At 42.4% G+C, this 57,671-nt stretch carries 41 protein-coding genes and 3 pseudogenes (1 of these 44 running past the window's edge); 36 read left to right on the forward strand and 8 right to left on the reverse strand.

Annotated elements, in window-relative coordinates; genetic code table 11:
• Positions 1–810: 810 nt before the first annotated feature.
• The 3 genes and pseudogenes from Q368_RS24575 to Q368_RS25700 all read left to right on the forward strand — a co-directional run.
• Positions 811–1,375, forward strand: a pseudogene (locus Q368_RS24575) (flagellin N-terminal helical domain-containing protein); the annotation flags it as partial.
• A 488-nt stretch (positions 1,376–1,863) separates the two neighbouring features.
• Positions 1,864–2,172: pseudogene (locus tag Q368_RS24580) on the forward strand (flagellin); the annotation flags it as partial.
• Between the two features lie 23 nt (positions 2,173–2,195).
• On the forward strand, positions 2,196–2,471 hold the full coding sequence (locus Q368_RS25700; RefSeq protein ID WP_156955717.1) for a hypothetical protein: 276 nt from the start codon (positions 2,196–2,198) through the stop codon (positions 2,469–2,471).
• 128 nt (positions 2,472–2,599) lie between these two features.
• On the opposite strand, the gene Q368_RS25705 is transcribed toward Q368_RS25700, so the two are convergent.
• Complete coding sequence (locus tag Q368_RS25705; RefSeq protein ID WP_156955718.1) at positions 2,600–2,956, reverse strand: DUF488 family protein, N3 subclade; 357 nt, start codon at positions 2,954–2,956, stop codon at positions 2,600–2,602.
• Positions 2,957–3,094: 138 nt separating this feature from the next.
• A complete protein-coding gene (locus tag Q368_RS24585) occupies positions 3,095–3,673 on the reverse strand; it encodes a MucR family transcriptional regulator (RefSeq protein ID WP_084158774.1) in 579 nt (192 codons plus the stop codon).
• 593 nt (positions 3,674–4,266) lie between these two features.
• On the opposite strand from Q368_RS24585, the gene Q368_RS24595 reads away from it, so the two are divergent.
• Complete coding sequence (locus tag Q368_RS24595; protein ID WP_084158776.1) at positions 4,267–4,569, forward strand: hypothetical protein; 303 nt, start codon at positions 4,267–4,269, stop codon at positions 4,567–4,569.
• A 168-nt stretch (positions 4,570–4,737) separates the two neighbouring features.
• On the opposite strand, the gene Q368_RS27420 is transcribed toward Q368_RS24595, so the two are convergent.
• Positions 4,738–5,799, reverse strand: coding sequence for a LamG domain-containing protein (locus Q368_RS27420; RefSeq protein WP_425423681.1), 1,062 nt, complete (start codon positions 5,797–5,799; stop codon positions 4,738–4,740).
• 12 nt (positions 5,800–5,811) lie between these two features.
• Positions 5,812–6,234 (reverse strand): annotated as a pseudogene (locus Q368_RS27035) (flagellin N-terminal helical domain-containing protein); the annotation flags it as partial.
• A 217-nt stretch (positions 6,235–6,451) separates the two neighbouring features.
• Here Q368_RS27035 and Q368_RS0113330 point away from each other — a divergent pair.
• The 8 genes from Q368_RS0113330 to Q368_RS25725 all read left to right on the forward strand — a co-directional run bounded on the left by Q368_RS0113330 (position 6,452) and on the right by Q368_RS25725 (position 15,407).
• Positions 6,452–6,793: a helix-turn-helix domain-containing protein gene (locus tag Q368_RS0113330; RefSeq protein WP_084158777.1), complete on the forward strand. Its 342-nt coding sequence runs from the start codon at positions 6,452–6,454 to the stop codon at positions 6,791–6,793.
• 718 nt (positions 6,794–7,511) lie between these two features.
• The gene (locus Q368_RS25715; RefSeq protein ID WP_156955720.1) at positions 7,512–8,600 is read left to right on the forward strand and encodes a hypothetical protein; all 1,089 of its coding nucleotides are present in this window, start codon (positions 7,512–7,514) and stop codon (positions 8,598–8,600) included.
• Positions 8,601–9,542 (forward strand): hypothetical protein, encoded by a 942-nt coding sequence (locus tag Q368_RS25720; protein WP_156955721.1) that lies wholly within the window; start codon positions 8,601–8,603, stop codon positions 9,540–9,542. It abuts the gene before it with no gap.
• A 630-nt stretch (positions 9,543–10,172) separates the two neighbouring features.
• The gene (locus tag Q368_RS23170) at positions 10,173–11,249 is read left to right on the forward strand and encodes a replication initiation protein (protein ID WP_043785942.1); all 1,077 of its coding nucleotides are present in this window, start codon (positions 10,173–10,175) and stop codon (positions 11,247–11,249) included.
• 1,293 nt (positions 11,250–12,542) lie between these two features.
• On the forward strand, positions 12,543–12,923 hold the full coding sequence (locus tag Q368_RS0113335) for a hypothetical protein (RefSeq protein WP_029459557.1): 381 nt from the start codon (positions 12,543–12,545) through the stop codon (positions 12,921–12,923).
• Positions 12,924–13,313: 390 nt separating this feature from the next.
• Positions 13,314–13,871 (forward strand): tyrosine-type recombinase/integrase, encoded by a 558-nt coding sequence (locus Q368_RS23915; protein ID WP_052360164.1) that lies wholly within the window; start codon positions 13,314–13,316, stop codon positions 13,869–13,871.
• A 104-nt stretch (positions 13,872–13,975) separates the two neighbouring features.
• Positions 13,976–15,091, forward strand: coding sequence for a tyrosine-type recombinase/integrase (locus Q368_RS23175; RefSeq protein ID WP_043785946.1), 1,116 nt, complete (start codon positions 13,976–13,978; stop codon positions 15,089–15,091).
• An 82-nt stretch (positions 15,092–15,173) separates the two neighbouring features.
• The gene (locus tag Q368_RS25725) at positions 15,174–15,407 is read left to right on the forward strand and encodes a hypothetical protein (protein ID WP_156955722.1); all 234 of its coding nucleotides are present in this window, start codon (positions 15,174–15,176) and stop codon (positions 15,405–15,407) included.
• 379 nt (positions 15,408–15,786) lie between these two features.
• Here the strand turns inward: Q368_RS25725 and Q368_RS24610 are convergent, their stop codons facing one another.
• Positions 15,787–16,698 carry a DUF4268 domain-containing protein gene (locus tag Q368_RS24610; RefSeq protein ID WP_211249777.1) on the reverse strand — a complete coding sequence of 304 codons (912 nt, stop codon included), beginning with the start codon at positions 16,696–16,698 and terminating at the stop codon, positions 15,787–15,789.
• Positions 16,699–17,609: 911 nt separating this feature from the next.
• Between Q368_RS24610 and Q368_RS24615 the strand changes: the two genes are divergently transcribed.
• Positions 17,610–19,745: a methyl-accepting chemotaxis protein gene (locus Q368_RS24615; protein WP_084158779.1), complete on the forward strand. Its 2,136-nt coding sequence runs from the start codon at positions 17,610–17,612 to the stop codon at positions 19,743–19,745.
• Between the two features lie 986 nt (positions 19,746–20,731).
• Here the strand turns inward: Q368_RS24615 and Q368_RS0113350 are convergent.
• The gene (locus Q368_RS0113350) at positions 20,732–21,148 is read right to left on the reverse strand and encodes a response regulator (RefSeq protein ID WP_029459560.1); all 417 of its coding nucleotides are present in this window, start codon (positions 21,146–21,148) and stop codon (positions 20,732–20,734) included.
• A 514-nt stretch (positions 21,149–21,662) separates the two neighbouring features.
• Positions 21,663–21,902, reverse strand: a complete 240-nt coding sequence (locus Q368_RS25730) for a hypothetical protein (RefSeq protein WP_156955724.1) — start codon at positions 21,900–21,902, stop codon at positions 21,663–21,665.
• 246 nt (positions 21,903–22,148) lie between these two features.
• On the opposite strand from Q368_RS25730, the gene Q368_RS24620 reads away from it, so the two are divergent.
• The 12 genes from Q368_RS24620 (at position 22,149) to Q368_RS24635 (ending at position 37,797) form a co-directional block, all read left to right on the forward strand.
• A complete protein-coding gene (locus Q368_RS24620; RefSeq protein ID WP_084158781.1) occupies positions 22,149–22,376 on the forward strand; it encodes a hypothetical protein in 228 nt (75 codons plus the stop codon).
• Positions 22,363–22,752, forward strand: a complete 390-nt coding sequence (locus Q368_RS0113360; protein ID WP_029459561.1) for a DUF6573 family protein — start codon at positions 22,363–22,365, stop codon at positions 22,750–22,752. The genes Q368_RS24620 and Q368_RS0113360 overlap by 14 nt, the downstream gene beginning before the upstream one ends.
• A 20-nt stretch (positions 22,753–22,772) precedes the next feature.
• Positions 22,773–23,012, forward strand: a complete 240-nt coding sequence (locus Q368_RS0113365) for a hypothetical protein (RefSeq protein ID WP_029459562.1) — start codon at positions 22,773–22,775, stop codon at positions 23,010–23,012.
• 517 nt (positions 23,013–23,529) lie between these two features.
• Positions 23,530–25,329, forward strand: coding sequence for a sigma 54-interacting transcriptional regulator (locus Q368_RS24625; protein WP_084158782.1), 1,800 nt, complete (start codon positions 23,530–23,532; stop codon positions 25,327–25,329).
• A 161-nt stretch (positions 25,330–25,490) separates the two neighbouring features.
• Positions 25,491–26,624 carry a hypothetical protein gene (locus Q368_RS0113370; protein WP_029459563.1) on the forward strand — a complete coding sequence of 378 codons (1,134 nt, stop codon included), beginning with the start codon at positions 25,491–25,493 and terminating at the stop codon, positions 26,622–26,624.
• A gap of 59 nt (positions 26,625–26,683) precedes the next feature.
• Positions 26,684–27,574: a hypothetical protein gene (locus tag Q368_RS0113375; RefSeq protein WP_029459564.1), complete on the forward strand. Its 891-nt coding sequence runs from the start codon at positions 26,684–26,686 to the stop codon at positions 27,572–27,574.
• Positions 27,575–28,141: 567 nt separating this feature from the next.
• Positions 28,142–28,432, forward strand: a complete 291-nt coding sequence (locus tag Q368_RS25735; protein ID WP_156955725.1) for a hypothetical protein — start codon at positions 28,142–28,144, stop codon at positions 28,430–28,432.
• Positions 28,433–28,507: 75 nt separating this feature from the next.
• Positions 28,508–30,373 carry a DUF927 domain-containing protein gene (locus Q368_RS24630; RefSeq protein ID WP_084158783.1) on the forward strand — a complete coding sequence of 622 codons (1,866 nt, stop codon included), beginning with the start codon at positions 28,508–28,510 and terminating at the stop codon, positions 30,371–30,373.
• A 276-nt stretch (positions 30,374–30,649) separates the two neighbouring features.
• A complete protein-coding gene (locus Q368_RS25740; protein WP_156955726.1) occupies positions 30,650–31,075 on the forward strand; it encodes a hypothetical protein in 426 nt (141 codons plus the stop codon).
• 646 nt (positions 31,076–31,721) lie between these two features.
• Positions 31,722–33,233: an IS21 family transposase gene (gene istA, locus Q368_RS0113385; RefSeq protein ID WP_029459566.1), complete on the forward strand. Its 1,512-nt coding sequence runs from the start codon at positions 31,722–31,724 to the stop codon at positions 33,231–33,233.
• Complete coding sequence (gene istB, locus Q368_RS0113390) at positions 33,223–33,948, forward strand: IS21-like element helper ATPase IstB (protein WP_029459567.1); 726 nt, start codon at positions 33,223–33,225, stop codon at positions 33,946–33,948. The genes istA and istB overlap by 11 nt, the downstream gene beginning before the upstream one ends.
• 1,584 nt (positions 33,949–35,532) lie before the next feature.
• Positions 35,533–37,797, forward strand: coding sequence for a hybrid sensor histidine kinase/response regulator (locus Q368_RS24635; RefSeq protein ID WP_084158784.1), 2,265 nt, complete (start codon positions 35,533–35,535; stop codon positions 37,795–37,797).
• A 593-nt stretch (positions 37,798–38,390) separates the two neighbouring features.
• Here Q368_RS24635 and Q368_RS24640 read toward each other — a convergent pair.
• A complete protein-coding gene (locus Q368_RS24640) occupies positions 38,391–38,582 on the reverse strand; it encodes a hypothetical protein (RefSeq protein WP_084158785.1) in 192 nt (63 codons plus the stop codon).
• A 1,117-nt stretch (positions 38,583–39,699) separates the two neighbouring features.
• Here Q368_RS24640 and Q368_RS0113395 point away from each other — a divergent pair.
• The 11 genes from Q368_RS0113395 to Q368_RS23205 form a co-directional block, all read left to right on the forward strand.
• The gene (locus tag Q368_RS0113395) at positions 39,700–40,908 is read left to right on the forward strand and encodes an IS256 family transposase (RefSeq protein ID WP_029459568.1); all 1,209 of its coding nucleotides are present in this window, start codon (positions 39,700–39,702) and stop codon (positions 40,906–40,908) included.
• An 82-nt stretch (positions 40,909–40,990) separates the two neighbouring features.
• A complete protein-coding gene (locus Q368_RS24645) occupies positions 40,991–43,456 on the forward strand; it encodes a methyl-accepting chemotaxis protein (protein ID WP_084158786.1) in 2,466 nt (821 codons plus the stop codon).
• Complete coding sequence (locus Q368_RS24650) at positions 43,456–43,926, forward strand: chemotaxis protein CheW (protein WP_084158787.1); 471 nt, start codon at positions 43,456–43,458, stop codon at positions 43,924–43,926. Before Q368_RS24645 ends, Q368_RS24650 begins: the two co-directional genes overlap by 1 nt.
• A gap of 546 nt (positions 43,927–44,472) precedes the next feature.
• Positions 44,473–46,611, forward strand: a complete 2,139-nt coding sequence (locus Q368_RS24655) for a methyl-accepting chemotaxis protein (RefSeq protein ID WP_084158788.1) — start codon at positions 44,473–44,475, stop codon at positions 46,609–46,611.
• A 178-nt stretch (positions 46,612–46,789) separates the two neighbouring features.
• A complete protein-coding gene (locus Q368_RS25745) occupies positions 46,790–47,128 on the forward strand; it encodes a hypothetical protein (protein WP_156955727.1) in 339 nt (112 codons plus the stop codon).
• 889 nt (positions 47,129–48,017) lie between these two features.
• Positions 48,018–48,527, forward strand: coding sequence for a chemotaxis protein CheW (locus tag Q368_RS23195; RefSeq protein ID WP_043785951.1), 510 nt, complete (start codon positions 48,018–48,020; stop codon positions 48,525–48,527).
• Between the two features lie 67 nt (positions 48,528–48,594).
• Positions 48,595–50,604, forward strand: a complete 2,010-nt coding sequence (locus tag Q368_RS0113410; RefSeq protein WP_029459570.1) for a methyl-accepting chemotaxis protein — start codon at positions 48,595–48,597, stop codon at positions 50,602–50,604.
• A 530-nt stretch (positions 50,605–51,134) separates the two neighbouring features.
• Entirely contained in the window at positions 51,135–53,426 is a 2,292-nt protein-coding gene (locus tag Q368_RS24665; RefSeq protein ID WP_084158789.1) for a response regulator, read from the forward strand.
• A 163-nt stretch (positions 53,427–53,589) separates the two neighbouring features.
• The gene (locus Q368_RS24670) at positions 53,590–55,167 is read left to right on the forward strand and encodes a diguanylate cyclase (RefSeq protein ID WP_084158790.1); all 1,578 of its coding nucleotides are present in this window, start codon (positions 53,590–53,592) and stop codon (positions 55,165–55,167) included.
• 987 nt (positions 55,168–56,154) lie between these two features.
• Positions 56,155–56,664: a chemotaxis protein CheW gene (locus Q368_RS23930; RefSeq protein WP_052360166.1), complete on the forward strand. Its 510-nt coding sequence runs from the start codon at positions 56,155–56,157 to the stop codon at positions 56,662–56,664.
• A 68-nt stretch (positions 56,665–56,732) separates the two neighbouring features.
• Positions 56,733–57,671: the start of a methyl-accepting chemotaxis protein gene (locus Q368_RS23205; RefSeq protein ID WP_043785956.1), read on the forward strand. The gene runs 1,068 nt beyond the window's last position; 939 of the gene's 2,007 nt are visible here — the first part of the coding sequence; the start codon lies at positions 56,733–56,735; its stop codon lies off the right edge, out of view.

Below are 57,671 nucleotides of genomic sequence, written 5' to 3' on the forward strand. Positions count from 1 at the left end.
TCCCCCTGAGCTACGGTCCTATAAACAGAATCAGGGAACAGGCTAAATGCCCCAAACTCGTCCCGAAGTCAACCCCAAAATTTCCGTTCCCAAGAAAAAGTTGGGGGCCAAAACCGTTGGCTTCGTTGGCGCGTCGTTGGCTCGGGGTAAGTACGGATTTGGCACGGGCAGGTCAAGGGGTTTTTACTCTGGGGAGGAGAAAAAAGGACTTTGGGGAGGATGGGAGAATTATAATAATCAATTAATTCAGTAAGTTAATCACGAACTCCGGGGTTTAGCAGTAGCTATTTGACTGATTTTAAAGAGAAAACTGCTTAAAAATTCAGCAATCGCCCAGCCTCTGCCGCTTAGCTTGATTGCCCACAGATCACCCTATCTTTTCGTCTGTCCTACCCGTCAAGTCGAAGTCGACTTCCTCCCGCAGTATAAACACGGCTTGTCGCGTTTTTGGCACACCTTAAAAGATGCGCTTAATCAAGCCATTACACATTGGACGACATCGTCTGCACCAGTATTAGCTGTCATATTGCTGACGGCGTTGGGGAGAAAAATTTTCCGGAATTCTGACAAAACAAGTCAGAAATAAGGTTTCATAAGTGTGTATAGAATTTTGTTTACACCAAATTTCAAATAAAATCATTGTGTTGAAAATCGGGAAATATTTTCAAGGCTCATGCCCATCGTTTTGGAATGTTTTTTGATTTTCCGCTCGTAACCAAGGCAACGATTGCCTCGTCGCTTTTTTCTGTGTCAGGGGTCTCCTCTCTAGCATGTTGTGTTGTCATACAAATTCTAATTAAGGTACTTATTATGAGCTTAGTAATCAACCACAACATTATGGCTCTTAATGCTTCAAGAAATCTTGATAATCATTATGGGGCTCTGGCTACATCAACACAAAGACTCTCATCAGGTTTAAGAATAAATAGTGCTGCAGATGATGCTGCTGGACTTGCAATTAGAGAACTAATGCGATCTGATGTCGCGACGATGAATCAAGGCATAAGAAATGCGAATGATGCTGTGTCGCTGATCCAAACAGCTGATGGCGCAATGCAAGTAATAGATGAAAAGCTGATACGCATGAAAGAGCTGGCAGAGCAAGCTGCGACAGGAACTTATACATCTGATCAGCGTATTATAATTGATTCTGAATATCAGGCGATGGCTTCTGAAATAACAAGGATTGCTGCCGCAACAGATTTTAATGGTATATATTTATTGAATGGGAATTTATCTTCATCGATTCATGAGGGATTTGGTCTTAATCCATCTGGAAAGTTAAAAGTACATTTTGGCACAGGGAACAGTTCTGCTGAAGACTATTATTATATTCAGATCGAAGAAATGACATCGGAAGCGCTCGGACTAGGGAACAACTCGACTCTTAATGAGTCACTTTCAAGGCTCAAGAGTAAATTCAAGGAAAATCTTGAGTCATCACTCAGTGGTTATGTTGGAGATACAATAACAGTAGACGATTATAATAATCTTATAAGTAATTGGCCTAATTATTTAGCTAATGAAATATCTACCTATTCTGTGCCGACAGATTCGACATCGTTCGATACAATTTATGATACTTGGAATGTTCAAGCTGCTACTAAAGATTATTATAGTGATCCAAATTCAAAATACGTTGGCGTTACCACATATGCTGATTATAATACGCTTACTGGAAGCCAAAAACAAGAATTGAATTACATGTGGGCTAACGCTGCAGCTGCTAAGATAGGAGCAGAAAATTATGCGCCTGATCCAGCTTTACCTACAGAACCAGCCTCTGTTTATAATAACCATGATTCAGAATTTCTTGCAGCGGTAAACTCTAGCACGACCTGGTTTAATTCAAGGTATACTTGGGCTGGTAATTCTATTCAATCTCAAGATGACGCACAATCCGCTTTGGATTCAATAAGTAATGCGATTGTCATGAAGGACAAGGTTCGGGCAAATCTAGGAGCCGTACAAAACCGTCTTGAAAATACAATTTCCAACTTACAGATTCAAGCAGAAAACCTAATGTCTTCAGAATCACAAATTTCTGATGTTGATGTTGCGAATGAAATGACAGAGTTTGTGCGTGAGCAAATATTGACACAGTCTGCTGTTGCAATGCTTTCACAAGCCAACTCATTGCCTAAAATGGCAATGCAACTTATTAGCGGATAACTTTAATAAAGGAGGCTTAGGCAATGAATATTTCCCCTCTCAGCAGCGCACAAAGTTCATTGACTGACATTAGAACTCGCATTGAGGAAAGAAAACGACAACTAGCTGAGCAAAAACAGAATACTTCTGATGTGGTGCAGATATCATCCAAGGGCACACGTCTTGGATCTCAAACGGAAATTTCCTATGAAGAAGCCTCTTCTTTGGTTGAGGGTATTCAGCAATCGAGTCAAGATGCTAATACTTTGACCTCAGTTCATAACCTTGATCTTGCGAGAGTGCTTGAGCTGATTAGCTGATTTTTTTAATTTAATTTTTTGCAAATTCAATACAATAAAAAACCGAACAAAACCCGCCCCTTATCACAGGACAACATGGACAATTTCACAACTATCTCTATACCACTCTTAAGTTTTTACACTACCTTCTAAAACTTCAGCTCAGGAACAACTACACCGGTCCCCTTCTCCAACCATGCAGCAACGATCCTTCGGTGACAAAAATCACCTGCTTTCTCATAGCAAAGTAAAGCTGCATCCTCTCCAAATAAAGATACAATCTCGTTCATTACTTCTACAGGATTTAATAGAGACAAAACTACGAACGTGAATTCCTGAGTATATTGTTGCGGAGCTACAAGTTCTCTTTTGTAGCGATCCACCAAAGCCCATGGAGGAGCAAGTTTTTTATATTCCCTTGATTTACTCCAAGCAGGTTTAACTTGAGCAATACAAACAGGATTCGCAATATCTTTTTCTCGTGCGAAGTAGGACGTAGTGATCATAAAATGTCCTAGTATTTTACAATACTTTTAAATAGAAGCAGAGAGGCAGTTTTAAATAGCTTAAAATTACTGAAACCCACGCCAACCACTGATTTAATGACTGACGTGGGCCAGTTCACTTCATATTATATCAAGCCCCTACTTCTCATTTTTCTTAGGAGTAGGAGCTTTTTCTTTCAAGAGATCAAGAGCAGAAACATTCTTTTCTTTTGCTTGTGCCATCAACCCTTTAATGTCGCCAAATCCATACTGCTGCACAAAAGGTTTGGCCTCTGCTCGTTTAAGATCATACTCTTTCATGATATAACTCATTATAGTAAGAGCATTATCATCACCCGTTTTAACTTTACGTTCGATATCTCCTTGCATATCCTTATCAGTGAGAGCATACTTGACCATGTACTCCTCACGAGTAATACCATGGCTATTCAAATGATTTGCTGACAAAGACTTGAACGTATTACCACATTCAGCACAACGAACTTTACCAGCGACTTTTTCATGTTTAAATTTGGATGCTGGAGCAACAGGAAGCGCGACCTGAGGCGCTTCAGTTTCTATAGAACTAACATCGAAGGATGCCATATTTTCCATTTGCAACAAATCATCATAAATAGCTTTAGTAGCTTTCTCAAAATCAGAGTAATGGATTTTTCCATGACGCATCTGATCTTTAGCGATATCTTTAGCTTCAGACAAAAGCTTCTTATCGATCATAAAAAGTACTCCTTGGTAGATTTACTGCCGATATAGCGCTTGTCCGAAAATGGTGTCAATAATTACGAAGAGAATTTCCTGTTAAAAATTCCTACCGAATTTGGGGGATGGGATTTTTGGGAACGGCAGTTGGCCCAGCGACCCGGACACCCCGCTATTTCGCGTCCTAGGGCCCCTTCCTGGTCCGTTTCTCTTGGACGGGTCCCCTTCTACTCCCCACCGGGGAAATCGCAGGGGAAACCCGCTCCGGCCCAACGTCCTGTTTTCTCCGTGACAGTATCCGCACCAGTCCCATGGGACCGTGACCGTCTCCCCTACTCCAGGGTATCCTTAAGTTTGAATGTATCTACAACCATTTCAAGCAAAAGGATAGATCATGTCAGATAACAAAGACCTTTTATCGTTAAAGGATCAAATACTAGTGAGCTTTAGGCCAATTCACGAGCTCTTTAAGATTATGGATACAACTTCAGTTGAAATCTATGGAGAGCTAGCACGATCTTACTCTGAAGTTGGAGTAGTACTATGTAATAATTTTCGATCAAAACTAGACGGTATTTTACAAGATTACGACAAATCACAGGATGTTGATAATGAAAACTAAATTTATCACTTCCGGCATAATCATGTTAGGGATGTTCTTATCTTCTACTGGATATACAGACGACAATATTAAGTATAGTCAGTGTCTCAATATATTTAAAGAGAAAGATGGCATACAAACAGGGACCATAATCAAAATGGCTAACGGGGAGGTTTTCGAAACTCTTAGTAGTGCTTTTAGTTATGATAGAAATATTGTCGATCCTCTATGTTCGATTATAAAATATAAGCGCTATTACTATATACTTGTAAGCGGTGTTGATAAGAAGATACTTGCGAAAAAACTAAACTGACAAGTATAATAAGATTTAACGGCAAAGTACGACAATGTATCTCCTAATTTCACGCGGTAATTCTATACGATTTTACGATGATTTCGCCACGCGTCATTTTGAATTAATATACATTCTAAAAACCTTATGTACCTGAATGAGATTTAAAATATTTTTAAATATACGGCACTATCCAGTTATAATCTGCAAAGCTATTTTAGGTATAGAATTAGCTTGCGTAAGCATTGCAGTAGCAGCCTGACTTAGTATTTGCTGTTTTACGAAGTTTGTCATTTCTTCAGCTACATCAGTATCTGAAATTTGTGATTCAGCTCCTTGCAAATTTTCTGATTGTATTTGAAGATTAGAAATTGTATTTTCAAGTCTATTTTGCACAGCACCAAGATTAGCACGAATATTATCTTTTTTAACCATAGCTTTGTCTAATGCAACAAGTGATTTTTGCGCATCATTTTGAGTTTTTATATTCACGCCAGCCAAATTAAAGCTACTTAGCGTTGCCGAATTGATATTTACATAATAGGAACTTTCATTAATATTATCATTTTTTCCAAATTGTATTAGCGAAGAAAAACCATCCTCATGATCAACTGCATCAAGCTGCTCTTGTATTTCTCCTTGCGAAAAGCCACGTGAATATATTCTAAAATCATCCAAATACCCATGCCAATTTTGATCCCACCTAGGATCATCTTTTCCAATATTTAAACGGACACCACTCAAAGTAATAGATCCAGATATTGTCCTTGACCCCACAAGCACGTTGTCAACGAATATTGACGAATTATTGCCATTTACAGTAGCTGTAATCAGGTGCCATTTATTAAAATCTATAGCTCCCGCTGAAGAAGTCAGACGAGAATCAGCTCTATTTGTTGCATCAAACATTATCTTCCCCGTGTCTCCCCAAATTTCCAACTGCATCCCATTGTCACCTTCACTTGTTGATAAAATTTGCCTGGCTTTTTCAGAACTAGTACCGGGACTTTTTAAATTTACCCAAACAGATATTGTCAATTCTGTTGAATTCATGTCAAATGATGGGACTTCTACATAAGACGTAGAGCCATCAAAATATCCTGCTTCATTATATTCTCCCTGCGCATAACTGACATCATGATTAACACCATTAAATCCATTGCCAGAAGAATCTAAAGTATTGTTGTCAAACTCCCAATGCGCCCATAGTCTATCCTTAAATCTTTCACTTAGAGGCTTTACACCTTGCACTCCAAAAACTGAACTTCCATCTAGCAACTTTATGCCATTAAATTCTGTAGCACTAGCAATCCTCTGAATTTCACTTGCCATAGCTTGAAATTCTGAATCGATAATTATTCTTTGATCAGATGTATAAGTACCTGTCGATGCTTGTTCTGATAACTCTTTCATACGGATCAGCTTTTCATCGATAACCTCTAAAGCCCCATCTGCAGTTTGAATCATGGAGATGGCATCGTTAGCATTCCTGATTCCCTGATTCAGGGTAGAAACATCCGACCGCATGAGTTCTCGAACGGCCAGCCCTGCTGCGTCATCGGCGGCGGTACCGATCCTCAGGCCAGACGACAGTCGCCGCGTCGAAACACTGAGTTCCTGGTAGTGATTCCCCAGGTTCCGTGCGACATTTGACGCCATCAAATTATGGTTTATTGTCAGTGACATTAGCTAGTTAGAAAATTCATTGTTTGTCAAAAATATAACACCTTCTGATGATTAGCATGATATCAATCAAAAACTGTACCAGACGATAAAGCTAAACTGACGTCATTTCCTGGGACAGAAATCTTTACCGACGTAAAAGTTTGATTTCAAAAACTATACCCTGACTGCTTTTCTTGATGAGAACCTCCCCGTAAAGAAAATACGGTGAGGTAACTCCATGGAAAGTTTGGAAAAACAGCTAGGGAATCGGATAAAGTCCCTAAGAAAACTACGCGGTTGGACCCAGGAAAATTTGGCCGAGCAGGCCAAAGTTTCCGTCCAGCATGTTGGAGAGATCGAGCGTGGTGACGGGAATCCGACGCTTCAAAGCTTAGAGCGACTTTCCCAGGGTTTTGGCGTCACGGTGTCACAACTTCTGGCAGTCGAAGAACCTGACCAGGAAGCCGAACTGATCCGGGGGCAAGTGATCGAAACGGTGCAAGAGATGCCGGCGGTGGAACTGAAGCTTTTGCAGGGAGTAATCAACCTCGCTAAAAGACTATCTTTACGTGTAAAATAAGGATATTATCTGCTAGAAAAGTTCTGTCCCGAAACTCGTTGCGAAAACTCACGACCTTCAGCTTAAAAACAAAAAGTGGTGAAAATATGTCGAAAACGAGATAAAAAATACCGACAAGTGGGAAACAAAAAAGTCTAACCCCGGATTTTTGAGCACCACATACCTGAAATCGAGGGTAAAGTGGTAGAACCAGGAAAATAACGTATCTTCCCTTCCAGCATGAACGACGGCAGATCGTAAAATAATACTATAAATTAAGCAGGATAACACTACTTCTGGAACTTTTACCCGCGCTAGCTGTCACCCTCGAGCATTTGCCACTAACACTTTCGCCTACCTGGTCCTTCCCCGATCCTGGACCTTCTCCGGTAAACAATCCGTACCTGAACATCCCAGGTCACTCAATTTTCGGGGTAATACCTGGCCACTCTCCGCATGAGACCGCATCGGTAACGCCGGTTTAACATGAACAGCGATTGACCGATACCGGGCCAGTTGGTTAGCAAAAAGCAGGGCTACCCCTGGTCCTTGGGTAGTGAAATGGATTCTCCCATGTCAACAGCGCCGCCACTGGCAGTTTTTATAGCTGTTCATGCAAAGAATATGTCTCAATGGAGTCTCTAATTTAACTTCACAAATAAAATATTGTTAGCAATTTTCTTAATTGTATTTAAACAAAACACCTTAGTGACTACCAGGCACACTAAAGGATATGGACATGGCCACCAAAGATTATGATATTATCTTCAGCAAAGTTATTGAGACTTTTCAAAATGAAGACATAAAGTCATACATATACAAAAAACTTCAGGAACATCCTCTTGACATAGACATAGTAACAAAAGTACTTCAACAAACTATTGACTTTGAAAATACTCAAATTGATTCTAGCAAAGCTCTGGACGAAATTGTCAAGTTGAAAAATTCTTTTGAAATAAATATAATTAAAATGTCCAACTATGACAAAGCAACTAAGGCATTCTTAGACATACAAACTGGAAAGCTCCTTATTATAATAAACAATGCGCTCAAAGAAATTAAAAAATTTTACAGCAAATCAATTGACGCAGAGAATGAACGCATCAAACTGATTGACAAGTTATTTAAGACAAAAACGAGTAAAGCAAGACATTATGATTTAATGAAAGTAGCCAAGATTCCTTATGTAGAAAACTTTTGCTTCTTAGGAATTGAGTTGTTAGTAGAGCTAACAAGAGTGATCCCTGATATTAAATCAGACAACCCTATCCTAGAAATTTTATATGCTGGCGGATATGTATATGACAGCGAATACGAAGACACCTCTGAAGATTTTATCCAAAAAATAAAATTGGGGGTAAATAAAATTAAATTTGCAAGTTCAAATATATCTGTCGCCAATAATATGCTAGAACAAATTACAAAGCAAAAAGGGATAGTATCAGGCAAAGACATAGAAAAAGTTGAGAAAGTTGTCAAAAGAGGGACACCACTCTATGCAGCACTAGAATTATGTTTTCTTAAAAAGAAAGATAATGATCCTATGCAAAACATCACCTTCAACCCAACAACAAACACAATAGATATCGATCTCTCTCCATCTTACAACCAACTAGAAGAAACATGTCTTAAGCTTACCGATATGATGGAAGATATATTTTCAGATGATTACGTTCCAGACCATAGTCCTGAAAGATTTGTATCCATGTTAGAGGTCTTACATTATACAACCAAAGACTTAATGGATTATTGGGCTAAAAAGTGGGATAAATTTGACGACCCTGAAGTTACACCAATATCAGAAATAAAAATCAAGGCGAGCAACTAGATGAGAATCTACCAATCATCCCTAAGCTATAAAAGTTTTGAGCTTATCAGGGAATATGCGCCTGATGTAAAAGTAAATGTTTTGCGTTCTTTTGGATTGAATGATAATGAAACAATTCGTATTATAAATGATTTTTCAGACAATATAAATTCTATCATCTTAGATTCTGGTGTTTGGTCAAAGTATAACAACCCTGAAAAAATAACCCATACTGTTTATGACTATGCGAAGTTCTTAAAAGAATACGGGAAGCTCTTTGAGTTTTATTTTAGCTATGACGAAGATTTTGACGAGATAGAGAGAAGTGATTTTTGTAGTAAGAACGGCGAAAATCAACGTATTCTTGAAAATGAAGGGATATTTCCTTATCCTGTCCCTGTGATCCATTTACTCGAAGATGACATTATAAACTATTACTGTGAAACAAAAGACAGATATCCTATTGTCGCTATTGGATCAAATGCAATAAATAAGTATAACTTCCGACCAACTGTTAAAAAGATTTATAATGCAGGAGTCAATATCCATGCTTTTAAAATAGGTAGTTCTAAAGAATTAAGAGGTTTGCATGCATGGTCTTCTGATTGTTCTTCTCATGCTCAATGGACGAAAGCTGGACGATGTGTATTTTATGACAATGTAAAAGGAAAAGATGTAGATATTTGCTTTAGACCGTTCGACAAGAAAGGAAATAAACAAAAAAATTACTATCTAAAACATCCGTTATACAAAGACTTTGTATGGTTCATTGATGAAGTTGTTGGCATAGACTTAGACGATATCATTAAAGACTCAAGCTACAGGACATTTTCAAATTCGATATACTTTTGGTGGTTAGAAAATTTTATCTCATCGGAAAATGCTTCTATTGTACCTAGATTTGAAGAAAGCGATGATAACGGCACAACTGAGTATTTGAATACAATTTTTAAACGTACTTGATCACAAACAACACATCAATTGGTTTCTATCCTCAAAATAGTCCAAATAGCTTCTTATAGTCAAGCCTTGGTCTTTTTTAAACCTGAAAATTTTTTACAGATATAATTGACCAAGACGATAATCCTTAGTGCTATTGGGTTAGATTATCCCTGCCCATGATCAAGGGAACGCCCATGATTAAATTGGGCGGTATTTTTGCTCATACATCCCCCAAAAAGTCCAGGGACCTGGACATTTGGGGCAGTGACCAAGGGGATGGTTCATGGGGCCGACCGGGCACTAGCCACAGGCCCGTTAGGAGCAACCGCCCCGGGATTCTAATAGGATACTAATACTGTCCTTATCCGTAACAATTTAAATTGGCAGCAGCTTAAATTATTATATCTTTAAAAAACCAGCAGCAGATAATTGTCTACGAAAAACTTCAATAACAACATAAAAAACCAAGATCACTAAGCTAACTCCATAGACAACAAACATATCAAAAAAATATTTATTCTGCACGCTATATGGTTCCTCTCTAGTCTTAGTCGACAACCAAAATGCACTTTGGAATTGACACTTTTGCTCAAAAGCGAAAACCATTACTGCCATAGATAACTTATCCAAACGAAATGAACTGCGCTGAAAATGCTAGAAAACCTACCTCCTCCTGCCCAAAGGTTCTTTAGCTACTTGTCAGACGTTCCAAGATGGGGCAACGATAAGGTCATAAACTTCTTTGGAAACAAAGAAGATATTATCGATATCGCATCCTACATCGAGCTTCCAAACCATCGCCGTTACTACATGAGCTTTGACCTTGACTATGAAGGATCGGCACTAGTTTGGGAGGACGAGTATTTACCAAAGCCAACTATAACGATTATTAATAATGAAAATTCTCACTCGACTTTACACTATGAACTTACTACACCTGTACTTCTTCACATAAGAGGCAGAGAAAGCCGCTTTAGTTACAAAGCAATCAGATATTACAACAATGTCCGCGAAGGTTTAAGGATACGGATGGACGGAGACAGAGGCTACGCAGGATTCAACACCAAGAATCCACTTTATAAAGATCTTGATGGTAGTAGATCTAAATGGAAAGTTTCTTGGCATGACGGAACATACGACTTGGACTACTTAAATGAATTTTGTCCTTTCCTACCCGTCAAAACAGAAACTTTAGAAATTGATCCTAATAGCCGACACATGACGATGTTCGACTCCTGTCGAAAAGAAGCATACTTAATCGTAAAAGGATTTAATTTATTTGATGACTTTAACGGCGCAGTCCATATGCTTTGTCAAAATTTTTACGACAAGCATCTCTCCTGGATAAAAAAGGATCATTCATTCCCCCAGACAGAAATTAATTCCATAGCTAGATCAATCTCTACTTGGACTTGGAACCACAGAAATGATCCAAATTTTAGTAATTATACCAAAGACAAAGGAGTCATGAAGCTTGAAATGACTTATACAGAGAAGGGTTCACCAGAACACCTGGAAGAAATAAAATCGAACCAGCAGCTTGGAGCTTATTACACACACGACACCAGGATAGACAAAACAGAAGAAAAAATTACTAACGCTATGAATTTCCTTGTGACCAATGGAATTCAAGTTAAAATCAGTAAGCTTTCAGAATTGACAGAACTAAGCAAAAGTACTCTATATAGATACAAAAAGTTAATAGACTCTTTAGATATAAAAAGATAAAATATTATAATAATATAATATTATTTTTTAAATAAACAAATTATCTCTATTAGATCGCTTAAAACCATCCCTCTATAGCCATTATCTAATAACCCATTTGGGAATTTTATCTATTAGAACACACTATTTGTTAAAGATATTAATACATGGCAAATTAACTATAGAAAAGAAACTTTGTAATTTACTAAACGCCATGGGCGCTTTGTAGATTTTAAATCCTGTCCTAGGATTACTGACCTAGGAGATGTCTTATCTTGAAAAGCCATCAAGTCAAAAAATAAACATTACTTGGGATACTATGAGATAGTTGGCCGTTCTCCTCGAAACTAATCTCCCCAAGAATGACCAACTTGTTATGAAGTAATTCAGACAAGGGAGAGGTTGAGACGTGAAACTAGCCCGTATGTATTAAATATACAGAAGTCGTGGTGGCCCATATATTAAACGAGGTTCATGGCAAACTGAAGTTTTTAAATCATGATATTTCAAGTGTAATCATGATTTCAAAATATATAGATGCGATTAGACGCGGGATTGATTCAGTGGATTAAAATTGACCAAAGGAAACCCTTATGGAAAGATTCTTATGGAGGAAAGAGCTTGACTTCCATTGGGTGACTGAAGTTTGTAAGAAACTATCGATTGGTATTCGATGTATCAGGTAAATTAAAATTTGAAATGATCTATAGAAAATATTGCCCCTATAAAAACATAACCATGCTGTTTCTTAGTAGTACAGCATCATTAAAAACTACTTAAATTTACTAGATTTTACTGATACATCGAATACCAATTGACGTAGCCGTATGTGGGAAAACTACTTGTACGGTTGCAACAGAGGGCTAGGACTGGCGACGGTTCCTTTCTACTCTTAAGAGTGATGGTCTATCTGAAACAATTCGGGTAGATCATGACTCTGTAAATGCAAAGTTGATCCTTAATAAAGGTCTTCACTCGTTGAGGACCTTTTTCTTTTTGAACGGCAAAAGATGTCGCCACTCTCCCCTACCCCCTGGTCCAGAACTCATGCCGAACCAGGAACACCCCCTGTAAAATCCCTTCTCCTGCGCGTTTGGGTCTTGTCCCGAGCCCTGGGTCCAGAGAGCAGCAAAAACCCCGGAATCGGGCTCCTACAGCGTCTCCGGCGGAGGTGGTCTTTTTGACCAGGTTTTGGACCTGAAATTTCTGGATATTTCATGCGATTTTAGCTAATTCTATGTAATATCTAGCATTACTAGTCCTTTTAGATAGATATATTACTTAAAGTAACATTTTTATGCAAAAGGAGCTGTTATGGGAGCGAAAGATGGTAATACAACTGACGTTCAGGATAGGAAGACGAAGAAAAAGACGGAATCGAAGTTCGATCCGCAAGTACTTCGCCAGATGGTCAAGGATGGTCTTAATGCTGCTGAAATAATGATACGTTTACAACTAAAGACGCGTCAGACATTAAAGCAGCATATTGCAAAATTAATACAAATTGATCGTCAACTTTATGAAGTTAAAGGACTTTACCTTAAGGATTCTAAGAGGCCGAGAATTAATCAATTCGGTTTCTTGAAAATCAACATGAAGGTACAGGACCTTGGTGATCTTAAAATTGAAGAAGGTGATCAGTTCAACGTCGAAGTTCTCGATGGTAAGATCATCTTGACCAAGCTTATCCCATAACACTCCAGCTGAAATGTCATGTGGATTCGTCTGCATGGCATTTCTTCTTTTTAACTCATTCTCTTTACTTATACATCATTTTAAAAGTTCAGGGACCTGGAATTTTCAACTGTAGTACAAGTATATTTAAACGAACTCATATATAGTTCTATTCACTAGCAATGCTTCATTTTAGACAAATAATAATAGATATAATATTACAAATAGGAGTAGTACTTCAAATCGTCATTGTCCGAAATATACTATAAACGGACATTCAGGCCCACTCCAAGAACAAGTCAAAGAATATCAAACAGATATTGCGACTCATTTTGGAGAGGGCAATTTTCCAACGTTTTGAAAGTACGTTTTATACACTCCTAAAAGGAAATGAAAAATTGGAGGTCTTTTATGCAAGTTGAGCCGATTCGAGACATGAAAGACATTAAGAGCATAAAAAAGCTCTTAAGTAGTCAACCACGGAACCTTTTACTCTTTACCCTAGGAATCAATAGTGCTTTGCGTGCTTCTGATATTTTAGGGATCACAATTGGTCAAGTTAGGTATGCGAACGTGGGTGATCGTATAACTGTCAAGGAGAAGAAGACAGGTAAATCAAACGTTTTCATGATGAATAAGGAAATTAAGTATGCCTTAGACAGTTATCTTAAAACTGTCGATGCAAAAGATGACGACTTTCTATTTAAGAGTCGAAAAGGGTCAAATGCGCCGCTTTCAGTACACGCTGTAACTAAATATGTAAAGGAATGGTGTAATGCTATTCACTTACATATTCATGCGGGATCGCACACTTTAAGAAAAACTTGGTGTTTCCAGCAAAGAATCCGTTATGGTTCAAGTTGGGAGTTGATAAGTCGAAGACTTGCACACCATTCACCATCTATTACTCGTACTTACCTTGGTATCCAAGAGGAGGAAGTAGAAAAAATACTCATGAAATCAATTTAAACTTTTAGCAAGGGGACTTCCATCCCCTTTCTTTGAACATTTTCTATTCTGTATTTATCTTCTGCTATTAACTCCAAAATCAACCTGATTCAGAAGAGGTATTTATGGGTATCTATCAACGTGATAGTCGCTGGATGGTCTATTGGCATGTTAACGGCAAAAGACATGATAAATCTTTTGGTCGTGGAGAATTAGGACAGGTTAAAGCTCAAGCATTTGATCGTGCTGTTCAAGATGCAATTGAGCATGGTTTACCTGTACCCGAAGCTGATAGCGTGATTAGTTCGATCAATTTTCAACAAATGTCAGATGACCTTGTTGTTACAGAAACGCTTAGCAAAAGGAATACGATAACGTTAGGAGAACTTGGAAAAAAGTATTTGGATCACATGCGTGCTTCAGGGAGAACAGAGAAGCACATTCGCAACATCGAACGTTTGCTGGAAAACCAATTTATCCCTGTTATTGGAGATAAACACGTTGATACTTTAACCTATCAACAAGACATGGTGCCGTTCATTCTACATTTTCAAGGAATCAGTGGTAGCACAGGAAAATCAAGATCGCAGTATACTGTTAATAAATACTGTGACTACTTGAGCTTTATCTTCAATTTCGGCATCGCTAATGGTCTCACCAGTGTTAATCCTTTAAAGAACTGGAAGAAACCGAAGGTTCAACCGTGGGACTTACGATTAACCTTGGTCGATGCGAAGAAGATTATGACCTGTGCTGAACCACATTTACGTTGGGCAATGGAGGTTTGTTTTAATCTTGGAACTCGTCCTGGTGAATCTGAACTTCTATCCTTAAGATGGGAACACATTGATTTTGAATCTAGCACTATTAAGATTTATGCTAGTAAAACGAAATCATATAGAATAGTTCCAATAAACCATGAATTCTTAAACCGTTTAAAGGAGGAGCAAAAACTTTCTATCTCTGGCTATGTCATTGAATACCAAGGACGTAAACTTACAACCATCCGTAAATCCTTTAAGAATGCATGCAAACGTGCCGGGATCACCTATCCTACACGGATGTATGACCTTCGGCACTTGTTTGCGACTACGTTACTTAATAAAGGAGCTGATTTAGCAGCAGTATCAAAGCTTATGGGGCATAGTACTGTTAAGCTTACTGCGGACACCTATTACCACTACATGGAGGGAGAAAAAGAACGCGCAGTAAATATGTTACCAGCATTGGAAGTGGCTTAAGGCAGAAGGACGAGGAACCTTGTAGCAGAAGATTCCTCGTCTTTCTTATTTTATCAATCTTTTAAAACAAGTGAGTATCATTATGCCGATGAAAAAATGTGCTTGGTGTGGATTTAATATGCGCCTGAAAAAAGGTGAAGAAGGTATGGTTTTACATAAAGACTGTTATAAAAAACATTATCTTCCAGTAAAATGCAAATATTCCATGGCATACTTTATTACTAACATTGACAAGATGAAGGAAGAAGAAAAGGCAACATTGGAACGTTGTAGTGCAATATTAGCAGATATATCTCTTGACGACATTAAAGACTAATTGAATAACTATTATATGGAAAGACGAGGAATCTTTATGCGACTCCTCGTCTTTCTTTTGTCAAAGAGCTTAATCTTAAAGAGGCAAGCCATGCTAAAGAAATGCAAATGGGATGAAACGCATTTATTTGGCCCAAGGGAAAATACTGTTGCAACTCTCTATGTAAAAAGTTTTACCTTGAAGTTTACTTAACTTATGCGTCACTTTTTACAATTGATGAATTCGATGGAAATATAGATTTTATAAAACGGCAAAAGGATTTTATCTTAAGCAGCGGTTTGTCCGAAACTGATCAATCTATATGTAAAATGCTCGGTGCGGATACTTTGGTCAAGATAAACCTATTCGAACAAATGTACGAGTAAAACAATTTTTCTCTTTAAATATGAATGGCATTTAAGTAAACCTGAATCGCGCGTCCAAATTGCTCCATATCCTTCAAAGTAGCCTCTTGTAGTTGTGCCCACTGATCCTCAGGCGAACGGTAACCACCATCTCTTCGAGTAAATTGAATACGACATGCTCTTTTTGCATCTAACCTTTCCCATCCTAATTCAGAACCAAATTCCCTTTCAATATCATTCTTATTTTCATACAACTTATCAAATATTGCATTGTTTTCATTACCTCTTTCCAATCCCCTATCAATATAAAGTTCTACACGACATTCATGTTTCATGACTACAAAATTAAAACTAGCACCTCTAACCCCAGACCTAAATCCCAACCATCCATTTACAGTAGGTGTTAAATTTGCAATTGTATCATATTTACCATTTGCTTCATCAATAAGATCTGTCCACCATTTTTTTCTTAACAAATGGCGCTCAGAAATATTTTGTTTTGTTTCTCCGACCAACTTACTGTCTAAAGATGGGCCGATGATCAGCGTCAGTAATGGCGCTGGTAAGGATTCATCTATTTTTACAGCTTCAATTTTTATAATATAAAATCCAACGTCAGAAAATTGATTCAACCAAGCTATGGCCTGAACATGTTCAGGACGCGCCTCTGGCACGATCCATATAGCCTTAGAAGCCTTCAGTGAAGTAAGATATGTGATAATTTGACCTAAATGCTTATGATCGCTCTTTTCTAGTTGGTTTTCAATAATAACAATATTATTTTCTTCATCTTCTGCAACTAAATCAATACTAAAATCACCCGCAGATTTTTCTCTTTCAGCATTTATCAAGTTAATATCTAAAACATCATTCAGTACATCAATGTTAGCCTCTAGCCACTGTGTAAAATCTGATGCTTCACGTTCCCAAACTTCACGCAACGGCACCCTCTGCAATCTCCTTACGCTTTCAGTTCGCATACCAGCTCCCATAATGGACCAATACATTTATAGTTTTTTGTATGTTAAAAATTTCATGTCCAATACACACTTATATTACTTATACCTTCTATTCAACATCATATTCAGTCAATTTAATTTGGTGAACTTCCCTACACCGGAGGTTCACCTTTTTTAAGCTCGTCATTTACCGTAAGGTATTATTAGCTATTGCATTAAGAAACATGTAAAAATTGACCGTGCGGATGGAGAGTTCTGCGACTATACCCTGGACCAGGTTCAAAAACCCGGTTACTTTCGTATTTGTCCAAGGACTGCGCCGTTGGTATCTGGATAGCTGAGAATGCCCGCAGAATCAACGAAATCGGACCAGTTGGCAGCATCCGCCACAGTCGCGCCAAACGTTCGAAAATAGCACGACAAATAGAAGAAGATCCCGTGGCACCGCGCCAACAGGATCACTTTGTGATAGGGGCTTTTGGAAGGATTTTAGGGGGTTAGGTCACGCTTTTGGCGTGTCAAGCAAGTGCTCTCCCCCTGAGCTACGCTCCTAGATTCAAAATCAGGGAAGGGTATATCTACTCAGAACTCTTCCCCAAGTCAACCCCAAATTTTCCGTTTCCCAGATTTTTTCGGGGACCAACCCGTTAGCGCTTGTTGGCTCGTCGTTGGCGAGGTGGGTAAGTACGATTTCTGGCCGGGGAGGTCAAGGGGAAAGTTTGGGAAAAGTGCTGTTGGCACTTATGTTAAATTTAACTTATGCCAAATTTGACTAGTTCTTTCGCATTAATTAATTATAGATATTACTTGCCCTCGGTCCCAAAATTGTGGTAAAAAATTACCAGACTGTGGCTCTAATCTCAGATCAATACAGTACGCTCCTAAAAGGATTTTTTGTTATGAAGATTTCCAGCAAGTTAATCGTTCTCGTAGCGATCCCACTCATCGCATTCTTAGCAATCAGTTTTGTCTATACAAAAATCAGCATTGATGAATCTCGTGTTATAGACGATATGGCGCTTAATACAAAGCTTTTTGTGGCAGTATCCGACTTGGTACACGAGTTACAAAAAGAACGAGGGCGTACGTCGATGTATCTCTCCGGTGGTTCTCAAGACGATATGGCCAACCAGAGAAAATCTTCGACTAGCCAAATTTCACCTGTGATTAATGAATTAAAAACCGCGAAAGTCAGCGAAAGTATAAAAAACTCAACATCTCAAGCAATATCAGAGATTGATAAAATTCGAAACCGAGCTGACTCAAAAGGCTCGACAAAAGAAATTTTTGATGCTTACGGACAAATAATTGCGACGTTAATGGCAACTGAAACTGCTATTGCAAACTCAAAAACTACACGAGGATTCGGAAAAGCATTAACAACAATCATAATACTAGAAACTGCCAAGGAAAACGCTGGAAAACTCAGAGCCACTCTCTCTGGGATACTCACTTTAGACAAACCAATAAACGAAGACATGCTTACTCGCCTCATAACGTTTAAGTCCAACATTGATGCAAATCTTGATTCAAAGGCTATGGCTTTGAGTTCACAGGCCAACACTCTGCTCGACGAAAGCAAAAAGTCACAAGCCTGGACTGACACAAACAAAACATTCAACACAGTCTTGACCAAAGCGAACGACGGGAACTTTGGAATAAATAGCAAAGAATTCTTATCCACAATAACGAGAGTTGTCGACTCGTTAAACGCGGTAAGAACGAAGGAAATGGCTTCCATTGCTGCAAATCTTTTAAAGATTCAGGATGAAATATCTTCTGCCTTAATACGAGTTTTCTGTGGCGTTGGTTTTACACTAATCTTGTCATTATCAGCCGCATACTTACTTGCGCGCTCGATAACTCACCCCATTAACCATCTAATTTTTTACGCAAAAGAAGTATCGGACGGAAACTTTGACGCCAATATTAACGAAAAGTTTTCACACGAACTCGGGAGCTTAAAATCATCTTTAAACGTGATGATTTCAAACTTAAAATCTAAAATTGCGGAAGCAGAAGCAAATAGCCAAAAAGCTGAAGAAGAGTCCAAGCACGCCAATGTTGCTATGAAAGAAGCTGAAGAAGCAAAAGCACTTGCTGAACATGCAAAAGCTGAAGGCATGACTGCAGCTGCTAACTCTATAGAAAGTGTCGTAGAAATTGTTAGCTCTGCATCAGAAGAGTTATCGGCACAGATAGAACAATCGACTCAAGGGGCTGAAATTCAGTCACAACGAGTAGCAGAAACTGCGACTGCCATGGAACAAATGAACGCTACGGTTATGGAAGTAGCGAAGAATGCTTCTCAGGCGGCAGAAACCGCAGACCAAGCTAAACATCAAGCACAAGATGGATCTACTGTGGTGACTGAAGTTGTCACAGGTATTGCTGAAGTAGAATCTACAGCTCTTGAATTGAAAAACGATATGACTTTACTTGGAAAACGAGCTCTAGAAATTGGGCAAGTTCTTAATGTTATTTCAGATATTGCTGACCAGACAAACCTTCTTGCCCTCAATGCAGCGATTGAAGCTGCTCGGGCAGGTGATGCAGGACGAGGATTTGCCGTAGTAGCTGATGAAGTTCGGAAATTGGCAGAGAAGACCATGACCGCGACGAAGGAAGTAGGCGATGCGATCAGGGGCATCCAGAACGAAGCCAATAAAAACATTGGAAACGTTGATTTAGCAGTAAAAAGGATCAGTTCGGTTACGATTCTAGCGACAAAAGCAGGTGATTCTCTCAATGAAATTGTCACGCTTGTTGATTTAACTACGGATCAAGTGCGGGCTATCGCAACAGCTTCCGAACAACAATCCGCAACTAGCGAAGAGATCAACCGAAGCATTGAAGACGTCAACAGGGTTTCCATGGAAACCTCCGATGGAATGAGACAATCGGCACAGGCAGTCGGTGAGTTGGCCACTCAGGCACAGGTCCTAAAGCGACTCATTGATGAGATGAAGTCGGACGGTGGTTCTAGTGCGTCTGCTCTTCCTGCCGGCAAGAAGTCACTTGCACTAGGGAAATAATGATGGAAAATAATATTTAAGCATATCAACCTACTGTCTGATCCGTTAGTGCATATCGTCAGTAGAAGCTTTGGCCAAGATCAACTGGGGTGAGTTCATATTATCTGAAAGACATTTGAGCTCACCCCCCAACCCTCAGAAAAAATATGCCCTACAAAGATCTTAGATTTATATCAAACGGCATTCTCGGCGAAACATATCCGTCCTCTTTTGAACGAAAGGTTCTACTCGTCATGTATTATTCTGAATTGTTAGCAATCAACTTTGAAGAGATCGAAAGTTTCCTGAATATGTATAGCAGGAAAAAGCTGCTCAAGATTTTTTATTTAGACATAAACTTTGTTGAACATATTTACACTGAGTTTGTAAACTCAGGGATAGACACCATATTGCCTAAAATTTTCGATAGGCTCATAAAGATCCAAGAACTACTCCACCAGAGAGAAATGCTTAAATCTTGTGATACTTTGGGACTCGCCCAATAAGTGCTTTTCAGTCCAGTCAAAAACGAAAGAAAACTCGTATTTAGAAAAATTGCATTATTTTGAACAGATATATATGCTGTACAGCCCTAATCACCCCCCCTGCACTGAAACGGAGCGTTTTACGGGACAATAGCACGGAACAGGACGGAAAAATGGCAGGATCCTGCCATTGGACATGGGTGATTTTGCTCCGAAATGCCTTCCAGTTGGCCATCAGCTGAAAATCAAAAGTTCCAGTAAACTGGACTTTCCAACTACCTATATTTTCCTAGTTTTTCTCTCAGCAAACAGCTCCAGCCCTTACTTTAGGAGTTTTGGGAATTGGTCTTTTCTCCGTCCCCCCCCTCCCCTGCTCTTTACCGGGCCTGTCCTGGATTTTTTCCAATCGTCCCCCTGGTTGGGCTTCCCCCGGGCCAAAATCCCAGGGAATCGCATCCTACACCTAATGTCCGATTTCCATAGGGCTCTGTCCAGTCCAATTCCCAACCCATCCTACATCTTCTACAACACAAGCTTAAACTTGTTAGCACTTCCTAGGTCGTTAACTACCTCCTCAATAACTTGCCTTGTGGCTGGCTTTGTCAAATAAAATGTAGCTCCACCGGAATGGTAAGCTTCGACCACACTCTTAGGGTCATCGAGAATCGTAAGCATCACAACGGCAGTCTCTTTTAGTTTGTCTATTTTGTTTTCTTTTTCTATTCTGCGAATATTTCTAAGCGCTTCTTGTCCATCCATTTCAGGCATTATAATATCCATGAAAATCAGATCATAGGGTCTTTTGTCATTCAACGACTGGACGAAGAACTCAACGGCTTCTGAGCCATTAGACGCAACATCTACACAGCAATGACTATTCAAAATACTTTTCATAACTATCTGGCTCGCGACTTCATCATCGACCACCAACACCCTCACTTGCGCCTCCTCCTGGGCCAAGAAATCAGTGTCACCCAGTATCATTCTAATATCACATTTTCATAAAACATTGTCCAGACTCACTGGAGCAGGGTGAGCTAATAGCGAAAGGAAATGGAATTTGGAAAAAAATTATCATTGCAAAGTATTAACATCGAAAACACTAAACTACTATGCTTCTGGACTAGGTGCAGGCCAATTTCAGTTACGATAGCCACCAATCCGGGCTGACAAATCGCAGGATCCTGCCATTGAACACGCGTGTTTTAGTTCTAAAAAGTCATCCAGCCGGCCATCATCTGAAAATCAAAAGTTCCAGCAAACTGGAACTTTTCAACTATCAGTAATGACATAGTTTTTCTCTCAGCGAACAGCCCAAACCCCTCCCTGGGGAAATCTGAGGTTGGGCTTTTTCAATCGCCGGGGTCTTGAGGTTCCCCCTGGGTCAAAATCTTAGAAAACATCAACCTACACTAGATTCTTTACACATAACACGTGCCACAAGGATATTCTTCTACATCGTTAACGCATCGACGATAAATCTATAATTCATTTTTCCCAGACTTCGCCTGCATTGCAGCACTTGAAACAAGTCAGTTGGACTCAAAACAAGCCCCTCAAGAATAAAATATGCAAAGTTGGCATCCTCTATAGAAATCTCTTCAGGCCCAGTGACTATGTCAGTACGGCCATGCTTTATTAAACTTCTCAAAAGTGCAATATCATCTTCTGTCGCTAAAGCTTGAGATTGCATCCGTGCTCGCCCCCCCCTTGGCCTGCCCACCCGGACACCCCGCTAATTCGCGCCCTAGGCCCCCTTCCTGGGGCTCTTCCAGTCATCCCCTTGGTTAGGCTTCCCCCGGGCCAAAATCCCAGGAAATCGCGTCCTACACCCAACGTCCGATTTCCATAGGGCTCAGTCCAGCTAAAATTACCCAAGCTCCCGTGACCGCCCAACTGGTCCAGGCTATCCTTCTGCTTAAAAAGTAAAGGAGGCCATATGGGTCAGAAAGATCATGATCTTCTTCAAACAAAGGACGAAATATTCAATGCTTTTCGTCCGATTGAACAGCTTTTCAAAATAATGGATACAAGTTCAGTCGAGATATACGGGCAACTAACGCGCTCATACGCCGATGTTGGAATTACACTGTGTCAAACTTTCCGTCAAAAGCTTGATACTATTTTAACTGCCAAATCTGGAGACACCCAAAATGACCACCGATAAAGCTTTTGGAAACCTCATCTACAGCTACACCAGGGCACAGGCTATCGAGGACGGGGTGTTGGTCGATGTCACCGAGCAAGCGAAAGCCACCGGCTTCAAACTGCCCACGGTGGTCACCGACAACCTGTATCATCATTATATAGAACCACCAGCGGGGCTGGCTGGCGAGGGGCAGTCCGTGACGGGCAGGCTCCACGACCTGCTGACGCTGGCGCTGTTTGCAGCCAAGAGGGCGGTCAACTCGGACAGGGTCTATTTCAAGGTGGCGTTCCTGATGACGCCAGGACACACGGAAACAGTCGAGGTCATTGCCCATATCGGCCCTGGCGACAGCGCGGAACCGGTCCTGACGATCATGTTGCCTGAGGACGATTAAGAAAACTAAGGAGCTGAATCATGAATCCTAATGTGCTTGAAACTCAAGCTATCCCACTTGCCGCAATAAGACCCATTCTTTCGGATGACATTTCGAAGAACAAAATCGACAGGATCATGATGGCGCTTCGTGGAAATGATCCTGACAGGAAATCCATTGACCTGACAGAAATCAGACCCCTGCTTCTTGAAGACTTTTCTGAAGCAGAAATCACCAGGGTAATGATGGCATTGAAACTCTCCCAGGCGAACCCCAATTAGCTGAGCAAGTAGATTTCATCGGGGCACGACAACTGCTCCTCCTGCCCGGTGACATCTTGCCTGATCCCAGCACCAGGATAGACGCTGTCGCTGGCTGAGGGTGATGCGGCGGGTCGGGAATTTACCCTGGCCCGCTTGTCACCGTGGTTGATCCTGAGCCACGGACCCGCCGCTGGCACCGATTACGCTCCCATCTCCCTACCCAAATTACTTTATTCGTCCCGGTGGCTGGCCCATGCGCCGCCTGGTTTCGATGTGCCACGCATCGATTCTATACGAAATCACGATGAAATTGCTGCTTTTCATCTCGAACCAAAGTGGTGATATCCTGAGAACAGGAGGCGACATACGGTAGTAAAGTGGGAAACTAAAAAGTCAGAAGCCGCGTTTTTGAGCACTGGATATTGGGAAATGGTGGTGAAGTGGGAAATAGTTAGTTCCAGGACCATGCCCATTCCACCCGCCACCGCGCACAGAGTCATGCCTAATTTAGGGCTGGGTAGGAGGTAAACCGAAAATGGAGGAACCTGCACCACTCGGTTCTAGCTCAGGAGCATTGACAGCCCCCCAGCTAGGGTGCAAAAAAAGTTTCAAAAACCAAAGAGAGTTTGCAATGGACAGCATCTATTCCTGGAAACCACGGTCTTGGATTGTCCCCCCCGAACTTAAGGACCCCCTCGTTCGATTTGAGATTCGCTGTGATTCAATCATCGAAAAAAACAAGCAGGGCAAATATATTACTCTTTTAATTTGTGGCGCTACTGGCGTTGGGAAAAGCATGTTTGCTGAACTATTTATTCACAAGTACCGTAAATACCGCCAGAACAGCAAAGTATTAGTTATAAATTGTTCAGCAATTCCAGAAACACTCTTAGAATCTGAGCTATTCGGTTACGACAAAGGCGCACACAGCACAGCTAAAGAAAAAAAGCTTGGTTTATTTGAGATAGTAGGCGATGGGGTTATCGTTTTAGAAGAACTTGGAGAAATAAACAAAGAGCTTCAAGCAAAGTTACTAATTGCGATCGAAAACAGAACATTCATAAGAGTAGGCGGAACAACGCAAATTTCACTACAAGCACAGATAATAGCCACAACAAACGTAGACAAGGATACTTTCAGAAAAGATTTTTGGTATAGGCTCGAGACTTTCACTGTTCCATCACTTTACGAAAGAAGATATGACATCCTGTACTACATTAACCACTTTGATCCAGAACTTATGGGGTTGCTAACTGGGGGTGTTCTACTCGCACTCTTCTCCTACAATTGGCCAGGAAATGTTCGCGAAGTTGAGATGATGTGCAATTCAATTCGAGAAAATATCCAATATGCAAAGAAAAATAAATTTTTAAAGAAAAATAGCTTTGAGTTTGTTGTCCAGTCTTTCCAGAATCAACAATTCGGAGCCTTTTTTCGTCACAATCAAGATGTTAGCACATTCCAATTTGACAAGGCTCTTGGACTAGCCAGAAAAATGATCACAAAAAATATCAACGTAACCGGGATTGAAAAACTATTGAACGAATACATGCTGAGCCTTAATTGCTACAACCAGAAATTCAAGCTCGGTAATCTTAAATACCAAAACGAAGCAGAGGAATACACTCTTTCATACACTGGTGACAAAATAGCCATACATCAAAACAAATTTTTCGCCAACATCTACGGCGGGTTCTTAATATTTTGCTACATATTTATTCAAAATTCAACATCAAACAAAGATATACTAGACCTTGACAGCCACTTTAAACATAGCGACTTTGAAGATGAAGACAACAATATTGATAAAATTCTTGCAAAAGAATTAAACGATAAAAATCTTATCCAAAAAAAAGACGCCCAAATTCCAGACAACACCAACTTCATTAATTTTATCAATATTACCAAAACGAAACTTCCTTCACTTTTGGACAACTTTTCGTATCTTGAAGAGCCAATGCAACCAATAATAATTGAATGTTTAAAATATCTCACTGGAATCACAACAATAACGAACGAAGACATGAAAAATATTCGGAATTTGTTTTCTCGCAACAGAGATAATAAATTTCTTGCTGCATATTTTGAAGAAGAGACATTGGGCAACGACGAGGAAGTTCCTATCGTTAATATATGTATTGATGACCTCCGTCCTCTTTACTACGAAACAGTTGCAAACGCGACAGGGTTAAGAGTGGGCAAGCAAAAGAAGATCGCTGAAATTTCCGGTCGGGACGAAAGCACCATTTCACAAGAGCTTAAAAAGTATGGATTAAATGAAAAGTTTGCTAATCCAAACTTTACACCTCGAAAAAGAATTGTCATCCTGAAGTAGTTTTTTCAATAAACCAAATAATTCTAAACAAATAGAGTGAAAATGGCTTTGGCATCCTCCTTGAAATGAAGAGGGTCAACAACGCGCATGGAACTCTTCATTGGGAAGAGATTTCAACGCACAGCCCTCTCCCCGACCGAGGGGATTCAATGGAGCTTACCATGGCCAAAGACGATCTGGATCACAACAACAACTGGAATGAAGGCGAAACTGGAGCCGAGGGACTCCCCGGGAACCCGTCGCCGTCCGAATCCCTAACTGCGCCGCAGGATGACGAATCGCTGTCCTACGAAGCGTTTGCGAAAAAATACGGCGATGAAACGATTGCTCTCATGTACAGCGGTACGGGGGCCATCGGTAGCATTCCCGATTCCGTGGAAGAAGTTATTGCCCAAAACGTTGAGCCTGCCGGATTTCGGAATTCCGTGCGCCAGGAATTCACGGGCCTCTCCCTTGATAAAAAGGTTGACAAGCTGATTGAGACCAATAAGCGCTTCATGCCGGTCATGGCGTCGATTCAGCGCCAAGCTGCCACCGTCGCCGTTACCGAAGGCGAAATGGCAAACTCGATCTATACTCAGGTTTGCTTGGAACAGGGCGGCTCCAAAGCGTGGACCAAGTTCCGAAGACAGTACCTCGATCCGCACATCCATCCCAGCACCCTTAAGCAGTATCGCAATATCGCCTCCATCAACGATGTTGAGGATTGGTTGGTCTTGGGCGTTGATCGCCTGGACAGGGTGTATACGCTTATCAAGGAAAGTGACTTGGCGAATAAGCCGAACCCCATCACGCTCCTCATGCAGATGTTGGATAAGGATGTGGACATAAACATGCCCGTGGCGAATTTCAAAGTGAATTGTGACGCTGCTATCTTGCGTCACCGCCTTGCGAAACAGGACATTGAGATTCCGTTCGCCACGCTCAAGACCTTTTGCGGCAGCGGTTTGAAGGTGGAAAATGAGGATATGGCGGAATTGAATTATCGCAAGAACAATGGCGGCGATGTCACCGGCTACTTCACTTCCCTGATCAGCAACCCGGAAGATCGCGATCAGTTGCTGACGCACAAGAAGAAAGCGACGAAAAACAAGAAGTCCGAAGCTTCCAAATCTTCATTCCAGGACATCAATGTCGCAGTCCAGGAATGGCAGGAGATGGTGATCGGCATCAATATGCTTGAAAGCTTCGAGACGCCTGTGGAGACCCATCGCATTGATGCTCTCATCGTCCAGCTGCAAATCCTCAAGGACAAGGCGCTGGCGCAGGTTAAGCCTGCCGAGAAGGCCGCCTAGCTCAAAGATAAAAGGCTCCCCTGGCGGCGGCTGGGGGAGCCTTACCAGGAGACTATCCTATGTATGTTTTCATATCTTCACCTACGGCTAAAGTCTTAAGGGGCTTGAAGGAACGTCGCCCCGACCTTAAGCTGAACATCCTCTTAACCGCAGCAAGACTGCCCAGGGAAATGGAAAAGTTCCTAGCAGAATTCGCACCGATCATCAAGAGCATTGCTTTTGATAACGGAGCGTTCTCCGCGATCAATTCGAAGCTTGACATTACTGTTGACCAGTTAATTACGAGATTCACCGTGCACTCGTCGTTGCATCAGGACAAGTACTTAATGGTCTTCAGTCCTGATTTTAATTTTGGCCCTGACGGCTTTGAGCAGAACTATGAAGAACTGCTAAAAATGGAAGATGCTGGCATTGTAGCTGTCCCAGTTATCCATAATTTAAAAAATCATGAGGCATGGTCATACAGCGAAGACCACCCGGAATTCATCGCTATTGGCCAGAGCAAGAGGCGTTTATCACCAAGCAACCTTTTCCCTGTGGTATTTGATTTGGTGGAACACCATATAAATGTCCACCTCTTTGGCATAACAGATTTCGAGCTCATCTCTGGATGTCCAATTTTCTCCTGTGACTCCACATCTTGGCTTAAAGATGCCAATACTGGGGTTATCCGGTTCTGGAATCCTGAAATTAAAGACCGCAACAAGACTGACATCATTTACTTCCCCGAGGAGTTAGACAAACGGAGAGAGGATATCAAATCGAGGTATGACCATCCCTACATCGATGTTTTTGAACAGTATTTGCAAGAGCAATTGGGATTATCAATGGATCAGTTCATTGGTTCAAAAGATAAGCAAATGTATCGGCAAATGGCTCTTGTGCTGTACTATAACACCCTCGAAAAGGTCATCACCGAATTGCACTTGAAAGAGGGATTCTGTCTGTAAAATGCTTATAGGCAACATACGCACGCACGACACTTAGAGGCAGGGGGAGGGGGCTGAAAAGCCCCCTCCTTCTTTTTAAAGGGCAATATTGCTCGTTGGGTTTAGTTTTGGCCAAAACGGAAGAGCAAAAAACACAGGATCCCGTGAATTTTCAGTCCAATTGTCTAGACAAAACAGGGCTTGATCCATTTTAGTCAAGAATCGCAGCCAATTCTGAGCAAAAAAATAAATATGACAGCTGAGGCGTCCAGCAGCAAATAAATAACAAACGAATCGAATAAAATCACAGACGACATCACCCATAAAAATTCTCATACCAGTACCTAACGGAACAAAACAAAGGTCCGCAATCACTATCATCACTTCTTCTTCACCTGCCTTCCATCTCCAAGATCAGCCTCATCACTTCTAAGAATTTCTTTCTCATGAGACATTCCATGAGAATCAAAGAAATACAGATATAGGATGTTCATAGATAATTTTCAAAACATTTATTTGACACATTTCGCGCCTCAACAACTGAAGCAAACACGAAACAATCCACCAAAAGAAACGAAGGAGCTAAGCATGGACAAAGACAAATTCGACCAATTGTCAGGAGTTCAACAAAACGCTTACCGTAAACGTCAATGGACTAAATCTCGAATTGAAGAAGCAATTTCTTATCTCAAAGAAAACAACCTGCCTGTGACAGCTATGGCAATTGTAAACGCAACCAGACTCTCCAAAGCCACCGTCTACAGATACCGAGAACTTATTGGAAATGAGAACCTACGAAACTACACGAAATTTCAAAACTATCTTTGTTTACAAATCAAGCCACTAGACACAACAAGCACAGCAGTAATTAGCTCATAGCTTATTCACCCGAACACTATTCTTGACTGGCCATCAAGATTAACTTGGTGGCCAAAAAATTCAAAAGAGACTGAAATGTTAAAAAACTTCATCAAACAATCACTGACTGAAAACGTCCCATCACCAACACCAGAAGCGCCGGCACCTATTCTTATTAAACAGCGCATCGCCGACGCTCCAGTAGCTATGGATGCAGTCCTTCCAGGGCGTTATTTGTTAACCAAAGAGTTGAGCATCGACAAACAAAGCGAATCCGGGGGCCAGATCATATCACGATTCCCTCTTTTCATTTCCGAACTGTCCCAGAACAGAAGCACCGGGCTGCACTATGTCACCCTGTCATGGAAAGCTGACGGGAGATGGCACAACTGGCGAGTTGAACGTTGTATGATCGCAACAAAATCTAATATCGTAGCCTTATCCAACTACAATATTCCAGTCACAAGCTTGAATGCGAACTCTCTCATTAAATACCTCCAGGAGTACGAAGAAGTAAACACCAGAAATATCCCCAGAACATTTGCCGAAGGTCGATTAGGTTGGACTGATGACATGTCGGGTTTTCTATGGGGGCATTCGTACTTAACTGGTCCTTCTGTGCAGCAATCTTCCGGTCAACCCCCCGTCGTGCGTTTTAAAGGGGCCGACCTGGGAGATGAGCAGTTTGCGGATGGATTTAAACAAAACGGTGATTTTCCTACATGGATTTTACTTGCAAACGAACTACTCGAATATCCTGACGTCGCATTCTCTATGTACACTTCGCTAGCGGCACCACTCCTTCCAATCCTGGGAGTTGATAATTTTACCCTAGAACTTTGCGCACCTAGTTCTTCTGGTAAAACGTCTACGCTGAAGTTTGCAGCTTCTGTCTGGGGAAATCCATCGTTTGCTTCTGGATCATTTATCAATACCTGGAATGGAACCGACAATCGTATTGGACGAATTGCAGGCCTGCTCAATGGTCTGCCACTTTTCTTAGACGAAACTAAATTTGCTGAAAAGTACAAAAACAAGAATAGATACGGGAGCGACCTTGTCACAGACACCATCTACATGATCGCATCTGGGCTGGACAAAGGTCGGGCGACAATCCATGGCTCTGATCGGTTGCAGCCGTTCAGAACTATCCTCTTTTCTACTGGAGAAACCCCCAGCTTGGACCTGAGCAATGATGGCGGCTCACGGGGCAGGATTATTGATCTTTGTGGAATACCTTTCCTGAAACAGGACTCAGAAAGCAATGAAGTAGTGAACAAGATAAAGCACACCATCGATGATCATTATGGTCATGCTGGACCTTGCCTAGTTCAATTCATCCTGAATCATCGAGATCAATGGCCATTATGGAAAAGTGCTTACAAAGAAACAAGACAGATGTTGACTCAATTTCAAAACATGTCTCCAATTGAAATGAGACTGACAGAATACTTTGCCGCAGTGGCAATCGCTATTCCTATTGTCCATGCTGCAATTCCAGGACTCAGAAGGGACAAACCTGTCGTTGAATTATTTAGACAGGTTTGGGAACGTGCTAAGTATGAAGCATCTTCAGCTGACATTGGACTCAAAGCTATTCAATGCGTTGACGACTGGATCAAGATCAATCCAGACAAAATATATTCTCCAGATCATGTTCGTAAAAATATACTTTGGTCAGGAGATAGATTCGGCGCTTATTGGGATAATCAAGGTGACGACAACTGGACTTTCATTGGATTAACCAAACCCTGTCTCGATGATCTACTCCGAAAGAATCATCTTAAAACCAATGAAATCGTCAGACTCTGGAAAAACAAAGGCTGGCTCTGGACTGATGGATCTTCAAAAGGATATCAACGACAAGTGGCAATTCCAGGAGCAGTGAACGGAACTAGCACAATGAAACTGAACCTCTACTGTATCAGTAAACAGAATTTAGTAAGTGCAGTGAAGAACTAGGTACTTATTTTTAGTGCTGACTAAATTTTTTCGTCTCCGTCTTCTGGTCCTTTGCTAGCTAAAGATAAACATGAACCTGTGACTCTTATTATACTTACTAAATTTATTAAAAAATTTTATTTATATATTATTATAATAATGAATCATAGATAATATATAAAAGGGGAGGTGGTGGGTCAAAAAAAATTTAGTAATTTAGTCAGACGAAGGTCCAGGCTGTTCCTGGATCAGTGTGGATGTGATGATTATCTAGAAACAGACGAAGGAGCTAGCGACATGGTCTTCCTTGACTTCCTAAAAAGTTTTGACCTTGATCCAGCAGTATTCTGTCCATTCGACATTGCAGATCAAAATGATGATTCTGATTCTGTCAATTCTGAAACGAGTAATGAGTCAATTAAGATTGATCTAGAGATGATCAAGACAAATGATCCTGATAGTTCATCAACCACTTGGCCATCATCTTCTGAAACTGTCACCAATGAAATCAAATCCGGTCCTCCCGAAACAGAGACCTGTCAAACTGGATCAACAAACATCAAATGTACTCAATGTGATTTCTGTGAGCCACTAGAAGACATCGAAAATGGGTCAGGTAGTTATATTTGTTCTGCCAGTCACAGAGCCATCGATGATATTTATACCAGCGCCTCAGGTTGCACCAGCTATTATTCTTCTGAACAGATTGCTTTTGATGAGTAGTTTAGTTTTGTCATTGGTCCTCTGATTTGACTTCGGAAGTCCTGCAACCTTTGAAATCAAAATTGATAATATGAGTCAATAGGTACTTTGATGTTCGTGGCTAAAATACCACTGGACATCAACACTTACTAACCCTTGTCCAGTCGTCAGCCAATGTTTTTAAATATCATTGGTCTGCAACTTATAAGATTACGAAGCAAATAGTAATATCCCAGTTGCTGTTCGTATATCTATTTACTATTGAAACTTTCTACATGCCCGTGCCAATGTTATTTTAAAAGTTACAGATAGATATTGAACATCACTGTACGGTGTCTGAGCAAGGCCCTTGGCTTATCCGAGCTGAGGGCTTTGTTCTTTATGGGATGCAAAGCTGAAACTCAATCAGCAAAGGAGGATGGACTATGATATTTAGGGTCATCACATTTCTCATAGCTTCGAAAATGGCTCGGGAGATACTGAAGCAAACACTAATAGTAGTCATAAAGAGATCAATTTGAACCTGTTAACACCGGGGGAGAATTGTCTGTCTACCAGCATGGAATATTGACCCCCTTGAGGGCGAAATCAGCGTCGAAAATTGACCCCCTCGGCAGCCCCCTTAGATGTCTCGGATCACCAGAGGCACAAGGGGTACCGCGAGGAGATGCTGATAGTGGAGACGATCAAAAAGGTCCGGCTGGCGGCGCGACGCGATGGAAAATCCATTAAACAGATTGCTCGAGAACTGAGGTTATCCAAGAATACCGTTCGGAAGATCCTCCGAGACGATGTGATCAAGCTGCACTACGAACGCCGTGTCCAGCCACGGCCCATGCTTGGCGCGTTTGTTCCGTCCTTGGAGAAACGGCTTGATGAGGATAAAAATCTTCCACAAAGACAGCGGCGTTCAGCAAAACGACTGTATGAGGAGATCAAGCAAGAAGGCTACGCTGGCTCTTATGACAATGTGCAACGTTACGTCAGGTCGTGGCGACGTGAACAGCAACTCCTGACGACACAAGCCTTCGTTCCCCTGGTTTTCTCGCCTGGGGAAGCGTTTCAATTCGATTGGAGCCATGAGGACGTCCTGCTTGGCGGATTGCCGGCGCGGGTGAAGGTGGCGCATGTCCGGCTTTGCTACAGCCGGATGTGTTTTGTCGTCGCCTACCCTCGAGAAACCCAGGAGATGGTTTTCGACGCCCACATGCGGGCTTTCGAGTTCTTCGGCGGCGTAACAAGGCGCGGCATCTACGACAACATGAAGACCGCTGTGAAGAAGATCCTCATCGGCAAGGATCGGGACTTCAACGAACGCTTTGAACAGCTCTGTTCCCACTACCTGTTCGAGCCGGTGGCCTGTACGCCTGCCGCTGGCTGGGAGAAAGGCCAAGTGGAACGGCAGGTCGGCCTGGTCCGGGAACAGTTCTTCACGCCTCGACTGGCTGCAAAGGATTTTGTGGAACTCAATGAAATCCTGCGCGAAAAGTGTCTCGAACAGGCCCGAACCCGTCGCCATCCGACCCAGCAGGACAAGCTGATCATGGAGGTGTTTGCCGAGGAACGACGGCATCTCCTGGCGGTTCCCCGTCCCTTCGATGGGTACGGCGCCGATGAAGCCCGCGTTTCACGCACCTCCCTGGTGCGCTACGACCGCAACCACTACAGCGTCCCCGTCAGCGAGGTCGGTCGGACCGTCACTGTCCGCGCCTATGCGGACAAGATCAAAATCATTAGCCAGGGCAAGGCGATAGCCTCCTATGACCGCCAGTTCGGCCGAGGCAAGACGGTGTTCGATCCGTGGCACTACCTGCCGGTGTTGCAGCGCAAGCCCGGCGCGTTGCGAAACGGTGCGCCGTTTGCGCACTGGGATTTGCCGCAGGAGCTGACCCGCATGCGCGAGGCGCTTTCCCGGTTTTCGGACTGGGATCGTCAGTTCGTGGCCATTCTGTGCGCGGTGCCGCAATATGGCTTGCTCGCCGTGGCCGATGCCTGCGGCAGAGCGTTGGCCGCAAACACCATCAGCAAGGATGTGGTCATAAGCCTGCTTTCCCAGGAAGGAAAACGTCCCGAGGAGGCAGTGGTCGTCCTGCCGCAAAAACTGGTGCTCAACCAGGAGCCGGTGGCCGATTGCTCCCGCTATGACAAACTGCTGCGGGAGGCTTGCCATGTCGCGTAGCGCCATCCTGGAGCATCTGCGGGAACTCAATCTGACTGGCATGCTCGCCGGATACAAGGAGTTGCTGGATCGGCCGGGGCCGGTCACAGTAGAACAGGCGTTGCTGGAACTCCTGGAGGCCGAGGTCGCGCAACGTCGGCTGCGAGCTATCCGCTATCAACTCGGTCAGGCCCGCTTCCCTGTCTACAAGGACCTTGATTCCTTTGCCTTTGCCGCGTCAGCTGTCGATGAACTCCACATCCGCACCCTTTATGAAGGGAGCTTTCTGGAGGCGCGCAAGAACATCGTTTTCGTCGGCGGCACGGGCACCGGCAAGACGCACCTGGCCATAGCCATCGCCGGCCAGGCGGTCCGCAATGGCGCGCGCGCCAGGTTCTTCAACCTCGTGGATCTGGCCAACCTTCTGGAGCAGGAGAAGCTTGCCGGCAAGGGCGGACGCTTGGCCAATCAGCTGTGCCGGACGGATATCGTCGTGCTCGACGAGCTTGGCTATCTGCCGTTTTCCCGCGTGAGCGCCCAGCTGCTGTTCCACCTGCTCTCAAAGCTTTACGAACGGACTTCGGTCCTGGTGACGACCAACCTGACCTTTGGCGAGTGGGGCCAAGTCTTTGGCGACGCCAAGATGACCACGGCGCTCTTGGACCGGGTCACCCATCACTGCGAGATCATCGAAACCGGCAACGACAGCTGGAGGCTCAAGCACAGAAGCCAATAAGCTCCCCCCCCCCCGACCACGAAGAGAAGCCATGACGTTCAATTCGAGGGGGTCAAAATTGGACGCTGATTTGGGGTCAATTTTCGGTGCTGTTTGACAAAGAACCGCATTTGGAAAACAATGAACGGAGGATATCCTGGGAAATATTGCCCCATAGTAGCGAAGGGGCGACCTTACAGAGAGCTTGGCACTGTCATTGATCTTATTGAATCACTGAATCTTCGACCTCTCAACGAACACAAAAGCTAACAGCGAAATGACCATTCGCAAAGTCGACGATCAACATTCAACGCAACACTTTTGAAGAAGGCGAGTCTCCTGGCGAGTACCCGCCTTCTTCGATAGATTGTCAAAGAACAAACTTTTACGGAGGCTAATGATATGCAAGAACGAATTTGTAAACTTACCGGCCAGACTTTCCAATGCCCTGATGGCTGCGATTGGGTAATTTCACCTGAAGCATATAAAACCAGCTACCTACCGATAAAGTATTTATACAGCTCGCTATATTACTTCTTGCGTGTTATGGAAAGAAGAAAGCAAAAAAAGACTGAGAACAAAGACCGCTGGTAAAACAAATAAATTGATTGTTTGCGCACCAAGACAGTTCAGAACCAGATATCCAATGGTCAAATCACCAAACAATTTCAAAACCAAGAGGCACGAAACCATGACTACACGAATGTGTGCAATATGTCACGAGCATCCAGTATCAACAAAGTTTGGTTCAGTCTGGATAATTTGCAACAAGTGCAATACTGAATACTATTTCCCCAAAAAAGAAGAATATTCAATTGCTGAGTTCATACAAAACATCAAATACTTTGAAGCCCAACACAAGGAAGAGAAATATAAAATCTTGAAAGAGTTGTTAGACGAGTAACCGCCCTTAAGGAAAAGAAGATTAACGATGATATCAAAGGTGGGCTTCCCTAGCCTGGAGGTCCACCTTGTTTTTAACAGGTGGCGAAGGACAAGCCCCATGGGCCAGGGAGCCGGAAAGCTGGGCTGTAGCTGGGATGGATTCTAGCAAATCAGCGGCTGGCGACAACTAAAATCAAAAACGCAGGAACCTGCGGTGGTGGAAATGATTGAGATGACATAAGAATTCTATTACTTTGCCCAGCCCCAAAAAGCTTGCTCATCGCCGAGAGGACCGAACCCGCTTTTGGAACCAAGGCGAAGCACTGATTGCCAGCCCCCTGGATTTGATACCTCTGTGAAAATTGATTGATTCTACAACGATCTCGTGTAACGGATTGGTTTAGTTTATATCTTGGTGGTGGACCAACCTACAGGTGGTTCACCTTTTTTTAACGGCGTGGTATTCAGAGCTAGGATCGGTCCCGGCTTGGTCCACGTGTCATTGCTGTCCAGAAGGGCCAGTTGGCCCGGGGCAGAGAGTATCCCATCGATCGCAGCTTGGGAAGTTTACTTGGTGTTGCAGTTGATTTTAAAGGAAAAAAACACAATATCCAAGCTTCATCGATAATCTTACGACAAGATATCGACTTAACTTTTAGCGAACCTACAAAAACCAATACATAGCTCACCACGCAACGAACAAATAAACAGAGACCTCCAATGCGAAAAATCAAAAATCGAGTAATCGTCTTAATGCTAGCATCTCTAGTCCCCATACTAGTTATTTTAACATTGTTGAATTATAAAGTAAGATCTCAAAACTATACCATTGCCGAAAAGAACATATCTCACGCTATACACGAAATAAAATTTTTTCAACTTAGTCTTACAACAAAAACCAGAGAAATATTATCACTACTTTCACAAGAAGACGAAGTACAACAAATTGACACCGCATCAATGTCCAAATTGTTTTCAAGCATCTTACTAAGCAATGGCGAAATTTATAGCAATCTATTCTTTTGCGATTTAAATGGAAATGTCATTGCGTCTGGAAAGCAAATACAAAACGCAACAAATTCTAGTACCAGGAAATACTTTACAGATGCAATTAAAACAGGCAAATTTTCGACTGGTGAATATATAGTAGGCAGGATTACAAACAACCCAGTATTCCATTTTTCCTACCCTGTTAAAAACCATTCAAACAAAACTCTCGGAGTGCTCGTAATTTCCATAAATCTAAACAAACTAGACGCAATATTTTCGAAAACTTATCTACCAGAAGGTTCTTTCATGAGAATATTTGACCACAACGGCATAAGTTTACTCAGACTTCCGCCAGATCCGAAACATTATCAAACAGGCTCAAAGCTTCGAGAAGATTTTTGGAAAAAAATCTCAAGTTCAGATTCAGAAAACAGTTTCATTGACCTTGGATCAGATAACATTGAAAAACTCTACAGCTTCATAAACATAACAACAAATGAATCCAACACCCCATTCATGCACTTCCTGTTTGGCATACCGACTTCTTCAATTTATACAGAAGCTAATAAATATTTACATCTAAGCCTTGCCATTACCATCGCTGCGACATTACTAACTGTATTAATCTTCAGACACTACTCACAAAAGACGATAACAAGGCGCATTGAAATCCTACACGACTTAACACAAAACCCCGCGATCGCTAATAAAAATTACACGGGAGACATATACCAAGATGAATTAACTCAGCTAATGCTTTCTTTCCACGATATGATCAAGAGGATATCTAAATCATCTTCACAGTTAATAAAAGCGAAAGAAGATGCAGAAGCAGCCAACCTAGCTAAATCTAGATTTCTCGCGACCATGAGCCATGAGATTAGAACTCCATTCAATGGAATAATGAGCATGCTTCAACTATGCGAAGGCACTAATCTCACAACTGAACAAAAATTATACACTTCCTTAGCTCTTGAATCTACGAGAAAATTGCTCGCCCTAGTAAATGAGATCTTAGACTTGGCAAGACTGGAACAAGGAAAAGAAATATCTTGTGTCACGGAATTTTCTCTAGCCTGTATGCTTGCCGACATGGAAATTCTCTTTAAATCTATTTTAAAAGATAAAAAAATAAAATATGAATCACATATCGTTAACGATTTACCTCTTTTGATTGGCGACGAACTAAAAGTACGTCAAATACTTTTTAATTTGATAGGAAACGCCTTAAAAGCGACATCTGATGGCTCTGTTGTGGTTTCAGCCTCACCGATTCAAATATGTCAAGAATTTAGAAAAATCACCATAATGTTCACCATAACTGACACTGGTCTTGGCATCCCACAAGAGCAAATCAAACGACTTTTTAAGCCGTTTACACAGATTAAAGGGACTTATACGCAAAGCAAATCTGGAACTGGACTCGGACTGTCCATTGTCACAAGACTTGTCAAAACAATGGAAGGAACATTATGTATTTCAAGCGAAGAAAACGCAGGAACAACCGTCGATCTAACGCTGCCATTTTATTACTCAGAGCAGCGCGACACTCTACTCCCTCAAAAAAACGAACTAATTGATCTACAAACTTTTAAACCTACAGACTCAATCAAAATACTTTTAGCAGAAGACGAAAGAGTTAATCAAATAGCACTGCAACATTTAGCAAAAAAAATTGGGTTATTCATAGATGTTGCAAACAATGGGATAGCTGCTCTAGAATTACTTTCACAGAATAACTACGACTTGGTTCTCATGGACATACAGATGCCTGAACTAGATGGAATACAAACTACTCAGAGAATCAGAGCAAGCAAAACTACTTATGCAAACATCCCTATCATCGCCTTAACAGCGTACGCTATGCCAGGAGACAAAGAAATGTTCATCGAATCGGGAATGAATGACTACCTATCAAAACCAATTGAGTTCAACACCCTCATACAAATATTTCAAAAATACGGGCGCTACCATGCCGAACCAAAAAACGTTTAAAAAGTTCTTACGACATTAATCGTAACGTTGATTTTACTGACATAAATCTGCGCATCCGCCTTTTTAGTCCCCAGAAAAACGCAGGAACCTGCGTATTTGAACGTAGCCGCATCAGTTCTGCTGCTTCGTCATTGAGCTGGACAGGTGCAGAGTGTATCCCATTGGCAGCCGCTTGGGAAGTTTGCTTTATGTTGCTACTGGCGAAGAAAAAGTTCAAGAATTACTTTTAGATAAGAGTCCAGTGAAGTTGCCATGAAACTCACCGTGAGACCGATGCCTCAGGATTCCAGTTTACTGGACTTTTGAAAAACCAGAATTTAGCCGTTTTTCGGCGCTAGAATTCACAGGATCCTGCGAGCCCACCCGCTTCTGTTCTGGATAGACACGCGCATGTACTGAAAACTCTAGTTTTGTCCAAGTATGTCATGTACAATGGCATAATTCTGCCATCCTGCCCCACGGTAACTTTAAAAACGAAAGAAATTTCGTTTTTGACCAGCTAGACGTAGGGCGTAATAAAGTAATCAAACTTGATCAAGAGAATCGGAATAACAAGAAAAGCAAAACTCTAACAAAACTAGTACTAGAGCAGCTCAATCGATGTAAATATCAACAAACTCTAGTAAAGTTTGAACAGCTATTTCGCGCGATTCAGTATCAGACAACATTGAATTAAGTTCAAATGCCGCAGAATAGTTTCCCTGCTCCAATATAGCATCATAAGCATCAGAAACAAACTGCTCAAATGCTATGCCAATTTTGACATGCACAAGAGGTTTTCCCATGGATCAGTGTTACCATAAAATCACCACCATTCGCTACATTTTTTTAAAACATGCACTCTACAATCATTTCAGCACTCGGGACAAGATCTTATGATCGACATGGCAGGATTCTGCCATCCAGCCCCAATACCCAACTCCAAAAAAGTAGGAACCTGCACTTTTGACCAACTGGACAGGAGATGGACCAGGTGAATCCTGGGGATCGGTGAAAGCAGGAAGGAATCGGAACCCGTGTTGGCTGGACCGCCACAGTCCGACCACAGATGCGCCAACCAGGTCGAAAGTAGACCTAATAAAAACAAAAAATCCCGTTGGCTACTCGCCAACGAGATCACATTTTCACAGGGGCTTTTGTAATAATTTTAAGGGGTTAAACTCTGCTTGTAGTGTGTCAAGCAAGTGCTCTCCCCCTGAGCTACGCTCCTAGATTCAAAATCAGGGAAGGGTTTATCTACTCAGAACTCTTCCCCAAGTCAACCCCGAATTTTCCGTTTCCCAGATTTTTTCGGGGACCAACCCGTTGGCGCTTGTTGGCACCGTGTAGGCGAGGTGGGTAAGTACGGTTTCTGGCCGGGGAGGTCAAGGGAAAAGTTTCGTGGGGATGACAGAGAAAATGCACCCCGGGGAAATAAAAAAATAATTGCTAATTATTTCAATGGTTTACGCAATAATATTCGCAGACATCCTTCATGCAGAAACCTGCACTCGTGAAAAAACTCCCAAACCACTCACCCCAAACCGTAAAAATTTCCGATCTGAGAAAACAAAAAGACACGCTGATTCAGATGGTTAGCATGGAAATTATTCATACCAGAGAAATAGAGATTTTACCAATCATAGGAATGTAAATGCCAATGTGAATCCTGGCAAGTATTATATTTTCCCCGGAATTGATGACAATTCGATAGAGACACGTAATAGAGTAGCCATGGAAGACGACTCATCAAAACGCCATTTAAAATTCCACCCGGTAGAGTCCACGGAGGTGGTGTAAATTCTGGAGTCGTCCAGGCCGGGGGATGGCCTCCAGCCTGGACGGGATTGGCGAGGTGGCCATCGGGCCGATTGGCTGTAAGGTGAAGTTGCGAAGCCGCACCTGCAACCAAAGGAGACCACGATGGCCGAGGACAGCATGGCATTAATCGAGCTGATGCAAAAGGCCGACGGCGGCGATTTTCTGCGCTCCCTGGCGGAAGCTGTTTTGCAGCTTCTCATGGAAGCCGATGTGGACGGCCTGATCGGAGCCAGCCGCCATGAACGAAATCCCGAGCGAGTCAGCTACCGCAACGGCTACCGGGACCGCAGCCTTGATACCCGCGTTGGCTCCCTGCAACTGCGCATCCCCAAACTGCGCCAAGGCAGCTACTTTCCGCCCTTCCTGGAGCCGCGCAAGACCAGCGAACGCGCCTTGGTGGCCGTCATCCAGGAGGCTTGGATCGGCGGCATCTCGACGCGGCGCGTGGATGATCTCGTCCAGGCCATGGGCCTTTCCGGCATCTCCAAGTCCCAGGTGTCCAAGTTGTGCAAGGACATCGATGAACGGGTTCATGCCTTCCTTTCCAGGCCGCTGACGGGGGAATGGCCCTATTTGTGGCTGGACGCGACCTACCTCAAGCAGCGTGAAGGCGGCCGGGTGGTCAGCGTTGCCGCCATAATCGCCGTGGCGGCGAACACGGAAGGCCGCCGAGAAATCGTGGGGCTGCACCTCGGCCCCAGCGAAGCCGAGCCGTTCTGGTCTTTTTTCCTCAAAGGCCTTCTTCGTCGGGGACTCGCCGGCGTGAAGCTGGTCGTCTCCGATGCCCATGAAGGTCTCAAAGCCGCCATTGCCAAGACGTTCGGGGCCACATGGCAGCGCTGCCGGGTCCACTGGATGCGAAACGCCTTGGCTCGCGTCCCTAAATCGCAGCACGCCATGGTTTCCGCCGCCCTGCGCCAGGCCTTTTTACAGCCGGACGCGGCCAGCGCCAGCCAGACCTGGCGGCATGTCGCTGACCAGCTTCGCGGCAAATGGCCAAAACTCGCCAGCTTCATGGACGAAACCGAGCACGACGTGCTGGCCTACATGACCTTCCCGGCACAGCACCGGGTCAAGCTGCACAGCACCAATCCGCTGGAAAGGCTGAACAAAGAGGTGAAACGGCGAGCGGACGTGGTCGGCATTTTCCCCAACGAGCAGTCCATCATCCGGCTCATCGGGGCCATCTTGCTGGAGCAAAACGACGAGTGGCAGCTGCAAAGCCGCTACATGCAGGTCGAGGCCATGGCCGAACTCAACACCCAATCCAACGAGGCGCAGCCAGCCCAAATTCCACCCAGGGCAGCCTGACCGATTGCCACCTCAAGCACACCGGAATTTACACCACGTTGACGGACGCGACCTTCCACCCCACTACGACAGGAGAGCTTATATGCGCTTCAGCGACCTGAAAATCAAAACGAAGATCATGGCAGGGGCATTAGCACTTGTTCTAATAACTGTTATATTTGGAGGACTCGCCGATATTTACATGGAGAAAGTGTCACATGCTCTTTTTGGCATAACGGACCGCGATGCTAAAGCCGTGGAGTATGCTACCGGGGTCGAGCGCATGGCGCTTAACACGATAATGGAGGAGAAGAATTACCTCATCACAAAATCTGACGATGCCCATCAACGGGCAGAGAAAAATGTCAAAGAGTTGAATACTTACCTCGACAAAGTTGATGCAATTGCTCGCCAATACAACTTAGACTCGCTTTTAAAACAATCTCAAACCGCAAGAGAGGAAACATCTAAATATGCAGACAAGTACCGAGAAGGAGTGAAGTCCATTAAAGACAACCAAGACGCTGTCAAAGAGTTGGTTCGCACTGGCAACATAGTAGGCGACGCTGCCGATAAATTTCTATCAATGCAAGTTGCCGCATACACTAAAGCACAAAAAGATGGTGTTGAAGCTGCTACACTTGACAAGTACGTCCAGCGCTACATTGTAACAACTCGAATTTACGAACTTGCCCTTAAAATCATGCGCGCCGAAAAAGAAGAAGTAAACTACAAAGACAGAAAAGCGTATGCATCGATGCAGAAGATGTTGCCAGAGCTAATGGACAATTACAATAAGCTCGAGAAGATAACCACGGATTCCAACGAGTTGCAGCTCATCAAGGACGCTCGCACCGCCACTCAGACTTATGAAAAATCGGCAGCTTCCTGGATAAAAAATGATGACAACCTGAAATCGATTTTAGCGTCCATGGCTACTCTTGGTCAAACCGTTATCAAGCAAGCTCAAACAGCAGAAGAAGCAGGTTACAAACAACTTGAATCAGCAAAAAACAATGCACTTTCATTAAGTTCAGAGGCAAACACCATTATTGTATCAACAATTGCTATCTCTATCATCCTGGGGCTTTCGATTGCGTTCATCTTAGCATCGATTATCAGCAAACCAATTATCAAGGGCGTATCGTTTGCAAAAGCCGTTGCAGCTGGTGATTTAGACCAAACTCTCGACATCAATCAGAAGGATGAGATTGGGGTCTTGGCAGATGCATTAAGAACGATGGTAGGGAACCTTCGAGACGAGCTCTCTTTCTCTAAAGGAGTCATGCAAGGCATTGGCCTGCCATTTTCTATATTCTCCCCTCAGGACAAAGTAATATATACTAACAGAGCGATGATGGATCTCATGGAGATACCAGGGAACCCGAACGACTACACCAATAAACAGTCTGGCGAGTATATTTTCGGCATTCCCGGAAAAGAAACTTTGTCTACTCGAGCAATTAACGAAGAGAAGCTGCTCGAGGCCGAATCTAACGTTACAACAAGAAATGGAAAAAATAAACATGTTTACGTATCATCATCTCCTTTCAAAAACAATCAAGGCCACATATTAGGAACAGTTTCTATCTGGCTAGACCAAACTGAAACAATAGAAGCCAAAGAACGAGCTGAAAAAGCAAAAGCCGAAGGCATGCTTCAAGCCGCACAACAACTTGAAAGCGTCGTAGAGATCGTAACTTCCGCATCTGAACAATTATCTGCTCAGATAGAACAATCGAGCAGAGGATCGGAAGAACAAGCGCGCAGCATCTCTGAAACAGCGACAGCGATGGAAGAAATGAACGCGACAGTGCTTGAGGTCGCTAAGAATGCTTCAAACGCTGCTGGAACAGCTGATCAGGCAAAAACCAAAGCTGAAGAAGGAGCACGGGCGGTAAGTCAAGTTGTTAAGGGCATTGGTCAAGTCCAAAACCAATCCCAGGAAATGAAAATTGACATGGACAATCTGGGCAAGCAAGCTGAGGGAATCGGACAGATTCTTAATGTCATATCGGACATCGCTGACCAGACGAACCTACTGGCTCTGAATGCTGCCATCGAAGCGGCCCGGGCTGGTGACGCCGGACGAGGATTTGCGGTTGTCGCTGATGAAGTCAGGAAACTGGCGGAAAAAACCATGACCGCAACCAAGGAAGTCGGGAACGCAATCCGCGGCATTCAGGACGGTACCAAGAAGAACATTGAAAACGTTGAGCGCACCGGGAAAAACATCGAAGAGGTCACAAGTCTTGCGACAAACTCCGGTGACGCCTTACGACAAATTGTCACTTTGGCTGAAAAAACTACAGATCAAGTTCGTTCAATTGCCACAGCTTCTGAACAGCAGTCGGCTACGAGCGAAGAAATCAATCGTAGCATTGAATCTGTGAATAGGATTTCATCCGAAACGGCTGATGGCATGAGACAATCTGCACAGGCAGTAACCGAGTTAGCTGACCAAGCTCAAGTCCTTAAGCGACTCATTGACGAGATGAAATCTGACGGCGGATCATCATCCACCGCCCTCCCCTCTGGCAAAAAAATCCTTGCTCTCGGGAGAGGTTAATGAGCGAACCAATTATGACCAACCAGGAGAATGAACTTCTCCAGCTTGTGACCTTCGGCATTGGCGAAGAAGAGTTCGGGATTGACATCCTGAAAGTTCAAGAAATTATCCGTATCATGGACATTACTAAAGTTCCAAATGCTCCTCCTTACGTCGAAGGTGTTATTAACCTACGAGGGAAGGTGATACCTGTCATTGACCTCCGAGGTAGATTTGGTCTAGATTATCGTGTCCATGATAGCCAGACCCGTATCATAGTGGTAGATCTTCATGCTTTGACAACTGGTTTTGTAGTTGATGAAGTGTCTGAAGTACTTCGTATTCAATCAAACACAGTCGAACCTCCACCACCAGTTGTTTCTGGAATCGAATCGGAGTACATCAAGGGTGTAGGAAAACTTGACAACCGACTGCTGATCCTTCTCGATCTTGATAAGCTAGTTCCGCTTGAAGAGTTTACGCGCCATTAGCTCCCGATGTTAACGTCAATGAAGCCCACGCAATCCGACTAAGTAAGGAGAACGTGGGCTCTTGCGTTGCCTAAAACTTACCTCTCCCATCTGAATACATGTGCAACAACTTTGAACGGAGTAAGTTCTGAGAAATATGCATTTACTTGGGCTGACAAATCGCAGGATCCTGCCATCCGCCACCCTCGTTTCTGGTATGAACTCATTGCCTAGCCTAAGAAATCCATATTCTACCCATCAACAGAAAATCTAAAGTTCCAGTAAACTGGACTTTTTAGCGACCTACATTTTCGTAGCTTTTGTCTCAGCAATCAGCTGTCTGTCTATGGGAATCTGGGAACTGGTGGGTTCCTCCTCGGGCGCTCGTACTATCCAGGTGGGACGGAGGTCTGCCAAACTCAACCGGTGTCAAATTAGACTAATAATTTCGGTTGTGTTCAAAGCACTACTCTACTTGCCCTTGGACTAAGAAAGGTGTTAACGTCTTTTCAGACTAAGAGTATCTCGCTTAGCCAAAACATCACCGATTTAGGAGGATATAGTACCATGAAAATTTCCAGCAAGCTTATCCTGCTGACAACGATACCACTTATCGCATTTCTGGCTATCAGTATTCTTTACACCAAAATCAGCATCGACGAATCCGATATTGTAGCAAAAATGTCTGAAAATACGAAACTGTTTATCGCAATATCAGATTTGGTTCATGAATTACAGAAAGAACGCGGGCGCACTTCCATATATCTCTCCGGCGGTTCTCAAGACGATATGAACTCACAGCGGAAATTATCCGACAATCAAATCAGACCTGTACTCGATGAGCTAAAAACCGCTCCCCTCAATTCTCAAGCAAAAGAGGCAACTTCTCAAGCAGTTTCAAGCATTGAAAAAGTACGAAGTCAGGCGAATCAGAATTCATCAACAAAAGAAGTTGTTGATGCATATGGTAAAATTATTGCTGATTTAATGACCGCTGAAACAGCTATCGCCAACTCCAAGACAACCCGAGGATTTGGAAAATCTCTGACGACCATCATCATTTTAGAGACTGCGAAGGAGAATGCAGGAAAGCTTCGTGCTACTGTTTCCGGCATTTTGACAGCTGACAAGCCTATCAACGAAGAGATGTTTACGCGTCTCATTACATTCAAATCCAACATCGATACAAACCTTGAATCAAAAGCTCTTGTACTTGGAGCTCAAGCGCACTCCCTTCTGGATGAAACCAGAAAATCACAAGCGTGGCTGGACACAAACAAAGGATTCAACACGGTACTTGTAAAATCAAAAGAAGGCAGCTTCGGGATAAGCGGGAAAGATTTCTTCTCTACCATCACTCAAGTTATCGAATCTCTGAATTCAGTCCGAACAAAAGAAATGGCAACAATCACAAACAACCTGTCAACAATTCAAGCCGAAATATCTTCATCACTCACAAAAGTTTATGTCGTCATCGGAACCACACTCATTTTATCACTTTTAATTGCTTTTTTTGTAGCCAAATCGATCACAAACCCCATCAACCATCTTATTCAGTACGCACAAAAAGTTTCTAAGGGAAATTTAGAGGCTGAAATCTCCGAAAAGTTCACGCACGAACTTGGAAGCTTGAAATCTTCATTAAGCACCATGATTTCAAATTTAAAAACTAAAATTTCCGAGGCAGAAACAAACAGTAGAAAAGCTGAAGAAGAATCTTTACACGCGAAAATCGCCACGAAAGAAGCTGAGGAAGCTAAAATATATGCTGAGCATGCAAAAGCTGAAGGGATGAATGCAGCTGCAAATTCTATTGAAAATGTTGTTGAAATTGTCAGTTCGGCATCTGAAGAATTATCAGCGCAGATTGAGCAATCGACTCAAGGGGCTGAAATTCAGTCACAACGAGTAGCAGAAACTGCCACTGCCATGGAGCAAATGAACGCTACGGTCATGGAAGTTGCAAAGAATGCTTCCCAAGCAGCAGAAACCGCAGACCAAGCTAAACATCAAGCACAAGATGGTGCAAAAGTAGTTACTGAAGTTGTCACAGGGATAGCTGATGTCCAAAGCACTGCACTTGAGCTCAAGAACGATATGACATTACTAGGCAAACGAGCAGAAGAAATTGGCCAAATTCTTAATGTTATATCTGACATAGCTGATCAGACAAATCTTTTGGCTCTTAATGCAGCTATTGAAGCTGCTCGAGCTGGTGACGCCGGACGAGGATTCGCAGTGGTTGCTGATGAAGTTAGGAAACTGGCTGAGAAGACCATGACCGCGACCAAGGAAGTGGGAGATTCCATTCGCGGAATCCAAAACGAAGCCAGAAAAAACATTGAAAACGTTGACTTAGCTGTTAACAGAATCGGCACAGTTACCAACTTGGCGACCAAGTCTGGAAATTCTCTAGAGGAGATCGTTAAGTTTGTTGACCTAACGACTGATCAAGTACGTGCGATAGCAACCGCTTCTGAAGAACAGTCAGCAACTAGTGAAGAAATCAATCGAAGCATCGAGGACGTAAATCGCGTCTCAATCGAAACATCTGATGCGATGCGACAATCTGCTCAAGCGGTGGGAGAGTTGGCTAATCAGGCTCAGGTGCTTAAGCGGTTGATTGACGAGATGAAGTCGGATAGTGGATCTGACACTGTTTCCCTCCCCTCTAGAAAGAATCCCCTTGCTCTCGGGAGAGGGTGAGTTGGCCAATCCAGCTCAGTCAGGTCCTTAAGCGACTCATTGACGAGATGAAATGACGGGTCGGGAACGCGTGCCCTTTCGGCACTTAGCCCTAAAAAGCTTATTTAGTTCACCAACAAAAATTCAGACCGAGGGATAGGTCATAAGCTCCAGGGGCCTATCCCTCATAAATAAAATCATGCCCTACGAAAACATAAAAACTATTTCTAACAGCATTCTTGGTCAAAAACGCCCAATTCCATTCGAGAAAAAAGCTTTACTGGCGATGTACTTCTCAGAACTTCTTTCGATGAGTTTTTGTGAGATAGAATATATACTCGAATCAATGACACGAGAAACAATGTATCAAATCATATATTTTAACAAACAGTTCGTAGAAGATATTTACGCAAAATTTACTAACTCTAAAATTGAAGAAATAATGCTAGATATTTTTAACTACATGGTCACTGCCAAAGAAGTGAACAGAAACTTAGATTTGCTTAATTCCGATGAAAAACCGACTATTGCTCAATAAGCTTAAGCTAAAACATCGCAGTACACTGTGCCCCCCTACATCTGTGATTCTCATAATATCATTTAGATTGTTTATATTGGAGAGAAAAAGTTTGCAAAACATTATGTCACTTCTCAGATCGGGCCAGACCAATTTAACTGCCCCATCTACTGAAAATCAAAAGATGCAGCTTCCTTCATTCCAGAGAGATAGGCTGTTTCAAGAAAATAGCCACCAATCGGGGCTAAAAAATGGCAGGATCCTGCCATGGAACACGGGTGATTATGCTCTAAAATGTCATCCAGCCGGCCATCAGCTGAAAATCATAAGTTCCAGTAAACTGGATTTTTTAACTTCCTGTATTGTATCAGCTATCACCGAAAAGGACAGTTCAAGCCCTTCCCTTGGGAGTTTTTGGGGAAAGGGTTTTTCCCCGGACACCCCTCCCCCACTCTCTACCGGGCCTGTCCTGAGGCTTTTCCAATCGGTCAGCCAAGTTGGTTCCCCCTGGGTTAAAATACCAGGAAATCGCGTTCTACACCCAACTTATGCTTACCATAGGGCCCGGTCCCTTCCGAAATCACATTCAACTTGACCTGTGTCGAAAAAGACATGTCCTCAATGCAGGAAGCTGCAGTTGTCAACGCAACTTTGAAAATTACCACTTTGGACTCGTATGTGCAATGCCTTTTACTAAAACATTTGTCTTGAAAAAATTTTGCAACAGAGGCAAAAAGGAGATAGAATTAAAACTCCTAGCCGCGCGCAACGAGCGACATGCAAGAGTAAATATACATTCATGCACTAACCAAATGTCTTAGTTCAAGCACAGTAACAACGCCTGGCTGCTTCATCGAAAAAATAGCAAAAGCACTTACCTGGAATTCGGAAAACTGACGGGGAGGAATCGATGAAAGAATCAACAGATAGTTGCGATGATCAGTACTTAACTTTTACACTTGAAAAAGGGCTATACGCCCTAAGTATCAATCATGTACGAGAAGTTCTTGAGTATGTGACCATTACTAGAATGCCGAGGACGCCGGACTATATCTGTGGCGTTATCAATTTAAGAGGTCACGCAGTCCCAGTTGTTGACCTCAAAGTAAAGTTCGGCCTCGGACAAACTGAAAAAACCATCAATACGTGCATCATAATTACCGAAGTAAATTTTGAAGGTGACCAAACTGTTTTTGGAATTCTTTCTGATTCTGTCCGAGAAGTCTACGAGATGGATGAAGGACAAATCGAACCCCCGCCCAACATGGGTACTGCCATTAGAAAAGATTTTATAGTTGGGATGGGTCGGTCAGATGATGTATTCATTATCATTTTAGACATCAACAAAGTTTTCAACTCACAAGAGTTAGCTAGCGTTCTTGACGCTATAGATGACAAACAGGCCGCCATCGCTCTTTAATTTTTCTTTCCAAATAGGCTGTCGTAACTTCATTTTTAACTGATTCAATACTAACCAGGAGGACAAGATGCGAAATCTTAAACTTGGAATAAAGATTGGTATCGGCTTTGGCATCCTCATTTTAATCGCATGTACTCTTGGAGGGATGGCCATACTTAACATGACAACTGTAGAGCACAACGCAAAAAGACTATCAGATGAGTATGTACCTGAAGTAGCTATTGCCAACAACGTTGAACGTTCTTCGTTTTTGACGATGTACGCATGGCGCGGTTACAGTCTTTCAGAAGAAACTTCTTTTCTTGATGAAGGCAAAAAAGAACTTAGCCAAGTTCAAAAGCATTTATCCGATGCAAAAACACATGCTGACAAGTACTCTGAGTTGGTCAAGTTGCGCGAAAATGTTGCCTTAGCCCAAGGCAAAGTAAGCGAGTATTCAAAATTAGCAGACCAAACAGCTGCTCAAATCCAAGCACTGGATAAAGACCGAAAACTCCTTGATACTTCGGCAGCAAGCTACATAAAAAATGCAAACGATTTTCTCAAAAGCCAAGAAGAGGCCCTCGCCAAAGAAATCGCTAGCGGCGCATCTGGCGATAAACTCAAGGAAAGAACAAACAAAGTTTCATTAATCAATGATGTAATTGACATCGGGAATGAAACACGCAATTTGGTCTGGAAAGCGCAAGCACTTCGAGAACCTAAAATCCTTGAAGGAGCAATGAGCAACTTCCCAAAGATTGAAGATTTACTAGCTAAAATCAAAACCATTACGTTTGCTGAAAGCAATATCAGACAACTCGCAACGATAAGCGAATCTGCCCAAGTCTACAAATCTGCGATGACAAGTCTAGTGACAAATTGGAATGAATTACAAAAAACAAACGTTAAAAGGACAGAAATCGGCCAAGCAGTTTTAAGTGCTGCCGCTCAGACCTCCCTTGCAGGCATGGATCAAACCAGTGAAATTTCAAAAGAAGCAGTCACCAGCCTTGGAACTGCCTCTACTACCATGGTTGTAGGACTTTCCATCGCCCTTCTCCTTGGAATTATCGTTTCAGTCGTTTTAACAAAAGCAATTACAGGGCCAGTTCAAAAAGGTGTTCAGTTCGCTGAAGCCATGTCCAACGGTGATTTCACCAAAACCCTTGACATAGACCAAAAAGATGAAATTGGTATTTTGGCAGCATCCCTCAATACTATGGTTGTAAAGTTGCGTGAAGTTGTTGCTGAGATTCAATCTGCCTCAGAAAATGTCGCGTCTGGTTCAGAAGAATTATCTGCTTCCGCTCAAAGTATGTCTCAAGGTGCAACCGAACAGGCTGCCAGTGTTGAAGAAATTTCTTCATCAATGGAACAGATGTCGTCGAACATCAGACAGAATGCCGAGAATGCTCAGCAAACACAGTCTATTGCGGTTAAAGCTGCTCAAGATGCTCAAGAAGGTGGCAAAGCTGTCATTTCCGCTGTCACCGCGATGAAGAATATCGCTGAAAAGATTTCGATCATCGAAGAGATCGCTCGCCAGACCAACCTTTTAGCGCTAAACGCCGCTATCGAAGCTGCACGAGCTGGTGAGCATGGTAAAGGTTTTGCTGTCGTAGCCGCTGAGGTCAGGAAACTGGCAGAACGGAGTGGCAGTGCCGCGTCAGAAATCTCTGACCTCTCGACTTCAAGTGTCCGAATCGCTGAACAAGCAGGTGACATGCTCACGAAGATGGTCCCTGACATTCAACGCACAGCTGAACTTGTACAGGAAATAGCTGCGTCAAGCATTGAACAAAACTCCGGTGCTGAACAGATCAATAAAGCCATCACCCAACTCGATCAAGTAGTTCAGCAGAATGCGTCTGCTTCCGAGGAAATGGCCTCAACATCGGAAGAGTTATCTAGCCAAGCAGAACAACTTCAAAGTACAATCGAATTCTTTCAAGTTGGCACCACCAGCAACAAACGACGGACAGCACCTAAAGCTTTGCCGACCGGCCGCTCAAGGAGCATGACCGCCATCAGGAAGCAAACGTCTACCGCAAAGATTGATTTGGACATGGAAGACAACGACTTCGAAAAGTTCTAACAATTTTATCAGGGAGGTGGGGTGAGTGCCCCACCTCCTCTTTGAGAGCAATAAAATGAAACTTTGCTACAACATAGAAACCAACCAAACATTTGCACACATGGTGCGCACAGTTGGACACAAACTCCTTGGGGAACCAAAGAACAGAAGTCAAATAAGCAGATGCTTTCTCGCAATATATTTCATTGACTTAGTTCTTCACGAGAACAAAAGAATACTTGACGCGTACAACCATGCGGGGAAGGAAAATATATTCATTTCATTATACAATTCAGAAACCTTGCTAGAAGAGGTTGAGAAAAGATTTGTCGAAGCCGACTATCGCCAAATCGTACTTACTTTATCAAAGTTTGTTATGGAATCAACAATGATTCCGACAAACTCAAAGTCAAACCCGACATAGTCGCCACCTCAGGGACCACCACCATTAATTCGCAAGCTAATTAACAACATGAGAGAGCCCCCCCAGGCGATCATCACCGCAATACCTCTACGAACACACAACGCTTACACCAGCTAACAGGTTAAACATGATTTTGACATCTCAGCATAGCAAGCTTGCCATCCTATTTCTTCTTGTTGTTATTGCATGGTCTACTCTAGTATCATTGCTATACTCGTCTGCAAAATCAAACACTCTAGACTCTATTCAATCACAAGCTTTAGTTGAAGCAGAGATAGCTCACAATAAGGATTTGATATACAGACGATGGGCTGCAAGGATGGGTGGGGTGTACGCCGAAACATCTCAAGGACTCCAACCAAACGCTTACCTAGATATTCCTGACAGAGATGTCGTCACGAATTCAGGAAAACATCTCACCTTAATAAATCCTGCGTTTATGACGAGAATGGTCCACGATGCAATGAACCGCGAGTCTGGGCTGAAGGGGCATATAACTAGTTTAAAGCCGCTGCGGCCCGAAAATGCCCCCACCCCATGGGAACGAAAAGCGCTGGAGGAGTTCTTAACTGGTTCCAAACAATTTCATGAATTTACATCTGAGGGCGGAATGAATGTTCTTCGGTTCATGCGCCCAATGCGCACAGAAGAACCTTGCTTGAAATGTCATGCCAAACAAGGATACAAAATTGGAGACATCCAAGGAGGCATTAGTGTAACTGTCCCAATGGATAAATACAGCGAATCATACGCCAAACTTATAACCTCTGCCTTACACAGATATCTTATCATCGGAATTATTGGCTTTATATTCATAGCGGCAACATTTATCTATCTACTCTGCAACGAAAAAATCAGAAAAATCGCAAATGACACTTTAATCAAATCCGAAGCGAAAAGCCGCGAAAACGAGGCGCGTTTTAAATCACTGTATGAATGTTCTCCCCTAGGGACTCTCCTCATTAACAAGGCCGGGACAATAATTGACTGCAATAACGCTTTATGCAATATCTTTGACTTTCCCCGAGAAGCATACCTGGGATCAAATCTCCTTGAAGCTGTCAAAGATCCACTCTTCCTAAATTCCATCGAAAAAATGCTTACAACTGGCGAATCTTATGAAGAAGGCCCATACGAATCTGCTTACTCTAAAAAAAATCTTTTTATCAGATCGCACGGAATAAAAGTTCATGAAGATCTTTTTATGATTCTCGTAGAAGATATTTCTGTCCAAAAGGTTTCAGAGCTCGAACTTATTGCTGCAAAAGAACAAGCGCTTGCAGCTTCTAAGTCAAAATCAGAATTCCTGGCCAACATGAGCCACGAGATCAGAACTCCTCTGAATGGCATCATGGGGATGCTCCAACTCCTTGAGTCGACAAATATCGATAAAGAGCAGAACGAATATATCGACATCGCACTAAACTCGTGCAGAAATCTAACCAGCTTAATATCTGACATTTTGGACTTATCGCGAATCGAGCAAGGATACCTATCACTAGAAAGTCATGGGTTTAACATCAAACATTTGATTGAAGACGTTATCCATACTTTCATAACACAATTAAATCAGAAAAATATTGGCATACAGACCTCTATAGAAGACAAAATACCAGAACTTGTTTATGGAGACTCTGGACGGCTACGGCAAATACTTTTCAATATATTCGGAAACTCCGTAAAATTCACCCCCACGGGGAATATTTTCCTATCGGTTAGCTATTTACAAAGGGCAGAAGTCATAACATTTTTTATTGAAATTTCAGACACTGGCATTGGAATCCCAGAAGATAAACTCGATGAAATTTTTGTCCCTTTTACACAAGTTGATGGATCTTTGACACGTAAATACGGAGGGGTTGGGCTTGGACTTTCTATCGTAAAAAAGCTACTCCTTGTAATGAGTGGAAGTATCACTGTCGGCAATAATGTTGGAGGGGGCACTACGACTTGTGTTGCAATTCCATTTAAGATTACTGAGCCTCCGATTCTAGAGAACACAAATCAACCTTACAACATCGATTGCGAAAACATTTCGAGCCTAAAAGTACTCATCGCAGAGGATGATAAAGTCAACCAATTGGCTATATCTAGCTTCGTAAAAAAAATCGGCCATATTCCAAAGTGTGTCGACGACGGCGAAGAAGCGTTAAAACTATTGCACTCAGACCAATTCGATTTAATTCTTATGGATATTCAAATGCCGAATCTTGATGGAGTTGAAACAACGATAGCGATAAGGAACTCTCACGAAAAATTCTCGATGATTCCAATTATAGCCTTAACCGCTCATGCTATGACTGGAGACCGAGAGAAATTCTTGGCCCATGGCATGAATGACTACCTAGCAAAGCCAATCATCCTCGAAGACTTAAAGAACGCAATAGATCAAATACTCACCTACAACACAAGCGTTTAAGATTTACAAAACGTACAAGCGATAAAAGCCCACGCAATCCACCAAAATGGAAACCGTGGGCTTATATTAATCCTTAAAAACAAAAAAACATCACAGGACCTGACACCCATATTTCTTGTGTTTTGCTCCGACTTGTCATTTTAAAATTGGGAAGGAGGGCTTAATGTTTTCCACGATTCGCAGCAAATTCTACTGCTTTTATGTATTGATTGCATTATTTTTGGCTTGCATCATGACTATCGTGCTTCAATCAAATCTAAAAAGCATCTCAACGAATGAAATTCTACTCGAGGAATTTCGCTACATACAAAACTATTCAAGGCTAATTCATTTACTACAAAAAGAACGGGGACTCACCGCAAATTATTTCTCCAACAGAACGGCAGAGAATAAAGTCAACCTAGAAAATGCCCGTTCGAACACCGACGAGCAACTGGGAATATTTGCAAACACGCTTGATGCATCGGACACTACATCTCAAATTACTCAGATTAGAAACCAAGCGGACCAGGGAAAGTCGGTGCCATCATCAACCACCAAAGAATATTCGCTGATTATTTATCGTTTGATACGCGCGTTCAGCTCAAACTCATTTATTGAAAACTTTCATCACACACCACAATATCTAATCGTAGAGAACTTAATCTCCACCAGGGAACACCTCGGAAAACTACGGGCATACATAACCACATTACTAAACAACAAAAACGCTTCCGAACAAGACAGCCTTTACATCGACAGTGAAAACTCTTACTATTTAGCCGCCAAAGAAAACTTATTAAGCATTTTGAACCAAGAATATCCAGGAATTACTCAAGAGATTACTCGATCAAACCATATAAAAAATGCCGAAAAATTTGTACAAACATACAGCGAAACAAAGGTGACAAATCTAAGCCCGAACGAATGGTTTAGACTTTCGACACAAGCCATGGACTACTACCTCTCCGTCCAGAACAACCTAAACTCACTAATTGAAGAAAAACTAACCCAGAATATTAAATCGTCGAAAACAACTGCGCTGTTAGCATCGACAGCAACAATATTAGCCATCACTCTTTCTTTCATATTCTTTGTCAAGTATTTGAATTTATTTTCATCCAGGATACTAGCTCTAGACACAAAAATGAAATCAATTCTATCAACAAACAATTACCAGATCGAAATATACGACACAAATAAGGATGAAATTTCAGAAATATCGAACTCATTGAACACCCTACTGAAGTTCACAAACTCATTAATTGAAGAAAAAGATCTCCTAGCTTCTAGGGACAAGCTTACAAATTTATACAACCGGCATAAATTTTCATCTCTTTTTCATCTCGAGCTAGATAGGTACAAGCGTCATGGTACAACATTTTCTATTTGTATTTTTGATATTGATTTTTTCAAAAAGATTAACGATGTGCACGGGCATGCCGTCGGGGATGAAGTACTGGTAAAATTAAGTTCTGTCATCTCCCAACACATCAGAGCAAATGATGTTTTTGCTCGATGGGGAGGCGAGGAATTTGTTTTACTGCTGCCCTCAACTACCATTCACTCGGCACTTATATTTGCTGAAAAAATACGGGAAATTGTGGAGAAAATCAGTTTCACGAGAAATTTCAATATCACAATAAGCATTGGCGTAACAGAAGTCACCCAAGACGACACTCAGGATTCATTAATAATCCGGGCAGATGAAGCTCTGTATGAATCGAAGAGAACAGGCAGGAACAAAGTTACACCAAAGTGAAGAATGGATTCCACGCAATAAACCCAAACAAAAGAACGTAAACTTTATTCTCTTTCCCTTAACAAACTAATTCCTCTCCAGAACTATCTTCCCCTCTTCCAATCACGACACATTGAACTCGTCACTGGGCTGAACTCGCAGTTGGTCCAGCTTTGTCGAAGGCAGAAAGCTAATGCTAAATAATACGGATAAGTCAAAAACGCAAGAAAACTCGTATTTGAAAAAGTACAGCATTCCAGGAGGAAACTTACCAGCCCTGCCCTACCCGACGCTCCAGGACCAGGGACAGAGCGAGTTCAGGGACGGTGACACTTGTCACGGGACTTAAAAATCGCAAAGTCCTGCGATCCGACACCGTCGTTTTCGATCCGAAATGTCATCCAGCCCGACACATCTGCTGAAAATCAAAAGTTCCAGTAAACTGGACTTTTTAAAAGTCGCCAATGTCGTAGTTTTTCTCTCAGCAAAAAGCTGAAGCCTTTCCCTCGGGGGATTTTGGGGCTTGGGCTTCTCCTCGCCCCCCCCTCCCACGCTCTCTACCGGTCCCGTCCTGGGGTTTTTCCAGTCATCCCCTTGGTTAGGCTTCCCCATGTGCCCAAATCCCAGGAAATCGCGTCCTACACCCAACGTCCGATTTTCAAAGGGTTTGTCCAGTCCAAAATTATATTCAACTGGACATATGTCGGAAAAGACACGTCTTCAATGCAGGAAGCTGCATATTACCGCAACTAGAGAAGATAGCACTTTGGACTCGTATGTGCAACGCCTTTTACTAAAACATTTATCTTGAAAAAGTTTTGTATCAGAGGTAAAAAGCAAACAAAGTCAAGCTCCTAACAGAGTGCCCAAGTGACATGCAAGAGCAAATACTCATTTTGCACTAACCAAAGTGTCTTTTCTCAAGCATAGCGACAACTCGGGATGCTTCATCGAAAGAAATAGTACGGTCGCTCACCCTGCAATTCGGAAACCTGACGGGGGAAATTGATGAAAGAACAGACAGATAGCTGCGATGACCAGTACTTAACTTTTACCTTAGAAAAAGGGTTATACGCCTTAAGTATCAATCATGTAAGAGAAGTTCTTGAGTATGTGACCATTACCAGAATGCCGAGGACTCCGGACTATATCTGTGGGGTTATCAATTTAAGAGGTCACGCAGTACCAGTAGTCGACCTCAAAGTAAAGTTCGGCCTTGGGCAAACTGAAAAAACTATCAACACTTGTATTATAATAACGGAAGTTAATTTTGAAGGTGATCAAACTGTTTTCGGAATTCTTTCTGATTCTGTCCGAGAAGTTTATGAAATGGATGAAGGACAAATCGAACCACCGCCCAATATGGGCACTGCCATACGAAAAGATTTTATTGTCGGGATGGGTCGGTCAGACGAAGTATTTATCATAATTTTGGACATCAACAAAGTTTTCAGCTCACAAGAGTTAGCCAGCGTTTTTGATGCTATGGATGACAATGAGGCTGCCATAGCTCTTTAATTATTCTAACGAAATTGACCGTCGCCACTTCATTTTGAACTGACCAAAAAACTAATCGGGAGGATAGGATGCGAAATCTTAAACTTGGAATAAAGATTGGCATTGGCTTTGGCATCCTTATATTGATTGCATGCTCTCTCGGTGGAATGGCCATGTTTAATATGACCACAGTCGAACATAATGCAAAAAAATTATCTGACGAGTATGTCCCCGAAGTAGCTATCGCGAACAATGTAGAACGCTCTTCGTTTTTGACGATGTATGCATGGCGTGGTTACAGTCTATCTGAAGAAATAGCGTACCTCGACGAGGGAAAAAAAGAACTTTTCCAAGTCCAGAAATACTTATCGGAAGCAAAAAACCACGCTGATAAATTCCAAAACTTGGTAAAACTGAGAGAAAACGTGGCATTGGCTCAAAGCAAAGTTAATGAGTATTCGAAACTTGCCGATCAAACCGTTGCCCAAATTCAAGCCCTAGATAAAGACAGAAAAATTCTCGACACATCTGCAACTGCCTATATCAAAAATGCTTACGAATTCTTGAAAAACCAAGAGGATGCGCTAGCCAAAGATATTGCTAGTGGAGTTTCTCAAGATAAGCTGAAAGAAAGGTCGAGCAAGATTTCGATGATCAACGACGTAATTGACATTGGAAACGACACTCGAATTTCCGTTTGGAAAGCTCAAGCACTTAGAGAGCCTAAAGTACTTGAAGCAGCAATGAGCAACTTCCCAAAAATTGAAGACTTGTTGTCGAAAATAAAAACCATAACCTTTAATGAAATAAACATCAGGCAACTTGCCGCCATATCTGAATCTGCTCAAACTTACAAAGCTGCGATGACCGGTCTCTTGGCCAACTGGAATGAATTGCAAAAAATCAACGTTAAAAGGACAGAAATCGGCCAAGCAGTTTTAAGTGCTGCCGCTCAGACCTCCCTTGCAGGTATGGATCAAACCAGTGAAATTTCGAAAGAAGCAGTCACCAGCCTTGGAACTGCTTCT

It is taken from the genome of Solidesulfovibrio alcoholivorans DSM 5433 (genome assembly GCF_000702665.1).
GTDB classification, from domain to species: Bacteria; Desulfobacterota; Desulfovibrionia; order Desulfovibrionales; family Desulfovibrionaceae; genus Solidesulfovibrio; species Solidesulfovibrio alcoholivorans.

What these genes read in the sequence shown, in the direction of transcription:
- Q368_RS0113410 (WP_029459570.1), top strand. Translation starts at nt 48,595, where the DNA reads ATGCGAAATCTTAAACTTGGAATAAAGATTGGTATCGGCTTTGGCATC.
- Q368_RS0113375 (WP_029459564.1), top strand. Translation starts at nt 26,684, where the DNA reads ATGTATGTTTTCATATCTTCACCTACGGCTAAAGTCTTAAGGGGCTTG.
- Q368_RS25725 (WP_156955722.1), top strand. Translation starts at nt 15,174, where the DNA reads ATGCCGATGAAAAAATGTGCTTGGTGTGGATTTAATATGCGCCTGAAA.
- Q368_RS25745 (WP_156955727.1), top strand. Translation starts at nt 46,790, where the DNA reads ATGCCCTACGAAAACATAAAAACTATTTCTAACAGCATTCTTGGTCAA.
- Q368_RS24620 (WP_084158781.1), top strand. Translation starts at nt 22,149, where the DNA reads ATGGGTCAGAAAGATCATGATCTTCTTCAAACAAAGGACGAAATATTC.
- Q368_RS24650 (WP_084158787.1), top strand. Translation starts at nt 43,456, where the DNA reads ATGAGCGAACCAATTATGACCAACCAGGAGAATGAACTTCTCCAGCTT.
- Q368_RS0113330 (WP_084158777.1), top strand. Translation starts at nt 6,452, where the DNA reads ATGGAAAGTTTGGAAAAACAGCTAGGGAATCGGATAAAGTCCCTAAGA.
- Q368_RS25735 (WP_156955725.1), top strand. Translation starts at nt 28,142, where the DNA reads ATGGACAAAGACAAATTCGACCAATTGTCAGGAGTTCAACAAAACGCT.
- Q368_RS0113360 (WP_029459561.1), top strand. Translation starts at nt 22,363, where the DNA reads ATGACCACCGATAAAGCTTTTGGAAACCTCATCTACAGCTACACCAGG.
- Q368_RS25715 (WP_156955720.1), top strand. Translation starts at nt 7,512, where the DNA reads ATGGCCACCAAAGATTATGATATTATCTTCAGCAAAGTTATTGAGACT.
- Q368_RS24585 (WP_084158774.1), bottom strand. Translation starts at nt 3,673, where the DNA reads ATGATCGATAAGAAGCTTTTGTCTGAAGCTAAAGATATCGCTAAAGAT.
- Q368_RS23170 (WP_043785942.1), top strand. Translation starts at nt 10,173, where the DNA reads ATGCTAGAAAACCTACCTCCTCCTGCCCAAAGGTTCTTTAGCTACTTG.
- Q368_RS24615 (WP_084158779.1), top strand. Translation starts at nt 17,610, where the DNA reads ATGAAGATTTCCAGCAAGTTAATCGTTCTCGTAGCGATCCCACTCATC.
- Q368_RS0113335 (WP_029459557.1), top strand. Translation starts at nt 12,543, where the DNA reads ATGGGAGCGAAAGATGGTAATACAACTGACGTTCAGGATAGGAAGACG.
- Q368_RS24630 (WP_084158783.1), top strand. Translation starts at nt 28,508, where the DNA reads ATGTTAAAAAACTTCATCAAACAATCACTGACTGAAAACGTCCCATCA.
- Q368_RS24655 (WP_084158788.1), top strand. Translation starts at nt 44,473, where the DNA reads ATGAAAATTTCCAGCAAGCTTATCCTGCTGACAACGATACCACTTATC.
- Q368_RS0113365 (WP_029459562.1), top strand. Translation starts at nt 22,773, where the DNA reads ATGAATCCTAATGTGCTTGAAACTCAAGCTATCCCACTTGCCGCAATA.
- Q368_RS24665 (WP_084158789.1), top strand. Translation starts at nt 51,135, where the DNA reads ATGATTTTGACATCTCAGCATAGCAAGCTTGCCATCCTATTTCTTCTT.
- Q368_RS25730 (WP_156955724.1), bottom strand. Translation starts at nt 21,902, where the DNA reads ATGCAATCTCAAGCTTTAGCGACAGAAGATGATATTGCACTTTTGAGA.
- Q368_RS24625 (WP_084158782.1), top strand. Translation starts at nt 23,530, where the DNA reads ATGGAGGAACCTGCACCACTCGGTTCTAGCTCAGGAGCATTGACAGCC.
- Q368_RS23175 (WP_043785946.1), top strand. Translation starts at nt 13,976, where the DNA reads ATGGGTATCTATCAACGTGATAGTCGCTGGATGGTCTATTGGCATGTT.
- istB (WP_029459567.1), top strand. Translation starts at nt 33,223, where the DNA reads ATGTCGCGTAGCGCCATCCTGGAGCATCTGCGGGAACTCAATCTGACT.
- Q368_RS25720 (WP_156955721.1), top strand. Translation starts at nt 8,601, where the DNA reads ATGAGAATCTACCAATCATCCCTAAGCTATAAAAGTTTTGAGCTTATC.
- Q368_RS24645 (WP_084158786.1), top strand. Translation starts at nt 40,991, where the DNA reads ATGCGCTTCAGCGACCTGAAAATCAAAACGAAGATCATGGCAGGGGCA.
- Q368_RS0113395 (WP_029459568.1), top strand. Translation starts at nt 39,700, where the DNA reads ATGGCCGAGGACAGCATGGCATTAATCGAGCTGATGCAAAAGGCCGAC.
- Q368_RS23915 (WP_052360164.1), top strand. Translation starts at nt 13,314, where the DNA reads ATGCAAGTTGAGCCGATTCGAGACATGAAAGACATTAAGAGCATAAAA.
- Q368_RS24640 (WP_084158785.1), bottom strand. Translation starts at nt 38,582, where the DNA reads ATGGGAAAACCTCTTGTGCATGTCAAAATTGGCATAGCATTTGAGCAG.
- istA (WP_029459566.1), top strand. Translation starts at nt 31,722, where the DNA reads ATGCTGATAGTGGAGACGATCAAAAAGGTCCGGCTGGCGGCGCGACGC.
- Q368_RS0113370 (WP_029459563.1), top strand. Translation starts at nt 25,491, where the DNA reads ATGGCCAAAGACGATCTGGATCACAACAACAACTGGAATGAAGGCGAA.
- Q368_RS25705 (WP_156955718.1), bottom strand. Translation starts at nt 2,956, where the DNA reads ATGATCACTACGTCCTACTTCGCACGAGAAAAAGATATTGCGAATCCT.
- Q368_RS23930 (WP_052360166.1), top strand. Translation starts at nt 56,155, where the DNA reads ATGAAAGAACAGACAGATAGCTGCGATGACCAGTACTTAACTTTTACC.
- Q368_RS24595 (WP_084158776.1), top strand. Translation starts at nt 4,267, where the DNA reads ATGAAAACTAAATTTATCACTTCCGGCATAATCATGTTAGGGATGTTC.
- Q368_RS24670 (WP_084158790.1), top strand. Translation starts at nt 53,590, where the DNA reads ATGTTTTCCACGATTCGCAGCAAATTCTACTGCTTTTATGTATTGATT.
- Q368_RS25740 (WP_156955726.1), top strand. Translation starts at nt 30,650, where the DNA reads ATGGTCTTCCTTGACTTCCTAAAAAGTTTTGACCTTGATCCAGCAGTA.
- Q368_RS23195 (WP_043785951.1), top strand. Translation starts at nt 48,018, where the DNA reads ATGAAAGAATCAACAGATAGTTGCGATGATCAGTACTTAACTTTTACA.
- Q368_RS24635 (WP_084158784.1), top strand. Translation starts at nt 35,533, where the DNA reads ATGCGAAAAATCAAAAATCGAGTAATCGTCTTAATGCTAGCATCTCTA.
- Q368_RS25700 (WP_156955717.1), top strand. Translation starts at nt 2,196, where the DNA reads ATGAATATTTCCCCTCTCAGCAGCGCACAAAGTTCATTGACTGACATT.